Here is a 49,510-nt window from a genome sequence, read left to right on the forward strand (position 1 = left end):
CCGCGATCTGGATGCGCAGGCTGCCGTCGCCGAGCTTCTGGACGATCGCGTCGTGCCCGGAGGCCTCTTCCGCGTACGTCTCCGCCTGCGACACCGAGACACTGGTGTTCTTCGGGGTGGTGAAGACGGCACCGCCCTCGAACTCGATGCCCATGTTCAGGCCGCGCACCGCCAGGCCGACGATGGCCGTGATGGTGATCAGGATCGAGAGGCCGTACCAGAGCTTGCGGTTGCCGACGAAGTCGTAGCCGACCTCGCCACGGTGCAGTCGGGCGCCGAGGTTGCCGAGCTTCGACATCTCACGCCTCCTTCGGGTCGACAGGGCCGGCGACAGGCTGGACGGGACGGCGGGTGCGGCGCAGCGGGGGCTTGGCGCCCAGTCGCTTGGGGTCGAGGCCGGACCAGCTGTGGCCGCTCGAGAAGAACTTGCTGCGCGAGACGAGCGTCAGCAGCGGCTTGGTGAACAGGAAGACGACCACCACATCGAGGAGGGTGGTCAGGCCGAGCGTGAACGCGAAGCCCTGGACCTTGCCGACGGTGACGATGAAGAGCACCGCCGCGGCGAGGAACGACACGAAGTCGGAGACCAGGATGGTGCGCCGGGCGCGCGGCCAGGCCCGTTCGACGGCGGGACGCAGTGTGCGGCCCTCGCGGATCTCGTCCCGGACGCGTTCGAAGTACACGATGAACGAGTCCGCTGTGATGCCGATCGCGACGATGGCACCACACACGGCCGGGAGGTTGAGCGCGAAGCCGATGCCCGGGCCGAGCAGCGCCATGATCACGTAGGTGAGGGCCGCGGAGACCAGCAGCGAGGCGACGGCGATGAGGGCCAGGCCGCGGTAGTAGGCCACCAGGTAGATGACGACCAGGGCGAGGCCGATGGCTCCGGCGATCAGACCGGCCTTCAGCTGCTCGCCACCGAGCGCGGCGGTCACCGTGGTGACGCTGTCCTCCTTGAAGGTCAGCGGCAGGGCGCCGTACGACAGCATGTTGGCGAGGCTCTGGGCCGACTCCTGGTTGAAGTTGCCGGAGATCTCCGCGCTGCCGCCGGTCAGCGCCTGGCTGACGTACGGGTCGGAGACGACGTCGCCGTCCAGGACGATCGCGAACTGGTTCTGCGGGGACTGGTTCTGGGCCAGCTTGCCCGTGATGTCGGCGAACTTCTTGGCGCCGCCGTCGGTGAAGTCCATGGTGACGGTCCAGCCGGCGCCGGTCGTCGTGTTGAGGACGGCCTGCGCCTTGTCCACGTCGGTGCCGTCGACCGCGGCCGGGCCCAGGATGTACTTCTGCCACTGGCCCTGCGAGTTCTGGCCGCAGGCCACGGTGGAGTCAGTGGGCTTGGCGCCGTCACCGGCCTTGGCACGGGCCGCCGCGTCGGTGCAGTCGAGTGCGGCGTACTGGGCCTCGAGTTGGCCGGCCGCCGCGCTGGCATCGCTGCTGCTCGCGGACGGGGAGGGGGAGGCACTCGCGGAGGCCGAGGCGCTCGCCGACGGCGTGGGGTCGGCCTTCAGGGCGTCGGTGAGCGCGCGGCCCTGCGAGGTGGACGTCGCCGACGGGGTGGTGGAGCTGGAGGGAGAGGACGACGAGGTCGCCTTGTCCGTGGCCTTGTCGCTGCCCGACGCGCTGCTGGAGGCGCTCGGCGACGGGCTGGCCGTCGCGGCGGCGCCCGAGACCTCGGTGGCCAGGACCGGCCGGAAGTACAGCTTGGCGGTGGTGCCGACCTGCTTCTGGGCCTCCTCGGAGTTCGTACCCTTGGGGATGTTGACGATGATGTTCTGCTCGCCCTGGGTCTGAACCTCGGCCTCCGAGACGCCAAGACCATTGACACGGCGGTTCATGATGTCGACCGCGGTGTCCATGTTGGTCTTGTTGATCGCGGATTCCTGGCCGGCCTCGGGGACCGCCCGGAGCGTGATGCTCGTACCACCGGCAAGGTCGATGCCGAGACGCGGAGTGGTGTGCCCGGAGAGGAACATTCCTCCGGTGAGCGCCACGATGGCGATCAGGATGAGGGCCAGCGAGCGCCATGGCTTGCTCTGGGCACTCGCGCTCCGGCCCTTCTTAGGTGCTGCCACCTTCTCGTACTCCCTCTCGGGCCGCCTCGCGCCGGATCGGCGGGCGGGCGGCCATGACATGGTGTCGGGATCCCGTGCGAGCTGTGCACGTTCCGGGGCGCGCGGAGGCGGCCCACGCGCCCGGGAGTGCGGTTACTTCGCCTCGGAGTCGCCGTCGGTCTTCTTCGGCTCCTCGTCCGTCTTCGCCTCGGCAGCCTCGGCATCGGCCTCGGTGTCGGCCGTCGTGTCGGCCGGGGTCTCGGCGGGCTCCTCGGCCGTGTCCTTCTTGCCGAGGTCGACGGACTTGTCGTCGGAAGCGGCGGCAGTGTCGGCGGCGGGCTCGTCGGTCTCGGTGAGGGAGGAGGCGTCGTCCGGGACGACGTCGGAGTCGGACTTCAGGTCGTGCTCGACGCCGTGGACGATGCGGTTGTACTCGTCGTCCGAGAGGACGGCGCCGATGGCGTTCTTCGCGAAGAGAAGATCGACGCCCGGACCGGCGTCGACGAGGACCGTGTCCTCATTGACTTCCTTGACCGTCGCGTACATGCCCCCGATGGTGCGGACGCCGCTGCCGGGCTGGATGTCGTTCCGCATCTGCGCGGCCTGCTGTTGCTTCCGCTTGGCCGAGCGGGTCATCAGGAACATGGCCCCGATGAGCACGATGAACGGGAGGAGGGTCACGAGACTCACGGGTCGGTACTTCCTTCACGTGACCGCGATGGTGAGCGGCCTGATGGTTGGGGGTATGTACACCGCCGACAAAGGCGGCATCGGCGGAGTCTAAGCGAGTCCGCGCGCAAGGAACAACGCTCAGCATGGCACCAGGGTTCCTGACCCGGCCAGCACCTTCGCCGTCACGTCCCGAACAGGTCCCCTTGTCCGTTTCCGGTGGCCGTGGAGCGGGGCGGGGTGAGGCCGAGATGCGCCCAGGCGGCGGGCGTGCCGACCCGTCCGCGCGGGGTCCGGGCGAGCAGGCCCTCCCGGACGAGGAAGGGTTCGGCGACCTCCTCCACCGTCTCGCGCTCCTCCCCCACGGCGACGGCGAGCGTCGACAGGCCGACCGGGCCGCCGCCGAACAGCTTGAGCAGCGCCTCCAGCACCGCGCGGTCGAGACGGTCCAGCCCGCGGTCGTCGACCTCGTAGACCGCGAGGGCCGCCTTGGCGATGTCGCGCGTGATCAGGCCGTCGGCCTTGACCTGGGCGTAGTCGCGCACGCGGCGCAGCAGACGGTTGGCGATACGGGGCGTGCCCCGGGAACGGCCGGCGATCTCGGCGGCGCCGTCGGCCTCGATCTCCACGTCGAGCAGGCTCGCCGAGCGGTGGATGACGCGCTCCAGCTCCACGGGCTCGTAGAACTCCATGTGCGCGGTGAAGCCGAAGCGGTCGCGCAGCGGGGGTGGCAGCAGACCCGCGCGCGTGGTGGCGCCGACCAGGGTGAAGGGGGGCAGTTCGAGGGGGATGGCGGTGGCGCCGGGGCCCTTGCCGACGATGACGTCGACGCGGTAGTCCTCCATCGCCATGTAGAGCATCTCCTCGGCGGGCCGGGACATGCGGTGGATCTCGTCGAGGAAGAGGACCTCGCCCTCCTGGAGGGAGGAGAGGATCGCGGCGAGATCGCCGGCGTGCTGGATCGCGGGGCCGCTGGTGATGCGGATCGGGGCGTTCATCTCCGCCGCGATGATCATCGACAGGGTGGTCTTGCCGAGGCCGGGGGCGCCGGAGAGCAGCACGTGGTCGGCGGTGGCGCCCCGCGCGCGTGCGGCGCGCAGGACGAGGTCGAGCTGTTCGCGGACCTTCTCCTGGCCGATGAACTCGCCCAGGTCCTTGGGGCGCAGGGCGGCCTCGACGGCCTGGTCCTCACGGTCGGCGACAGAGTCCACCAGCCGCTCGGCGGCGGGGGTGTCGGTCGTGTCGTCCCAGTTCACTGAGATCTCCTAGCTGGGGTGGCGCAGGTCGGTCAGCGGGCGCGGTTCAGGGTCTGCAGGGCCGCCCTGAGGAGCTGACCGACCTGGGGCGCGCCCTCGGCGGCCTCGGCCTGGGGTGCCACCGCGGACACCGCTTCGTCGGCCTCGCGGGTCGCGTAACCGAGGCCGATCAGGGCGGCGTGCAGCTGGTCGCGCCAGCCGGAGGTGACCGCCGTACCGATGGCGGGCGCGCCGATCGGCTCGCCGAGGCGGTCCTTCAGCTCCAGGAGCAGCTTCTGGGCGCCCTTCTTGCCGATGCCGGGGACGGCGATCAGCGTCTTCTCGTCGCCGGTGGAGACGGCCCGGCGCAGGGTGTCCGGGGAGTGCACGGCGAGCATCGCCTGGGCGAGTCTCGGGCCGACGCCGCTCGCGGTCTGCAGCAGCTCGAAGGTCTGCCGCTCGTCGTCGTCCGCGAAGCCGTACAGGGTCAGCGAGTCCTCGCGGACCACGAGGGACGTGGCCAGTTTGGTCTGCTGGCCCATGCGCAGCCCGGAGAGCGTGTTCGGCGTGCACTGGACGGCGATGCCGATCCCGCCCACCTCGACCACCGCGGAGTCGGGGGCGAGGGCGGCGACCGGACCGCTGACGAAGGCGATCATGCCGTACGGCCTTTCGATGCGTGCAGGGCGACGGCCTGCTGGAGTCGGTTCTGGGCGGGGGCGCGCCAGATGTGGCAGATGGCGAGCGCGAGGGCGTCGGCGGCGTCGGCGGGTTTCGGCGGCGCGTCGAGCCGCAGCAGGCGGGTGACCATGGCGCCGACCTGGGCCTTGTCGGCGCGTCCGCTGCCCGTGACGGCGGCCTTGACCTCGCTCGGGGTGTGCAGAGCGACGGGGATGCCGCGGCGGGCGGCGCACAGCATGGCGACGGCGCTGGCCTGGGCGGTGCCCATCACCGTACGGACGTTGTGCTGGCTGAATACCCGCTCCACGGCGACGCATTGGGGCCGGTGCTCGTCCAGCCACTGCTCGATGCCCTGCTCGATGGCGACGAGGCGCTGCCCCAATTCGACGTCCGAAGGCGTCCGTACGACACCGACGCCGAGCATGGTGAGCGGCCGGCCCGCGACCCCCTCGACCACACCGACACCGCACCGCGTGAGTCCGGGGTCCACCCCGAGTACGCGCACCCGCGCCCCCTCCTTCGATCGCCTGTTTGTGCAGGCTATCGGGTGCCACCGACAACGGCCGCCGGCAACACCGGCAAAGCGACGGGCCGACGGGGCGTGTCCCGTCGGCCCGTTGAGACCGTTCCGCGCGCGGCAGCGTTACGCGTCGACCTTCTCCATGACCTCGTCGCTGACGTCGAAGTTGGCGAAGACGTTCTGCACGTCGTCGCTGTCCTCGAGCGCGTCGATCAGCTTGAAGATCTTCTTGGCGCCCTCCTCGTCCAGCTCGACCTGCATGGTCGGGACGAAGTTGGCGTCGGCGGAGTCGTAGTCGATGCCGGCGTCCTGGAGGGCGGTGCGGACCGCGACCAGGTCGGTGGCCTCGCTGATGACCTCGAAGGACTCACCGAGGTCGTTGACTTCCTCGGCGCCCGCGTCCAGGACGGCGCCGAGCACGTCGTCCTCGCCGAGCTCGCCCTTGGGGACGATGACGACGCCCTTGCGGTTGAAGAGGTACGACACCGAGCCCGGGTCCGCCATGGAGCCGCCGTTGCGGGTCATGGCGACGCGGACGTCGGAGGCGGCGCGGTTGCGGTTGTCGGTGAGGCACTCGATGAGCACCGCGACACCGTTCGGGCCGTAACCCTCGTACATGATCGTCTCGTAGTCGGCGCCACCGGCCTCGAGACCGCCGCCGCGCTTGACCGCGGAGTCGATGTTCTTGTTCGGGACCGACGACTTCTTCGCCTTCTGGATGGCGTCGTAGAGAGTCGGGTTGCCCTCGATGTCGACGCCGCCCATCCGGGCCGCGACCTCGATGTTCTTGATCAGCTTCGCGAAGAGCTTGCCGCGTTTGGCATCGATCACGGCCTTCTTGTGCTTCGTCGTAGCCCATTTAGAGTGGCCGGACATCTGCCTGTCTCCTTCGCGTAACCCAACTCCGTACGAACGCCAGAGATCCTACAAGGACTCCGCTGCCCGGTTCCCGCGCACCATGTCGACGAACAGGGAGTGCACGCGGTGGTCGCCGGTCAGTTCCGGGTGGAACGACGTGGCGAGCGCGTTGCCCTGGCGGACCGCGACGATGTGGCCCTCGTGCTCGGCGAGCACCTCGGTCTCGGCACCCACGGACTCGACCCAGGGGGCGCGGATGAAGACGCCCTCCACAGGATCGCCCGCAATGCCACGCACGTCTATCGCGGCTTCGAAGGATTCGTTCTGACGTCCGAAGGCGTTGCGGCGCACGATCATGTCGATGCCGCCGATGGTCTCCTGGCCCGAGCGCGGGTCGAGGATCTTGTCGGCGAGCATGATCATGCCGGCGCAGCTGCCGTAGACAGGCATACCGTCCCGCACGCGCGCGCGGAGCGGCTCCATCACGCCGAACAGGACGGCCAGCTTGGAGATGGTGGTGGACTCGCCTCCGGGGATGACCAGGCCGTCCACCTCGGCGAGCTCCTCGGGGCGCCGCACCGGCCTGGCCACGGCGTCGGCCGCGGCCAGGGCGATGAGGTGCTCCCGTACGTCGCCCTGGAGAGCCAGGACGCCTATGACAGATGCGTCAGTCATGTAAGTGCAGTCCTCAGGGGGTTGTCCTCAGGGGGTGGCTTTACCAGCCGCGGTTGGCGTAGCGCTCGGCCTCGGGGAGGGTGTCGCAGTTGATGCCGACCATGGCCTCGCCGAGGTTGCGGGACGCGTCCGCGATGATCTTCGGGTCGTCGTAGAAAGTGGTCGCCTTCACGATGGCGGCGGCGCGCTTGGCCGGGTCGCCGGACTTGAAGATGCCCGAGCCGACGAAGACGCCCTCGGCACCGAGCTGGCGCATGAGCGCGGCGTCGGCGGGGGTGGCGACGCCACCGGCGGAGAACAGCACGACCGGGAGCTTGCCGAGCTCGGCGACCTCCTTGACGAGCTCGTACGGGGCGCGCAGGTCCTTGGCGGCGGCGTACAGCTCGTTGTTGTCGTAGCCGCGCAGCCTGGCGATCTCGTTCTTGATCTGGCGCAGGTGACGGACCGCCTCGACGACGTTGCCGGTGCCGGCCTCGCCCTTGGAGCGGATCATCGCGGCGCCCTCGGCTATGCGGCGCAGGGCCTCGCCCAGGTTGGTGGCACCACAGACGAAGGGGGTCGTGAACGCCCACTTGTCGGAGTGGTTGACCTCGTCGGCCGGGGTGAGGACCTCGGACTCGTCGATGTAGTCGACGCCGAGGGACTGCAGGACCTGGGCCTCGACGAAGTGGCCGATGCGGGACTTGGCCATGACCGGGATCGAGACGGCCTCGATGATCTCTTCGATCATGTTGGGGTCGGACATCCGGGCCACGCCGCCGTCCTTGCGGATGTCGGCGGGCACGCGCTCCAGGGCCATGACGGCGACGGCGCCCGCGTCTTCGGCGATCTTCGCCTGCTCGGCGTTGACGACGTCCATGATCACACCGCCCTTGAGCTGCTCGGCCATGCCGCGCTTCACGCGCGCGGTGCCGGTCTCGGGGGTCTGGTTCTCGGAGAGCGTGCTGGACACGGGTGACCTCGCTGAAGTGAAAGAGGGATCTGCAGTACCGAGGAAACGTGACCGGACCAGTCCACAGCAAGGGCCAATGGAGAGGCGGTGGATCGTTTTCCGGCCACGGGCCGGCGAGAGCGGCCTACGCCGGGCGATCGGCCAGTGCCGCCGGCGGCTCGTCGTCCATCTCGAACGCCAGCGGGAACGGCGCGTGTCCCGCCAGCCGGAACCAGCGCACCTTGTGGTGCCGGCGCAGCGCCCGGGCCGCCCGTACGGAGTCGTTGTGGAAGCGCCGGGCCATCGGCACCCTGCGCACCGCCTCGGTCAGTTCCCGGGTGGCCTGCTCTCCCCCGGGCGCCTCCCGTACCGCCTCCACCTGCTGCGGCTCGGCGAACACGGCTCGCAGCGCCTGGCTCAGCTCACTCTCGGCGACCTCCCGCTGCTCCTCCTCGGCCTGCCGGGCGGCGTGCGCCGCCTCGTACAGGACGATCGAGGCGGCCGGGTCGAGCACTCCGGAGGTGGCCAGTTCCTGGGCCACCGAGGCGCGGCGCAGCAGCTGGGCGTCGAGCCCGGCGCGCGAGGCGTCGATGCGGGCGTGCAGCCGGTCGAGCCGTCCGGCCGTCCAGCTCAGGTAGAGGCCGATCGCGACCAGCGCGACAAGGATCCAGATCAGGGTTGCGGTCACGGGCGGCAAGGCTACCGGTGCGCTCCGCTGGGTTTGGCGGGGTGTCGTGCGGGGCGTTGGTGGCGGCGTGGCTGGGGGCTGCCGCCCCCAGACCCCCGCTTCGGCCCTGAAGGGGCCTCGTCCTCAAACGCCGGACGGGCTGAACGAATCAGTCCCGCGCCAGCCCCAACCGCGCCCGCAACCCCGTCGCCCGCTCGTCGTAGGCCGCGGCGACCGCCGCCGCGCCGGACGTCACCGTCTCGTACACGGACAGGATGTCCGCGCCGACCGTCGACCAGTCGAACCGGCGTACGTGCGCGCTGCCGCGCTCACGCAGCTCGGCCAGCCGCGCCGGGTTCCCAAGCAGTCGTACGGCGGCCGTGGCGAGCGCGTCCGCGTCCTCGTTGGCGAACAACTCGCCCGCCGCGCCCCGGTCCAGCACCTGCGCGAAGGCGTCCAGGTCCGAGGCGAGCACCGGGGCGCCCGCCGACATCGCCTCGACCAGGATGATCCCGAAGCTCTCGCCGCCGGTGTTCGGAGCGACGTACAGGTCGACACTGCGCAGCAGACGGGCCTTGTCCTCGTCGCTGACCATGCCGAGGAACTCCACGCGCGGACGGAGGTCGGCCGGCAGCGACTCGACCGCCTCCTCCTCGTCGCCGCGCCCGGCGACCAGCAGCCGGGTCTGCGGGCGCTCGGCGAGGATCTTCGGCAGGGCCTTCATCAGCACCGGCAGCCCCTTGCGAGGCTCGTCGATGCGGCCGATGAAGCCGATCGTGTCGCCCTGCCACTCCGGATTGGGCTCGGCCCTGACGAAGAAGTCGACGTCGACCCCGTTCGGGATCACCACCGCGTCGCCGCCGAGGTGTTCGACGAGCGTGCGGCGGGCGTACTCGCTCACGGCGATCCGCGCGCTGATCTTCTCCAGGGCGGCCTGGAGGATCGAGTACGCGGCGACCATGGCCCGGGAGCGCGGGTTCGAGGTGTGGAAGGTGGCGACGATCGGGCCCTGCGCGGCCCAGCACGCCAGCAGGCCGAGGGAGGGCGAGGCCGGCTCGTGGATGTGGATGACGTCGAACTCGCCGTCGTGCAGCCAGCGCCGCACCCGCGCCGCCGACAGGAAGCCGAAGTTCAGCCGGGCCACCGAGCCGTTGTACGGCACCGGCACGGCGCGGCCGGCCGAGACGACGTACGGCGGCAGCGGGGTGTCGTCGTCGGCCGGGGCGAGGACGGACACCTCGTGGCCGAGGCGGATGAAGTACTCGGCGAGATCGCGGATGTGGAACTGGACGCCACCGGGCACGTCCCAGGAGTACGGGCAGACGATGCCGATCCTCACGCGGTCCCCCCGGAGGGCGAACGCGCGGGGTCGAGATCCTTGAGCCACAAACGCTGCAGCATGTGCCAGTCCTCCGGATGGTCGGCGATCCCGGTGGCGAAGGCATCGGCCAGCGCCTGTGCCATGACAGACGTCTTCTCGGCCCGCGTACCTGTCTCAGGGACCTCGATCGGGGGATGCACCTGGCCCTTCATGACGGGCGACTTGTCGTACCAGAGGGTGACCGGCAGCAGCAGCGCGCCGGTCTGCTGGGCGAGCAGTGCCGGGCCGGCCGGGATCCGGGTGGTCTCGCCGAAGAACTCGACCTCGACGCCGGAGGAGGACAGGTCCCGCTCGGCGACCAGGCAGACCAGGCCGCCGTCGCGCAGTCGCCGGGCCAGCGTGCCGAAGGCGGTGCCGCCGCTGTGCGGCAGGACCTCCATGCCGAGGCCCTCGCGGTAGGCGACGAAACGGTCGTAGAGCGTCTCGGGCTTGAGGCGTTCGGCGACCGTGGTGAACGGCGTGTTCAGCGTGGTGGTGACCCAGGCGCCGGCCAGATCCCAGTTGGCCATGTGCGGCAGCGCGAGGACGACGCCCTTGCCGGCCGCGAGGCCGTCGGTGAGATGGTGCAGGTCCTTGCCCTCGAAGCCGTTCCTGACGCGCTCGGCGCTCCAGGCGGGGAGCCGGAAGGACTCCATCCAGTAGCGCAGATACGAGCGCATGCCGGCGCGCGAGAGCTCGGCGAGGCGTTCGGGACTCGCGTCGGGCACCACGCGCGCGTAGTTGCTCTCCAGCCGCTGGACGCCCTTGCCGCGCCGCTTCCAGGTGAGGTCGGCGATGCTCCGGCCCAGGCGCACGGCGACCGGCTCGGGGAGCTTCTTGACCACGCCCCAGCCGAGGCCGTACAGCGCGTCGGTGACCCGCTCCTGGGCGCTCACTTCGCCGCCTCGCTCCCCTGGGTCTCCGGGTTCTCCTGCTGCTGTTCCTGGGCGGCCGCCGCCTCCGCCTCGGCGGATTCGCGGCGGACCGTGACCACCCGCTGGATCAGCGTGACCAGGCTGCCGACGGCCACGATCCACAGGGCGATCGGCAGCAGGTGCTGGATACCCGGTACCCCGAACTTGTGCAGGCCCGCGAGGCCGGCCAGGACCAGGGCAATCACCAGGCGCTCGGCCCGCTCGACGAGTCCGTTGACGGCGACCGGGAGGCCGATCGACTCGCCGCGGGCCTTGGTGTACGACACCACCTGGCCGCTGGCCAGGCAGAAGATCGAGACGGCGCACAGGACGTTGTCGTCGCCGTGTCCGGCGTACCAGAGGGCGAAGCCGCCGAAGATGGCGCCGTCGGCGACCCGGTCGAGCGTGGAGTCCAGGAAGGCGCCCCAGCGGCTGGTGCGGCCCAGCTGGCGGGCCATGTTCCCGTCGACGAGGTCGGAGAACACGAACAACGTGATCACGACCGTGCCCCAGAAGAACTCGCCCATGGGATAGAAGACCAGCGCGCCCGCGACCACACCGGCGGTGCCGAGGAGGGTCACCGTGTCGGGGCTGACGCCCCGCCGGATGAGAAACGCGGCGAACGGTGTGAGGACACGCGTGAAGAATGCACGCGCGTACTTGTTCAGCATGGCCTTCCCGAGGTTCGGTGTGGCCGAGCGGCCCCTGCTGGCCACCGGCTGGCCCATCGTAGCCACGCGCGCGTGTGGGCGGCGTCCGGGACCGTCAGCCCGTGTCACGGCGGGACCTCGCGGCCCGTGTCATGACCGAGCGGCGGGATCGCGTCCGCCGTATGGACGCACCGTGACGAGAGTGGAAAGCTCGAAGAACACCGCGGGCGTCACCGGAGCCGCCACCGCTGGGGGTACCCCCGGACGAAGTCTGGGGGAGGGTCCGCATGTCCGCGCCCACAATGACCTCACCGTGCACGGGAGGCAAGGCCATGGGTGACAAGGCGAACGCACACCCCGGAGCCGCCGGCAGGGCAACAGCGGCCGACCAACCCGCGTCCGTACGGAATGTGGTGCTGGTCGGCCACTCCGGATCGGGCAAGACGACATTGGTGGAGGCTCTCGCACTCACGACGGGAGCAGTGAACCGGGCGGGCCGCGTGGAGGACGGCGGCACCGTCTCCGACTACGACGAGATCGAGCACCGGCAGCAGCGCTCGGTGCAGCTCTCCCTGGTACCCGTCGAATGGGACGGGTACAAGATCAATCTTCTCGACACCCCCGGATACGCCGACTTCGTCGGAGAACTGAGGGCCGGTCTGCGAGCGGCGGACGCGGCCCTCTTCGTCGTCTCGGCCTCCGACGGGGTGGACGGGTCGACGCGCATGGTGTGGGAGGAGTGCGCGGCCGTCGGCATGCCGAGGGCGATCGTCGTCACACACCTGGAGTCCGCCCGGGCGAACTTCGAGGACATGACGCGGATCTGCGCGGAGGCCTTCGGCGGCGACGACCCCGACGCCGTACTGCCCCTGTATCTGCCGCTGCACGGCCCGCAGGCCCCGGACGGGCACGCGCCCGTGACCGGGCTGATCGGGCTGTTGTCGCAGCAGTTGTTCGACTACTCGTCCGGGGAGCGCAAGGAGTCCGAGCCGGGCGAGGACCAGCTGCCGCTCATCGAGGAGGCCCGCAACCGGCTGATCGAGGGGATCATCTCGGAGAGCGAGGACGAGACCCTCATGGACCGCTATCTCGGCGGCGAGCAGGTCGACGTCAAGACGCTGATCGAGGACCTGGAGCGGGCCGTCGCGCGCGGGGTCTTCTTCCCGGTACTGGCCGCCGCTCCCGCGGCCGAGGGCGCCCGGCAGGGGCTCGGCACGGTCGAGCTCCTCGAACTGATCACCCGCGGCTTCCCGACCCCCCTGGAGCGCGAGGCACCGAGAGTCACCACGGTCGACGGAAAGCCGCGTGAGCTGAAGCTGTGCGACCCGGACGGGCCGCTGGTCGCGGAGGTCGTGAAGACGTCGTCCGACCCGTACGTCGGCCGGGTCTCCCTGGTGCGGGTCTTCTCGGGCACCCTGCACCCGGACGAGACCGTGCACGTCTCCGGCCACGGTCTGGCCGACCGGGGGCACGAGGATCACGACGTCGACGAGCGGATCGGCGCGCTGTCGGCGCCGTTCGGCAAACAGCAGCGGGTGCTCACCCACTGCATCGCCGGAGACCTCGCGTGCGTGGCGAAACTCGGCCGCGCGGAGACCGGGGACACCCTCTCGGCCAGGAACGACCCGCTGCTCATGGAACCGTGGGAGATGCCGGACCCGCTGCTGCCGCTCGCCATCCAGGCGCACAGCAAGGCGGACGAGGACAAGCTCTCGCAGGGCCTGTCCCGGTTGGTCGCCGAGGACCCGACCATGCGGCTGGAACAGAACCAGGACACCCACCAGGTGGTGCTGTGGTGCCTGGGCGAGGCACATGCCGACGTCGCGCTGGAACGGCTGCGCAACCGGTACGGCGTCCAGGTCGACGTCGTACCGCACAAGGTCTCCCTACGGGAGACGTTCGCGGCGAAGTCGGCGGGCCGCGGCCGCCATGTGAAGCAGTCCGGCGGCCACGGGCAGTACGCCATCTGCGAGATCGAGGTGGAGCCGCTGCCGGGCGGCTCGGGCATCGAGTTCGTGGACAAGGTCGTCGGCGGGGCGGTGCCGCGCCAGTTCATCCCGTCCGTCGAGAAGGGCGTAAGGGCCCAGGCCGCCAAGGGAGTTGCCGCCGGCCACCCGCTCCTCGACATCCGGGTCACGCTGCTGGACGGCAAGGCGCACTCCGTGGACTCCTCCGACGCCGCGTTCCAGACGGCCGGCGCGCTGGCACTGCGGGAGGCGGCGGCCGACGCCAGGATCCATCTGCTGGAGCCGGTGGCCGAGGTGACCGTCCTGGTCGGCGACGACTACGTGGGCGCGGTGATGAGCGACCTGTCCGGCCGGCGCGGTCGGGTGCTCGGCACGGAACAGACCAGCGGCGGGCGGACGCTGGTGCGCGCGGAGGTGCCCGAGATCGAGATCGGGCGGTACGCCGTCGACCTGCGCTCCCTGTCCCACGGCACGGCCCGCTTCAGCCGCTCGTACGTCCGGCACGAGCCGATGCCGCCGCAGATCGCCGAAAGGGTCCGTGAAGAGGCGGGCAACGCCTCGTAGTTGGCGTTCGCGGAACGCTCCCCTCCGCGTGGGCGGGCGGTTTCGGCCGTCCGCCCACGGCATGTTGGGCGTTCGGGGACGGGATGTTCTACGTCCGCCGACGGATGTCCGTGCCTGCGGATACGCTGATGACCTGATCAACAGGTGTGCGAAGCAAGGAAGTCGGGAAGGCCGCATGAGCAGGGGTCGCGGCGATCGGGGGCGGGAATGACCGTTGACAGCGGTTACGCGGACATCTTCGGTCCGCAGGTGCCGCGCACGGGTGACGGAGACCAGACGGCGACGTTCGCGCTGGCCTCCGCGGCCTATCGGGACAACGACGTCAAGGACATCCTCGCTGCCAACAGCGAGTGGCACGAGTCGACCGTCAAGGACGGCCGCACATGGGCGCGGATCTTCCGGCCCAACCTGGGCGAGGCCTTCTCCGCGGCCGTCGTCGCCCGCATGCTGGGTGCCGGCCGCAAGCCGCTCATCCAGTCCTTCGGCGCCGAGCCGCAGGTCGTGGTCGAGCACTGCCTCGCGGCGAACAACATCCGCAGGGACCGCGACAACCTGCTGGCCATCGTCATGGTGCTGTGCGGTCTGCTGTTCCTGCCGGGGCTCCTCATCTGGCTGCTGGTCTTCCAGATCCGCACCACCGTGGCGAGGACCGAGAACAAGCAGGCCGGAGCCCTCGCCACGGCCCTGCTCGTCGGGGTCGGCGCCCTCGCCGTGATCTTCCTCGTGCGCACGCCGTTCGGCGGCTTCTGGGCGTGGTACGCGCGAGCGGCGATCGTCATGCCGGTGGTCGGCTGGTTCTGGGCCAAGCAGATCTGCGAGCGCACCGCGACGGACCTCCGGGGCCGCTGGAACAGCCTGCTGTCCGGCAGCAGCGTCGGGGCCAAGGTCCCCGAGGCGGTGCCGAGCAGCCCCCGCGAGACCGCGGCCGAGCAACTGCGCCAGTCGCTCGCCAAGCTGAGCGCCGAGCAGCAGTCCAACTCCGTGTTCTACGCCGGCCCCAAGGGCATCCTCGGCATGGGCACCCGCTGGGGCAGCTGGCAGCTCGCCGAGGACCTGGTCTCACGCCATCCGGACCGGGAGATCCACCCCTTCCGCAGCTGGGACGTCATACGGTCCATCCACGACCAGTTGCGCATGCTGGAGCGGAACACGCTGAACACCGGCGGCTTCCCGAAAGCGTCCGTACGGCACTGGGTCGTCACCCCGGTCGGGGAGAACGCGAAGGCGGTGTCCCGCCCGGAGGGCACGGACGTCGACGCGTACCAGGTCAAGACGCATGCCATACAGGACATCTGCAACAAGCAGCAGTTCGGCGCGGGCGACCGGCACTACCTGGGCGTGCAGTGGACGCTGTGGGACGGACAACTGGTCATCACCATGATGATCACGGTGACCGTGCTGCACGAGACGCTGCGCATCGAGGTGACCGGGCATGCGCTGGGCCCGGTGCACTCGCTCTTCACCTCGAAGCCGGAGGCCAAGGAGAAGGAAGTCGCGAAGTCGCTCAAGTTCTGGGAGACCCGGAAGGTGAAGCTCCCGCTGGTCGACGCGGACGAGGTGGTACGCCTGGCCGCCCGGGCGCCCCTGACCTGGTACCCGCCGCTGCTGAACTGGCTCGGCGGCACCCTGACCCTCCCCGAGCCCTTCGGGCTGCGGCACGCCTGGGCGGACAAGCCGTGGCGGCACCGCTTCATGGCCGACGACGCGCTGCGCGCGGCCACGCCGGTGCTGCGGGTCGTGCACGCGGCGGCGATCCGGGTCCTGGAGGAGAACGGCGTGAACACGGAGAAGTTCGGCAACCGGTCGGCGTTCCTCAGCACGGCGGTGCAGGATGCGTCACCTCGGAAGGCGGACGTCTACGACGCGTAGGCCTCCGGCGGTGGGGCCGGACAGCGTGCGGGGGGGTCTGGGTGACCGTCCCTGGGGGCTGTGCCCCCCCAGACCCCCCCTTCGGCCTGAACGGCCTCGTCCTCAAACGCCGGACGGGCTGGCTTGTGCCGGCCAGGCCTCCGCCAGCATCTTCCGGGTGTCCGCGAGCAGCTGCGGCAGTACCCGCGTGTGCCCGACCACCGGCATGAAGTTCGTGTCCCCGCCCCAGCGCGGAACGATGTGCTGGTGGAGGTGGGCCGCGATACCGGCGCCGGCGACCGACCCCTGGTTCATGCCGATGTTGAAGCCGTGGGCACCGGACGCGGTGCGCAGGGCGGTCATCGCCTGCTTGGTCAGCGCGGCGAGCTCGACCGTCTCCGGGTCTGTCAGGTCCGTGTAGTCGGCCACGTGACGGTAGGGCACCACCATCAGGTGGCCGCCGTTGTACGGGTACAGGTTGAGCACCGCGTAGACCTGCTCACCGCGCCGGACGATCAGGCCGTCCTCGTCGGACTTGGCCGGTAGCGAGCAGAAGGGGCAGCCGTCGTCGGCACCGGGGCCGGTCGGCTTGTTCTCGCCCTGGATGTAGGCCATCCGATGGGGCGTCCACAGACGCTGGAACGCGTCCCGGGTCCCCACGCCCCACTGCTGCTCCGGCTCACTCGTCATGCAGTGCAGCATATGACTTCGCCCGTTCGCGCCGTGTCGCCGGGTTGTGGGAAAAGCGTCCCGGGCCAAGCTGGGCCGGTGGACGACGCCCCGGACGACGACAGCCCCAAGGCCCGCTGGGAGCGGCGCGCGGAGGTCCCGCTCGCCCTGGCCTCGCTGGTGTTCCTCGCCGCGTACGCAGTCCGCGTGCTCGCCGGCGATCTGCCCGAAGGCCTGCTCGATCTCTGCCTGGCGCTGGCCCTGGCCGCCTGGGCGCTGTTCGCCGTCGACTACGCGGTGCGCTGGCGGCTGAGCGGGCAGCGGCTGCGCTTCGTACGGACGCACCTGCTGGACACCGTGGTGCTGGTCCTGCCGCTGCTGCGGCCACTGCGGGTCGTCAAGGTGTACGAGGCGGTGCGGCGCCGGCACGGACGGCCCCGGCTGCCGCTGCACGCGCGCGTCATCGCCTACGCCGGGCTGTCGACCCTCCTCCTCGGCTTCACCGGTGCCCTCGGCGTCTACCAGCAGGAGCACGGAGCACCGGACGCGACCATCCGGACCTTCGGGGACGCCGTGTGGTGGACCTGCTCCACCCTCGCCACGGTCGGCTACGGCGACGTCGTTCCCGTCACCCCGGTCGGACGCCTGATCGCGGTCGGGATGATGGCCATCGGGCTGGCCCTGCTCGGCGCCGTGACCGGGACCTTCGCCTCCTGGCTGCTCCAGGTCTTCTCCGACGATGACGACGTGAGGCCCCCGACGGGATGAACTCGCCGGGGGCCTCACCTGCGAGGGATCAGACCTGCGCCCGCTCCTCCACGACCTTCGCGATCTTCGCGATGGCCTCGTCGAACGGGATGCCGTTCTCCTGCGAACCGTCGCGGTAGCGGAAGGACACCGAGCCGCCCGACATGTCCTCGTCGCCCGCGATGACCATGAAGGGCACCTTCTGCTTCTGGGCGTTGCGGATCTTCTTCTGCATGCGGTCGGAGGAGGAGTCGACCTCGACCCGCAGCCCCTGCTTCTTCGCCGCGGCGGCGAACTTCTCCAGGTACTCCACGTGGGCGTCCCCGATCGGGATGCCGACCGCCTGCACCGGGGCCAGCCACGCCGGGAAGGCGCCCGCGTAGTGCTCGAGGAGCACCGCGAAGAACCGCTCGATGGAGCCGAACAGGGCGCGGTGGATCATGACCGGGCGCTGCTTGGAGCCGTCGGGGGACGTGTACTCCAGCTCGAAGCGCTCCGGCAGGTTGAAGTCGAGCTGGATCGTCGACATCTGCCAGGTGCGGCCGATGGCGTCCTTGGTCTGGACGGAGATCTTCGGCCCGTAGAAGGCGGCACCGCCCGGGTCGGGAACGAGCGGCAGGCCCTGCTTCTCGGCGACCTCACGGAGGGTCTCCGTGGCCTCTTCCCAGACCTCGTCGGAGCCGACGAACTTCTCCGGGTCCTTGGTCGACAGCTCCAGGTAGAAGTCGGTCAGACCGTAGTCCCGCAGCAGGCCGAGGACGAAGGTGAGCGTCTTGTCGAGCTCCTCGGACATCTGCTCGCGCGTGCAGTAGATGTGCGCGTCGTCCTGGGTGAAGCCGCGGGCACGGGTCAGGCCGTGCACGACGCCCGACTTCTCGTACCGGTACACGGTCCCGAACTCGAACAACCTCAACGGAAGTTCACGATACGAACGGCCCCGCGCGTCGAAGATCAGGTTGTGCATCGGGCAGTTCATGGGCTTCAGGTAGTAGTCCACGCCCTCGTCGAGCTGCATGGGCGGGTACATGCCGTCGGCGTACCAGTCCAAGTGGCCCGAGGTCTCGAAGAGCTTCCCCTTCGTCGCGTGCGGCGTGTAGACGAACTCGTAGCCCTCCTCCTCGTGACGGCGGCGCGAGTAGTCCTCCATGACCCGGCGGACGATGCCGCCCTTGGGGTGGAAGACCGCGAGGCCGGAGCCGATCTGCTCGGGGATGGAGAACAGGTCGAGCTCGGAGCCCAGCTTGCGGTGGTCGCGCTTCTCGGCCTCGGCGAGGAAGTCGAGGTGCGCCTTCAGCTCGTCCTTGGTCGGCCAGGCGGTGCCGTAGATGCGCTGGAGCATCGGGTTCTTCTCGCTGCCGCGCCAGTAGGCGGCGGCGTTGCGCATCAGCTTGAACGCCGGGATGTTCCGGGTGGTGGGCAGGTGGGGACCGCGGCACAGGTCCTTCCAGCACAGGTCCCCGGTCTTGGCGTCCAGGTTGTCGTAGATCGTCAGCTCACCGGCACCGACCTCGACGTCCGCGCCGTCGGCCCCATCGTGTACGGACGCGGAGCCCTTGATGCCGATCAGCTCCAGCTTGTACGGCTCGGACGCCAGCTCCTCGCGGGCCGCCTCGTCGGTGACCACACGGCGGGAGAACCTCTGCCCCCGCTTCTGGACCTCCTGCATCTTCTTCTCGATGGCCTTGAGATCCTCGGGCGTGAACGGCTTCTCGACGTCGAAGTCGTAGTAGAAGCCGTCCTTCACCGGCGGGCCGATGCCCAGCTTGGCCTCGGGGAAGAGCTCCTGCACGGCCTGCGCCATCACGTGCGCGGTGGAGTGGCGCAGGATGTTCAGGCCGTCCTCGGAGGAGATCTCCACCGGCTCCACGACCTCGCCCTCGCCGGGCGTGTACGCGAGGTCCTTGAGCTCGCCGCTCACGCGCGCGGCGATGATCGAGCGCTCGCCGGCGAAGAGTTCGGCGGCCGTGGTGCCCGTCGTCACCGTGCGCTCTTCCCGCTCGGAATCGCGTTGGATGATCACACGGACGTCTGACACCGGTCTCTCCTGACTGAAGGTGGATGCGCAACCCACAACCTATTGCGTGCGCAATAGGCGATCGTACCGACCCCGGGCCGCCCTCCGCGAAATCAGTCCCCGCCGCAGGCCTCCTCGAAGAAGGCCGTGATCTCGGCTGTCTCCTGGAGCGACTTCATCAGCCGGTCCCGCTCGGCCTCGTCCACCTGCACCGGTACGACCCCGGAGGCGCCCGTGAGTCGCCGGAAGCCGCCCCGGCTCTCCAGCCGGCCGTGCACCCGCACCGGCAGTCCGACGAGGTGTGCGTGCCCGGCGATCTGGTACGACTCCTCGTCCAGCGTCAGCCGGACGTGCGGGATCTCGGCGCCCGCGATCACCCGCAGCCGAACCGACCCGTCCCCACGCGGCCCCGACCTGCGCATCCGGACCACCGCGCCGGTGATCCGCACCGGCACGGAGGGCTCCTCGCGCAGATAGCGGGCGCCGGCCTCGCGCAGCACGGGCAGGTCGCCGGGCGAGAACTCGACGGCCTCGGCGGGTGCCGCGCACCCTTCGGGGACCCCGGCCGCCGGTGCCCACTCGACGCCGATGCGGGCGCCCTCCGTACCGCGCACGAGGACGATCAGCGCCTCGGTGAGCTCGCGGCTGACGCCCGCCTCGACGGCGCCGTCGAAGGCGTCCATGCCGCCGGTGGCCCGCTGGTAGTCGATGGCCTCGCGGGCGGCGTACAGGGCCTGGTGCAGGCGTACGGCGAGCGGGCGGCCGGTGCCGACGGGCAGGAAGGCGGTCAGCCGGCGGCCGCCGGCCGCGGAGCCGACGAGGATGTTCTCCAGGGACGCGGCGGCGGTGCGCCGGTAGCGGGCGCCGTAATAGCCCGCACGCGCGCGCGTGGCGAGCGATCCGGCGAGCAGCATCTGGCGGGCGGCCGAGCGCAGCTGTTCCTCGACGGTCCAGGGGGTGGCTCCGGCGGGACCGGTCGGGACGTCGCGCCACCAGCGGATCTCGTCGCTGGGCACGGCGAGGGAGACCAGCACCTCGCGCGCGGAGGGCGTTCCGCTGCGGGACAGCGCGAGGAGCGCCTCGCCGAGCAGGTCCTCGCTGTCGGGGAAGGCCCGGCTCTCGGGCACCAGCAGGCTGGTGCCGCCGCCGCCCGGTCCCGGCGGGGTCCAGCGGCCGTAGCGTCCGGGCGCTCCCCCGCGCCGCCGCCAGCCGTGCCGGTGCAGCAGGGCGCTGAGCACGGCGGGGTCGACCTCGGCGGGGTCGGGGGAACGGTTCCAGGCGACGGCGGCCTGGTCGACGGGGTGCGGTCGTACGGGTCGCAGTGGTTCTTCCAGCGGGCGGTGCGTCATGGTCTGCCTCCCGTCCCGACCCGCGTCATGATCTCGCAGAGCGCCCGGTCGTCGAAGATGCGCGAGGTCGGGATGCGCACGGTGGTCCGGTTCCGGCCGGTGATGGCGTGACCGGCGAGGTTGACCCAGTAGCAGCAGTGCCTGAGGTCGAGCCGGTCGTGTCCGGCCCGCAGCCATTGGTCCTGTGACCGTGGGACCAGCATCACGACCAGGATCTTGTGGACCGAGACCGGTGTGCGGGCGAGCTTGCGCAGGTGGTCGTTGTCGAGCGTGAAGGAGAAGGTGCGGCCGGGTGGGTTCGGCGGGATCTGGTACGTGCATTTCAGCTGCACCTTGATGGTCACCTCGTCGTCGACGGTGTGCGCGGGTGAGCCGTGACTGACGTGCCAGTCGATGCCGTTGTCCGGAAAGGGCTGGGACAGTGAGCAGCCGGCGGCCGCCGCGACCGCGTGCAAGTAGCCCACCTGCAAGGTTTCCATGCAGGCGGTGGTGGCGAGTGTGCCGCGTTGGGGGCCCGTGCGTTCGGGCAGCAGCCCGCCCCGCTCGGGCTGGGCTATCGCCATGACCAACAGCCTTTCAAGCCAAGTGAAATGCCCACGCCTGGGCAGAGTGAATCCCGCGCCGGGCCGCTGAACTGCAAAGACCCGTACTCCTGTTGTGTCCTTCCGGCGTACGGCGCAAACAGCCCGGGTATCACCAAACAGGGCAGACGACGGGGCGTCAGCTGCCGTGGGTGAACGAGGGGTTGTGTAGGTATGACGTGCTGGTACGAAGGGCCCCTGGCCGCATTCGACACGGAAACCACGGGTGTCGACGTCGAGACCGACCGGATCGTGTCGGCCGCCGTCGTCGTCCAGGACGCACCGGGAACCCGGCCGCGGGTGACCCGGTGGCTGGTGAACCCGGGCGTGCCGGTGCCCGCCGGGGCGACGGAGGTGCACGGACTGACGGATGAGCATCTGCAGCGCAACGGCCGCTGGCCGGCGCCGGTGATGTACGAGATAGCCGAGGCGCTGGCCGAACAGGCCACGGTGGGCCGCCCGTTGGTGGTGATGAACGCGCCGTTCGATCTGACGATCCTTGATCGGGAGCTGCGCCGCCATCGCGCCTCGTCCCTGGACCGCTGGTTCGAACGCTCACCCCTGCTGGTGCTCGACCCGCGGGTCCTGGACAAGCACCTGGACCGCTACCGCAAGGGCCGCCGCACTCTCACCGACCTGTGTGAGCACTACGGCGTCTCGCTGGAGGGCGCGCACGACGCGGGCGCCGACGCGCTGGCCGCGATGGAGGTCGCACGGGCGGTGGGGCGCCGTTTCGCGGGCCGGCTGGAGCGGCTGAGCCCGGCCGAACTGCACACCCTGCAGGCGGTGTGGCATGCGGCGCAGGCGCGGGGCCTGCAGGCGTGGTTCGCGCGCAGCGGCACGGAGGAGGCGGTGGACCCGGCGTGGCCGCTGCGTCCGGATCTGCCGGCGGCGGCCGCGTAGGGGCAACAAGCAGGGGGCAACAACTAGGGGCAACAACTAGGGGCAACAAAAAAACCGGTCCGTCTGGGACGGACCGGCTTTCCCGGTGGGCGATACTGGGTTCGAACCAGTGACCTCTTCGGTGTGAACGAAGCGCTCTCCCACTGAGCTAATCGCCCGGGAACGCAACAGAACAATACAGGTCTCGGCGCGTTTCCTTCAAACCGCTTCCAAGTGGCCGGCCAGACCGCGCCGCCCGGAGCGCATCATCAGCCAGTGGTTGGCGCGGAACACCGGCCGTCCCGGGACGGCGAACCGCCGCAGCAGCGGCTTGTTCACTTCGACCAGCTGCTCGTAGCGGGCCAGGCTGCCCGTGCCGTCCTCGGTGATCGTCCAGCGCGCCCAGCCGTCGAGGTCGCCGGACATGGCGATCTCCAGGACCCCGGCCGCCGGTTCGCGCCGCACCTCACGGGCGGTGAAGGTCAGGTCGTACGGCAGGAAGGAACGGATCGTGATCACTCCGGTCGTCGCGTCGATCCGGTTCACCTCGCGCACCTGCCGCCACCAGCGCGGATAGTCCTCGGCTCGCTCCAGCGCCGTGTACACGGCGACGGGCGACGCGGGCAGGGTCCACCGGCTGCGGAAGCGGTAACAGGTCCAGTCCATGACCGGAGTCTGCCCCTGTGCGGGCCCGGTGAGGCGTATTTGAGTACGGCATGAGTACGCGCACTCATGTCGTACGACGTGACGCGGACCACACTCATCGGCATGACGCACATTCCGCCCCCTGCCGAGGAGTTGCGGCTCCTCGATGCCGAGCTGTGGCAACTGGACGCCCGCCGGGCCCAGTTGCTGGCCCGCCGCGCCTGGCTGGTCGCGGCCCTGCAGCAGGCGTGGCCCGCGCCTGTCGCGCCGCCCCGCCCCGAGGCTCCCGCACCGCGCGTCCAGAACGTGCTGCTCCTGCTCGGCGGCGTCCTGCTCACCATCGCCGCGATGGTGTTCACGCTGGTCAGCTGGGGTCACCTGGGCATCACCGGGCGGGCCGTGGTGCTCGGCGCGGTCACACTGGCCGCGCTCGCGGCGCCGGTGGTGCTGCTGAAGCGGGGGCTGCGCTCGACGGCCGAGTCGGTGGCGGGCCTCGGGCTCGCGCTGACGGTGCTCGACGCGTACGCCCTGCACGAGGCCGCCCTCGCGGGGGTGGACGGCACGGGGTACGCGGCGGTGGCGTCGGCCGTACTCGCGGTGCTGTGGGCCGCGTACGGCCTGCTGCCGACGACGTGCGACCTGCGTCTGCCCCTCCCCGCCGCCCTGGTCTCGGCCCAACTCCCGCTGCTGCTCTGGTCGCTGGCCGCCGACGCCGTTCCCTACGGGGTCACGGCCGCGGTCCTGGTGACGGCCGGGTTCGACACGGTTGTGGCGTTCCGGGCGACTGCCAGGTCCGTACGGGTCGTCGCCGCCGTCGGCGCGTACGGCGCGGGCACCTGGGGCGCACTGACCGCCGGCTTGCTGTCCTGGACAGCGACCGGCCCGAGCGCCGCCGCCCGTGCGGCGGCGCTCCTCCTCCTCGGCGCGGCGATCGCGCTGGGCGCGGCGTGGCGGAGCCAGGACGAGAAGCGAGCCCTCGGCCTCGCCGGCGCCGCCGGGCTGCTCGTGGTCGCCGCGTTCGGCGGGGTGGCGCGTCCTGCGCTGTCGGAGGTGTGGACGGTTCCGGTCCATCTGGCCTCTGGGATCGCCCTGTTGGCCGCGGTGCGGGCTGGGCGGCTGCCGGCGGCGGTGCGGCACGGCTTCGCCTGGGCCTCGGGCACCGTACAGGCACTGGCCCTGCTGTGGACGCTGCCCGTCGTCAGTCTGGCGCTGCTGGCGCCGGTCGAATGGGCGGAGCGCGTGTGGAGCGGCACACCCTCGGATGCCCGCGCGGCGGTGACGCTCGACGCGCCGTGGCCGCAGCACGCGCAGACGGTTCCCGTCGTCCTGGCGGTCGTCGCGGCCGTGCTCGCCCTGACGGTCCGGGCCGGGGTCTGGCGCCCTCGGGCGCTGCGCGGTGCGCTGGGCCTGACGTGGGCGGGGGTGCTGGTGCTTCCGGCGGTGTTCGAACTCCCGTACTGGACAAGCCTGGTGACTCATGGGGCCTTGACGGCCGGGGCGCTCGCGGCGGCGGTGTACGCACGCCGAGGCGCGGCCGTGCCGGACGGAACGCCGGCCCGTCCGTTCACGTCCAGTCAGCTCACCGCCCTTGTCCTCGCCCTGACCACCTCTCTCAGCCTCGCCTTCCTCTCCCTCGCCTCGCAGACCGCGACGCTCACCGTTCTCTGCGCCCTGACCGCGCTGTTCGCGGCGGCCTCGTGGCCCTCGCACCTCGCCCCGGTCACGGCCCCGTCCGCACTCGCCCACGCCGCCGCGCTCGCCTGCGCGACCGGCGCCGCCCTGGACTGGCAGCCGTCGCACACCGCGCTGCTGGTCCTGGCCGTCCCCGTGGCCGCGGCCCTGCTGGCCGCACGGCTGGGCAGCGCCCCGGCCACCGTGCCGGTCGAAGCGACCGGGGCCGCCACCGGGCTGCTCGCCGTAGGCCTCGCCCTCACCGACCCGCCGCTGCTGGCCCTGGTGCTGGCCCTCGGCGGAGTGATCGCCGCGGGTACGGCGATCCGCCCGGACCGCCGCCCCGTCGGCTACGCGGCCGCCGCCCTGTTCGTGCTGGCCACCTGGGTGCGCCTGGTGGCCTGGGAGGTCGAGACGCCCGAGGCATACACGCTCCCGGTCACCGTCCCGGCGCTGCTGCTCGGCCTCCTGCGCCGGCGCCGCGACCCGCGAGCGTCCTCCTGGACGGCGTACGGCCCCGGCCTCGCCGCCACCCTCCTGCCGAGCCTGGTCGCGGCCTGGGGCGACGCGCACTGGACGCGCCCCCTGCTGCTGGGCAGCGCCGCGCTGCTGGTCATCCTGCTGGGCGCCCGGCACCACCTCCAGGCCCCGCTCGTGCTCGGCGGCTCGGTGCTGACGCTGGACGCGCTGCACGAACTCGCGCCCTACCTCGTCCAGGTCACCGACGCACTCCCCCGCTGGGTGCCTCCCGCCCTCGCCGGACTGCTGCTGCTCGCACTCGGAGCGACGTACGAGCAGCGCATCCGGGACGTCCGGCGGGTGCGGGAGGTCCTGGGGAAGATGAACTAGTGGGCGGCTACGGCATCTTGTCCCCCAGCAGCGCCAGGTTCTCGATGGCGGCGAGGCCGTAGAGCGCGGTGTCGTTCGTGGACACCCAGGCGGCCTCGCTGCCCGGCACCAGGGTGGCCGGGCCGCTCAGCTTCTCGGTCTTCCAGGGCGCCGACTCCTTGTAGCCGTCGGAGTTGTAGAACTTGTCCCAGGCCCGCTTGGCGAGCTTCTCGTCCCCGGTCTGGACGGCGGCGTACGCGTCCAGGCGCGAGTGGCCCTGGAACAGCAGCAGGGAGCCGAAGTTGGAGCCGTAGCGCGCCGCCTGCTCGGCCTTGGTGGCGTTGAAGTAGCGGCAGTAGTCGAAGTACGCCTCGTTGAACTTCGGCATGTCGACGAGGTCGATGAGCTCCGCGCACAGCTCGTTGAGCCCGAAGACCGCGGACAGGTGGGAGACCCCGACCGCGGGCGCCGGGGCGACCGCGAACTTCCCGGTGTCCAGGTCGTACAGGCCGGTCCCCTGCACGAACCCGTTGGGCTGGGCGGCGATCGTCTCCATCGTCGACAGCACGCGCGCCTTGGCCTTCTCCCACTTGGGGCCCTTGCGCTCCCACTCCGTCAGCCAAGCCGACACCAGACCGCTCCAGTCCGTGCCGAAGCCGATGGACAGGGCGTGCCGGTCGGGCGTGTACGGCTCGGTGCGGATCTTGCGGATCGGGTCGAGGACGAGGAACGTCTCGTCGGAGTCGACGTTGGCGTGCATGAGGTCGCCGACCCGCTCGTCGGCCGTGAGGAAGTAGTAGTAGCGGCGATACGTCGTGTTGGCGATGCGCTGCTGCTTGGCGCTGTCCGCGTAGTGCTGCACACCGTGCCGGGTGCCGAGGCCGGCCCACTGGCCCAGGTGGTAGACGTCGACCTCGCCGGTGTGCCGGGTCATCGCCTCGGCGAAGCGGAAGATGTCCGCACGGCCGCTGCGCAGGTACGCGAACCACAGCCACAGGTCCGGCGACAGCTCCGAGTTGTCCCAGGCATAGCCGCCGACGTCGTAGCGCCACTGGTGCCGGACCGTGTCGTACGTGTGCATGATGTCGCCGTAGTCCCAGAAGCCGTACCACCGCCGCATCTCCACCTGGTCCTTGTAGTAGGTGAAGAGGAAGTCGAGGTGGTCCTCGATCTTGGCCTTGGCGGGCGTGGAGCGGTCCGGCTCGGCGTACAGACCCGGGCCGAAGACCCCGGCCTTGATGAGCTGCTTGGGCGGGGCGGCCAGCTGCGGCAGCACCCGTACGGCCTCGACCTGTTCGGCGAGCGTCTCGGCGCTCGGCGTCGACTCGTTGGCCCAGAAGAGGAGTTCGGAGGTGCGGGCGATGCCGTAGGGGGTGCCGAACTCGGGCTCGTAGTCCTCGTAGGTGATGTTGAGGCCTTCGAGCTGCTCGGCGAAGGTGTCCTGGCCCATGCCGTCGTGGTAGAAGCGCAGGTCCATGGGCTGCGCCTCGGGCGACCAGAGCCAGAGCGTGACCTCGGCCTCGTCGGTCTGGGCGTCGCGGATGTCGAGCTGGGCGGGGAACTTCTCCCAGAAGTCCCGCAGGCCGAAGGAGAATCCGCCGCTCGCCCCGCCGACGTACCCGAACCCGGAGGCGCGCTTGCCGCCGCCGGCGCCGATCCAGCCGTGGCCCTTCTTGGTGCGCTTGCGCAGGCCGAAGCCGTCGGCGGAGAGCTGGGAGAGGGTGTAGTCGCCCCACTCGGGGATGTACTGGAGCCGCGTGGTGACGCGCTGGTCCCAGGTGGCCGGGTCGGGCAGCTTCTGGCCCGCGTACTGGGCCGCCTGGACGGCGGCCCCCGGGTCGCGGCGCAGTCCGGTGATGCCCTTGACGGCCTCGCGCAGCAGACCGGTGCCGTCACCGCCGATGCGGATGTGGCGGTCGTACGACTGGTCGCGCATCGGCACGGTGAAGCGGACGCCGAGCCCGCGGATGAAGTCACCGCTGGCCTTGCCGGGTTCCTGCGTGCCGTCGAAGGTGACGGTGTGCACCATGCGGAAGGAGTCGGCGCCCGCGTAGAAGTACAGCCGGATGGAGAACGGCAGCCAGCTCCGGTTGCCCTTACGGTGCTTGCCGTCGATGCGGACGACCGCGCGGACCGGGCCGTCCTGCTCGACCTCGACATTCGAGATGGCACCCTCGAAACGCTCGGTCTTGACCGCGCCCTGGTCCTCGTCCTCGATCTCCGGCTGGCGGATGAGGACGAGCCGGCCGTTCTTGGCGATCTCGGTCGAGCCGCGGCTGACCGACTTGATCAGCGTGGCGCCGGACTTGCCGATCTTCGCGGTGATCACGCCGGTCGAGACGTCGATGGTGCCGCCGCTCTTGTCGACGGTCACCTTCTTGGCGGGGGCGGCGGTCTCGCCCGCGGTCAGGGTGAGCTTGCCGGTGCCCGAACTCACGGCGTGTGCGGTCCACTTGAGCGAGCCGTCCGGCCAGTAGGCGATCGGCCAGGACTGCACGGGCACGGCCTTGCCGTCCGCGTCGGTGACCGCGAAGCTCTGGTCCTCCTGGTAGGTGCCCCTCGGCCAGGGGACGCCGAGGGTGGAGCCGGGGGCGGCGCCCAGGCCGCCGTCCTCCAGCCAGTCCAGGGTCACCGGATCGGCGTCGGCGTCGGCGGCTCTCGGCGCCGCCTGTACGTCCTTGGCTCCTAGGGCCCAGCTGAACTGGGCGGCGGCTCCGGCGACCGCGGCTGCCTTGAGGAGGGACCTGCGGGGAATGGGGGACATGGCCTTTCCTTTCCGTGCGGGGTGCAGGGGGGATGGTCAGGGGCATGACAGTGCGAGGTACGACGCCCGGAGGCGCCGACCTGATGTGAGGGCACCGCCCGTCAGCGGTGCCGGTAGCGCTCCTCAACGGCGACGGCCGCCGCCGCGACGGCCCCCAGGACGGGGACCGCCAGCGGTGCGACGAACCATGCGGACACGGCCACCACGGCCAGTCCGCCGACGATCAGGAAAGAGCCGGCGGGGTCGAGCACGGTCCGCCGGCCCGCCTCGGCGAGCAGGGCGCGCCAGGTGGCGCCCGGCGTCCAGACGGCCGCCGCCCGCAGCCCGGCGACGGCCAGCCCGATGAGCGCGAACACGCCGACGGCCCCGACCAGCGGCCCGCCGGGAATCCCGGCCCGCACAGCCTGGACGTCCACCCAGACCGCGGCCGCGGCCGCCCAGCCGGCGAGCCCGGCGAGCCATCCACCGCGCACCGCCACCCGGAAGTCGGCGACGAACTCCCGCAAGCCGCCCACCTCATGGCCGGTACGGCGGCGCAGGTGCCGCGCCCCGGCGGCGAAGGCGGCCGGGTAGGTGACCACGCCCAGCGAGGCCACCGCGATCCACACCCCGGTCAGCAGACACTCGGCGAACACGGCGAACCGCTCGCCGAAGACGGACTCCTTGCGCGGGGCGCGGGCCTTGACGCGTGCCTCAGCCATGCCGGATCAGCCCTTCAGTCCGGACGTCGCCATACCGTCGATCAGATAGCGCTGGAAGGCGAGGAAGAAGGCGAGCACCGGCAGCAGGGCGACCAGTGACATCGCGATCATGCCGCCGTAGTTGGCCACGCCCTCCTGGTCCACGAACATCTTCAGACCGAGGGAGACCGTGTACTTGTCGGGCTCGTTGAGGTAGATCAGCGGGCCCATGAAGTCGTTCCAGGAGTTGATGAAGGTGAAGATCGCGCTGGTGATCAGGGCCGGCCGGCACAGCGGGAGCACGATCGACCAGTAGATGCGGAAGTGTCCGCAGCCGTCGAGACGGGCCGCCTCGTCGAGTTCCTTGGGCAGGTTGCGCATGAACTGCACCATCAGGAAGACGAAGAACGCCTCCGTGGCCAGGTACTTGCCCAGCAGGAGCGGGGTGTACGAGTTGATCATGTCCATGTTGCGGAACAGCACATACTGCGGGATCAGCAGCACGTGGTACGGCAACAGCAGCGTGCCGATCATCAGCGTGAAGAGCAGATTGCGACCGGCGAACCTGATCTTCGCGAAGGCGTACGCGGTCAGCGAGCAGGACACCAGGATCCCGACCACCGAACCGAGCGCGAGCGTGAGCGAGTTGACGAAGAACGTGGAGATCGAGATGTCCGCGATGCCGTCGGCGAGCCCGGTGTAGTTCGAGACGATGGGATCGCCCGGGAAGAGGTCCAGGCTCCCGATGATCTCCTCGCTCTTCTTGAAGGAGCCGCCGATGACCCAGATCACCGGATAGAGGATCACCGCGAGGATCGCGAAGGACCCGAGGTGCCACGCGAGGGAACCGGGCAGCCTGCGGCGGAAGTTGCCGCCCTTCGTGGACCGGGCCGGCGTGATGTCGGTGGCCTGCGCGCTCATCGGGCGCCCTCCTCGTAGTGCACCCAGCGCTTCTGGGACCAGAACAGCACCGCCGTCACCAGGGCGACCGCGACGAGCAGCATCCAGGCCATGGCGGAGGCCAGGCCCATCCGGCTGTTCTCGAAGCCCTGGACGTAGAGGTAGCAGGTATAGACCATCGAACCGTCCGCCGGACCGCAGGCGTTGCCGCCCGCGCCGCCGCCGACGATGTACGCCGAGCTGAAGATCTGGAAGGAGTGGATCGTCTCCAGCAGGACGTTGAAGAAGAGGACCGGGGAGATCATCGGCAGGGTGATGTTCCAGAACCGCCGCATCGGGCCGGCCCCGTCGACCTCGGCCGCCTCGTACAGCTCGCGCGGGACCTGCTTGAGGCCGGCCAGGAAGATGACCATGGGGGCACCGAACTGCCAGACGGTGAGCGCCACCAGGCTGTAGATGATCATTTCCGGGTCGCCGGTCCAGCCGCCGACATCGATCCCGAAGATCTTCTGCGTACGGTCGACGATCGCGTCGTCCGCGAAGATCGCCTTCCAGACGATCGCCACGGAGACGCTCGCCCCGATCAGCGACGGCGCGTAGAAAGCGGCCCGGTAGAAGGCCTGTCCGCGCCGCTTCTGGGCGAGCAGCAGCGCCACCCCGAGTGCCAGGAGCAGCTTGAGCGGCGTACCGACGACGACGTACCACATCGTCACCTTCACCGAGTGGCGCCAGCGCGGGTCGCCGAACATCTCGGAGAAGTTGTCGAGGCCGATCCACTTGGGTGTGTCGAACAGGTTGTAGTCGGTGAACGCGAAGTAGAGCGAGGCGATCATCGGGCCTGCCGTGAGCAGCAGGAACCCGGCGATCCAGGGGGACATGAAGAGATAGCCGGCCAGGGTCTCCCGGCGGCCCCGCCGCTTGAGGGCGGCGGGGCGCGAGGAGTTCACCGGACCGTGCCGCGGCTCGGAGTCCTTGGACAGGTCCTCCATCGCAGGGGCGTGTGTCACGGTGGTTCCCATCAGCCGACGAGAGCCGTCTTCGACTCGGTGAAGAACTGCTTGACGGCGTCGTCCACCGAGCGCGTGCCCAGAGCGAGTTCCTCGGCGATGCGCAGGAAGGCGGCCTCGCAGATGTCGGCGCCGTTGGGGTGCGGGGTGATGGGCTCCAGGACACCCGCGTCGACGAGGGACGTCTCATAGGCGGCGATGGACTTGTTGACCTCGTCGGTCGGTTGGAACGCGTCGAACTGGGCCTGCGTCGCGGGCACACCGCGGTCATAGCCCATGATCTTGGCGACCTCGGGATCGTGCACCATGAAGTCGATGAACTGGGCCACCTCCTTGGGGTGCTGCGTGCGCTTGGAGGCGCTGAGCATCAGGGAGCCGAGGTACTGGCCGGTCTTCTTGCCGTCCGTGGTCGGGATGGGGGCCAGGCTGTACTCGCTCTTTCCCTCCGCGGAGTAGCGGACACTGAAGTTGTCCCACGTGAACTCACCGCCGGCGAGTTCCGCGGTGACCGCCGACTTGGGCTTGACCTGGGCGACCTTCTTGGGGTCGGCGTAGACGCCGTCCTGGACGCCCTTCTTCGCCTTCGTCCACCAGTCCGTCAGATCGGCCTCGGCGAAACCGAGCCCGTCCTCGGTGAAGAACGCCTTGCCGTTCTGGCGCAGGTAGAGGTCGTACAAGTACATGACCCCGTACATGCCGCTGTCGCCGGCGCGACCCGTCTTGTCGCGGATCTTCTTCATCGCCGCGTCGAAGTCGTCCCAGGTCCAGCCCTGCTCCGGCTTCACACCCGCCCTGGTGTAGACGGGCGTGTCGATGACCAGGGCCATCGAGTTGGAGCCGACCGGAACTCCGAGGAGTTTGCCGTCGACCTCGCCGAACTTCTCCAGGCCGGCCCGGAAGCCGTCCGTGGAGAGGTTGCCCGCCTTGACCTGCTCGCTCAGGTCGAGCAGCACATTCTTGGCGTCGTATTTCCGCAGAAATCCAATGGCATTCTGGAAGACGTCCGGCGGATTGCCGCCGGAAGCCTGGGTGTTGAACTTCTTCCAGAAGTCGGTGTACGGCTGGAAGTCCGTTTTCACCTTGATCTTCGGGTACTTCTTCTCGAAGAGCGCGATGGTCTTGTTGATGCGCTGGGCGCGGTCCTCGGCACCCCACCACGCGTAACGGATCGTCACCGTCCCGTCCGCGGAGCTACCGCTGTCTCCCCCACACCCCGTGGTCGCGGCCAGGCCCAGTGTGGCCGCCGTCGCTCCCGCGGCCTTCAGGATCGTACGCCTCTCAACATTCCTGCTGGTTCCCACAGTCGGACCCTCCCCGCAGCGTCGTTGCCGCCTGCATGAATCGTTTCAAGTAAGCGCTTGCTGGCACAAGTTACGGAGGGCCTCGTGGTGCGTCAATGATTCGGACAGGAATTTCTTGGGGGCCCGCTCGGTGAGCTGACGGTACGTCGGGGCCGAGTCCCGGTCCCGGGGAGGTGACATCGCAGGTGAGGAACCCGCGGTCGGCAGGCCGAACACAACCTCGGCCTCGACGCCCGGAGGCCGCCCGGCGGAAATTCGCCTCAGGGCGGGGCGCGCGCCCCACGGCGGCCGGCAGCGCGCACACGACGGCGGCCCGTCTGCTCTCTCGCAGACGGGCCGCCGTGTCCGGGTGGGCGATACTGGGTTCGAACCAGTGACCTCTTCGGTGTGAACGAAGCGCTCTCCCACTGAGCTAATCGCCCGGACGCAGGGAGAACATTACCCCATGTCAGGGGGTGCGGGTCACCGGCGCCGGCCGGCCCTCGCACCCCCGTCGCGGCTCACTGGTCCTTGATCTTCCAGGGCATCGCGAGGCCGAACTTCCACAGGTAGATGCCGACGAGGACGCCGATGATCACGAGGCCGATCGACGTCAGGATGATGTTGCGCCGCCGGACCTTGGGGTCGAGGGCACGCTGTGCCGCCTCGGTGACCTTGCGTTTGGTCCAGCGGAGCACCAGCTGGGCCCAGACGAACTCGGTCGCCCAGATCGCCATGCCGCCGAAGATCACGACCCAGCCCGGTCCGGGCAGCGGCAGCATCACGATGCCGACGCCCACGACCGCGAGCCCGATGATGAAGACACAGACCTGCCAGCTCAGGTGGAGCATGCGGCGCGCCTGGATGAATTTGGGAGCTCTGGAGCCGAGTCCCCGCTCGCCCCGCACCCCGTCGGTCTGCGTCTTTTCCGCTGCCACGGCAACCTCGCCCGGCTCGTCACTCCCCGTGTTCATACGGCCAAACCCTACCGGACGGAAACCAGTCACCGGAATGGTCGTACCGTGCGAACACGCTCTCGGCCGGAAGAGTTACATAAAGGCACGCAAAACACTCAGAGGGGTTTACAACGGCACCGTAGGTGGCATGTCGATTTCGCCGACGTGCGAATCCCCGAGCGCACACTGAGCGAAAGGCCCTGGCGCTTATGAACACCACGGTCAGCTGCGAGCTGCACCTGCGCCTCGTTGTGTCGAGCGAGTCATCCCTGCCTGTCCCCGCAGGCCTGCGGTACGACACGGCCGACCCCTACGCCGTGCACGCCACCTTCCACACCGGAGCCGAGGAGACCGTCGAGTGGGTGTTCGCCCGAGACCTGCTCGCGGAGGGCCTCCACCGGCCCACGGGCACCGGCGACGTCCGCGTCTGGCCGTCGCGCAGTCACGGTCAGGGCGTCGTCTGCATCGCCCTGAGCTCGCCGGAGGGCGAGGCCCTGCTGGAGGCCCCTGCGCGGGCCCTGGAGTCCTTCCTGAAGCGCACGGATGCGGCTGTGCCTCCCGGCACGGAGCACCGGCACTTCGATCTCGATCAGGAGCTCTCGCACATCCTGGCGGAAAGCTAGGGGCGAGGCTGCACAGAGCCGCCCGGCGCCGTCCACTCGGGGAGACGGCTCGGGCCCAGACAACCGAATAGGGCAGGCACCGGCGCCGTCCCCTCATGGGGGCGGCGCCGGTGTGCGTCGTCCCGCCGCCGACCTCAGGGTGCGCGGACGCACTACCATCGGCCAGCATCGGCGGGCGTCCGCCCGACCCCCAGGCCAGGGAGCGAAACGTGCTGATCACCCACGACACCCGGTGCGCCCTCGACACCGTGGTGGATCTGGTGAACACCGCGCCGGAGGACGACACGGCTCAGGACGCGCTGCCGGATGTCACAGCACTGGAGGATTTCGTACGAAACCACGAAATCAGCGAGGTCGGAGTGCTCTCCGAGTTCGACCTCTCGGCGGTGCGCAAGATCCGCGGACGGTTCGCCTCGGTGTTCGCCGCCCCGGACGCCCGGGCCGCCGCCGGGCTGATCAACGAGCTGATCGCCGCCGCGGGCACCACACCCCGGCTCACGGACCACGACGGCTACGACTGGCACGTGCACTACTTCGCGCCCGGCGCCTCCGTCGCCGATCATCTGGCCGCCGACTGCGGGATGGCACTGGCGTTCTTCGTGGTCGCCGGCGAGCAGGAGCGGCTGCGTCGCTGCGAGGCGCCCGACTGCCGGCGCGCCTTCGTGGACCTCTCCCGCAACCGCTCGCGGCGGTACTGCGACAGCCGGACCTGCGGCAACCGGTTGCACGTGGCCGCCTACCGGGCGCGGCGCAAGGAGGCGGCGGGCTGAGGCCCGGACGAGAGGGCCCGACGACGAGATCCGGACCGGACACGATGCCTTCGTGGGCCCCGGCGGGTGACGCCGGGGACCACGGGTATGGCTCACAGCAACAGCAGGTCGTGCAGCGCAGCCGTGAGCAGCAGACACCCGATCACCGCAAGGAAGATCATCAGCGGTGGCTGGGAAAGGGCGAAGAGGCATCCGCGCGGCTCGTCCTGCGGCGGCGCGGCGTCGCTCTGTGTCGTGTCCAGCATCTCGCGGCGATGATGACGCAGTCGGGACGCATGACGCGATCAACACGCCCGCAGTGAGCGGGAGTTCGCCGGATTCCGTGATCTACGGTTCGGGTCGTGATCACTTCCGCACGCACAGGGACCCGCTGTGTCGTTTCAGTGCGCGTGCGGACGTCATATGCCGGCCCGCCGCAGGCCTCATATGCCGTGCTTCTTGAGGATGGCCTCGATGTCGCTGAAGTCGTCCGTCGCGGTCTCGGTACGGGGCCGGCTCGCGGGCTTGGCCGTCGGGCGGGTGCCCGGGCTCAGGGAGGGCGCCGAGGCCGCCGGAGCGACCGCCTCGCGCTGGGCGGCACCCTTGGCCGCCGCCTTGCGCTCCTTGCGGGTGCCGCCTCGACGGCGCTCCACCGCACGCGTGCTCGCGAACAACAGCCAGGAGAGGCCGAGCACCACGAAGCCCGCCCAGGCCGTCGGGCTGAACGCGGTGTCCGCCAGCCACTCGACGACGCCGGTCATGACCAGGCCGAGAGGCACGAGGGAGTACGCGGCGATACGGACGGCGGAGAGGAAACGCTTGCGGTACGCCGTGACCGCCGCGATGCCCAGGCCGGCCGCGGCGACGGCGGAACAGACGGTCTCGGCAATCATCCGGTCCTCCAGGGCAGGGCTCGGTCGGGCAAGGGCACTTCGTCCCTTCCATCCTGCACCCGCGGCACCCCGCCGGGCCATCCTCCGACGGGACATCAGGGACATCTCCGGGTCGACTCCTCCGCAGGTGCCGGTCGAAGTGGTACCCCTGCGGGTGATGGTCGGTCGGTCGTCACCGCGGGGGGCGGTCGGTTGGTCGTCACCGCGGGGGGGCAGTCCTCACCGCCGTGGCGGTCGTTGGATACCACGGCGGCAGTCAGTCCTCACCGCCGTGACAGCCGGTGGACCCCGCGGGCGCCAGCCGGTCTCACCCCCGCAGCAGCCAGTGGACCCCTCCGACGGCAGCCGGGCCTCACCCCCGCGACAAGTCAGTCGACCCCGCGGACGGCAGCCGGGCCTCACCCCCGCGACAGTCAGTCGACCCCGCGGACGGCAGCCGGGCCTCACCGCCGCGGCAGTCGGTCGGCACCACCGTGGTCGTCGGTCGGCATCGTGGGTGCCGGGCGAGGTCGCCGTCGCAGGTGGCGGCTGGGCCGGGGGGGGGAGAGGTCCGGTTGGGTCGTCCGGGTCGGGGCTGGGAGACTGAGGGCATGAGCGACTCCTTCCCCGCGCGTTCCGCGGCTCCCGTTCTCGACGTCTGGTGCGACCTTCAGTGCCCGGACTGCCGCAGCGCCCTGGACGACCTCCGTGCCCTCCGCGCCCGCTACGGCGACCGGCTGGAACTGCGGTTGCGGCACTTCCCGCTGGAGAAGCACAAGCACGCCTTCGCCGCCGCGCAGGCCGCCGAGGAGGCCGTGGAGCAGGGCCAGGGCTGGCCGTTCGTCGAGGCGGTGCTGGGCCGGGTCGAGGAGCTGGACCGTACGGGAGAACCCTTCCTGGTCGAGGTCGCCCGGGAACTCGGGATGGACGCCGAGGAGTTCGACACGGCGCTCATCGACGTCCGGCACATCCTGATCGTGGACGCCGACCAGGCCGAGGGCAAGGCGATCGGCGTGACCGGCACCCCCACCTATGTCATCGACGGCGAGCGCCTCGACGGCGGCAAGAGCCAGGAAGGGCTGCGCGAGCGCATCGAGGAGATCGCGGACCGGCTGCTGGCCGGGCAGGACGCCTGAGCCGCCGGGCCTACAACCGGGCCTACAACAACGGCTTGTAGAAGGCGTACTGCGTCGTCTCGTACCCGAGCGACTGGTAGAGCCGCTCGGCCGGGGTGTTGCCCGCGAACACGTTGAGGCCCAGGATCCGTCTGCCCTCGGCGATCGCCTGGGCCTCCGCCAGTAGCATGAGCGTACGGCCGTGTCCCCGGCCGCGATGGGCCTCGTCGGCCTCGACGTCGAAGACGAAGGCCTTGTCGGCGCGCAGGGCGAGCCAGAGGACGCCCACGCGGGTGCCCTCGTGCTCCAGGATGCTGAACAGCATGTGCTCGGTGGCCAGGCCCTGGAGCACTTCGTGGTCGCGCCGGGCCTTGGCGTACGCCTCGGCCTCCGGTACGCCCCGTTCGATCCAGGTGCGCGCGTAGTCCTCCGACTCGTGCTCCTGCCACGCCTCGAACTCCGCCTCGGTCATGGGGCGTGCCCGGCTGCCGGCGGGCAGTTCGGGCGGGGCGTCGGCGAGCCGCTTCGCCATGCCGCGGTTGCGCAGGACGTATCCGAGCGCCTTGACGAGGCGCAGTGCCGCCTCGGCGTCCGCGGGCATACTGATCTCGATCTGCCGGCAGCCCCAGCCGCGCGCCACCTCCTCCGCGGCGAGCATGGCCACCGTGCCCCGGCCGCGCCGGCGGTCGGGCTCCTCGATGTGCACCTTGTGGACGCGGGCCACCGAGTCGCCGAAGGACGGGGACGTGCCCAGGTGTATCGCGCCGACGGGACGGCTGTTCACACACACCTGGTAGTGGCGTGAACGCGTCCCGTCGGCGTTGCGCTGAAGCGGCTCGCTCGGCCGCAGGGTCGTGGTCATCAGGGGAGTTCTACCCCTCGCCGGGCCGTCGGTCAGCCGAATATCCGCAGGACTTACGGATCGAGGTCGTCGCCCGACCGCTCGTCGAAGATTCGCATGGCCTTGGCGGTCACCGGGCCCGGTGCGCCCGGCAGTTCGCGGTCGTCGACGCGGTGCACGGCCTGGACGTCCCGCAGGGTGGAGGTCAGGAAGACCTCGTCGGCCCGCTCGAGGACGTCCAACGGCAGGTCCGTCTCCTTGGCGCCCGTCCACTCGACGGCCAGGGCGCGGGTGATGCCGGCGAGGCAGCCGGAGGCGAGCGGCGGGGTGTGGATCTCGCCGTCGAGGACGACGAAGACGTTCGACCCGGTGCCCTCGCAGAGCTGTCCGACCGTGTTGCCGAACAGCGCTTCGGAAGCCCCCTGTTCACGGGCGCGGGCGAGGGCGACGACGTTCTCGGCGTACGAGGTCGTCTTGAGGCCGGTGAGCGCGCCGCGCTCGTTGCGGGTCCAGGGGACCGTGATCACGGCCGTGGTGTCGGGGCGGCGAGTGGTCTCGCCGAGCGCGACCACGAGGGTCGGGCCGTGTTCGCCGCGGTCGGAGCCGAGCGGGCCGTGGCCGCCGGTGTACGTGATGCGCAGCCGGCCGAGCGGCATCGGGTTGGCCTCGACGACGGCGGCGCAGGCGCGGCGGACCTCGTCGAGATCGGGGTCGGGCAGGCCGAGGCCGCGCGCGGAGCGGGTCAGCCGGTCGAGGTGCCGGGTGAGCGCGAACGGCCTGCCGTGCACCGCCTTCACCGTCTCGAAGATGCCGTCGCCCACGGTCAGCCCGTGGTCGAAGACGGAGACACGGGCGGACTCCATGTCCTGCAGCCCGCCGTCGAGCCAAAGCTTCACTGGTCTCTACCCCTCTCCACTCACCTCGTACAGACCCGACGCTACCGCGAGCAGCCGGGACGCCTTCAGCTCGGTCTCCGCCCACTCCGCCTCGGGGTCGGAGCCCCAGGTGATACCGGCGCCGGTACCGAAGCGCAGTACGCCCTCCGCACGGTCGACCCAGAAGGTCCGGATGCCCACGGCCAGCTCACCGACGCCCCGGTCGGCATCCACCCAGCCGATGCCGCCGCAGTACGGCCCTCTGGGCCCCCTCTCCAGCTCCTCGATGATCCGCAGCGCGCTCGACTTGGGCGCGCCGGTGACCGACCCGGGCGGGAAGGCGGCGGTGAGCAGCTCGGGCCATCCGGCGTCCTCGCGCAGCTCGCCGCGGACGGTCGACACGAGGTGGACCAGACCGGGGTGCTTCTCGACGGCGCACAGGTCGGGGACGGTCACGCTGCCGGTGGCGCAGACGCGCCCGATGTCGTTGCGGACGAGGTCCACGATCATCACGTTCTCGGCGTAGTCCTTCTCCAGGAGGTCCGCCTCGGTGTGTCCGGTGCCCTTGATCGGGCCGGACTCGACGACCCGTCCGTCGCGCCGCAGGAACAGCTCGGGCGAGGCGGTGGCGATCTCCACGCCGTGGCCGGGCAGGCGGATCGTTCCTGCGTACGGCGCCGGGTTGCCGCGCGCCAGCAGTGCCGTGAGGGCGTCCACGTCGGCGTCCGGCGCGAGGGGCGCGGACAGCACCCGGCAGAGATTGGCCTGGTAGACCTCGCCTGCGGCGATGTACTGACGGATGAGCCGAACCCCGGCCGTGTACGCGGCGCGATCGAGGGACGACGACCAGTCACCGGCGGCGGGCCCCCGCCACTCCCCCGGCACCGGGGCGGGCACCGGCTCCTCCCGTACGTCCTCGAAGCGGGCGCAGGTCAGGCGGCCCTCGAAATCCGCGCACACCGCCCAGAAACCGGTGGAGTCGAGTACCGCGGGATCGCTGGTGACGTCGAGGAGACCGGTGGCCACGCGGTCGCCGAACCGGGCGAGGGGAGGGAGGTCGAGCACGCTGTCGAGTCTAGGGGCGGGTGTCCGGCACGTGACCTGGCCGTGTCCCTCCCAAAGCCCCGGGCACGTCCCTGAGCAGGCGCAGCGCAGCACGCTGCGCAAACGCGTTTTTGTACTGGCCCCGGAATCCGCTAGAGTTCAGACGTCGCCGGGACGCGGAGCGTACCGAAACGACAGGCGGACGTAGCTCAGTTGGTAGAGCGCAACCTTGCCAAGGTTGAGGTCGCGAGTTCGAACCTCGTCGTCCGCTCGAAGGAACAGGGGTCTTCCCGGCCCCCTACACTCCTGGTGGAGTGGCCGAGAGGCGAGGCAACGGCCTGCAAAGCCGTCTACACGGGTTCAAATCCCGTCTCCACCTCCAAGGACGATTAGCTCAGCGGGAGAGCGCTTCCCTGACACGGAAGAGGTCACTGGTTCAATCCCAGTATCGTCCACTGGATCTTCCAGCACGTACGGCGAGATCCGACCCGCGCGATTAGCTCAGCGGGAGAGCGCTTCCCTGACACGGAAGAGGTCACTGGTTCAATCCCAGTATCGCGCACGCAAAGCCCATGATCCGCTCCTCGGAGTGCACATCGTGATCGTGGTCCCGAGGACGATTAGCTCAGCGGGAGAGCGCTTCCCTGACACGGAAGAGGTCACTGGTTCAATCCCAGTATCGTCCACACACCGAAGCCCCCGGCCCAGCGGCCGGGGGCTTCTCCGTGTACCGGGCAGCTCTCAGCTGTCAGCTGGAGAACAGCATGCGCCCGAAGCCCTTGTTGCGGTGGTGACCCTGGTGGCCGTAGTGGCCGCCCTGCGGGGCGCCCCACGCGGGAGCGGCGTGCGCGCCGGGAGCGGCCGGGTACTGCGGGGCGGCCGGGGGCGGCGGGACCGCCGGCTGGGACCACTGGGACTCCAGGCGGGTCAGCGACTCCAGCTCGCCGTAGTCGAGAAATATGCCGCGACAGCCACTGCACTGCTCGATCTGGACGCCGTTGCGGTTGTACGTGTGCATCGGCGCATGGCACTTCGGACACTGCATGGTCGGCTCAACTCCTCGCCGGTCGGTCCTGCTTAGTGTTTCGCCAGGACAGACTCTGTCCGGCTGCGGTCGGTTGCACCCTACTTGGGGAAACCTGACGCCGATTCCGGCGGGGCGGAACCCATCCGGTCACAGGCGTCGACCAGTGCCACCTCCACCTCGTCCAGGGGACGGTCCGCCGCGACGGCCTTGGCGATCGACCGGGCGGCGGTCTGCACGGTGAGGGCGCGGGCCGGGACGTCCAGTGCGGGCCAGGGGGCACCGACCGCGGGGACGGCCGGGCCGCCCGCCGTGCGGTAGGCGGTCAGGAAGCGGGTCCACTCGTCCGGCGGGAGCAGTCCGCAGGCGTACCAGGCCGCGGGGCGCGCGAGGTCCCAGGCCGGGACGCCGACGCCGAGGTCGTCGACGTCGATGAGCAGCCACGGGCCGTCGGGGGCGGGGTGGCGGACCAGTTGGCCGAGGTGGAGATCGCCGTGGCAGAGCGTGGCGGTGTCCGGCATGGGCGTCTCGGCGCGGGCCCAGGCGGGGAGCGTGGACCAGGCGTGCAGGACGGGGGTGGTGGCGGGATGCTGGGCGGCTGTCGTGCGGAGGCGGGTGACCGCGAGGGCGGCTTTGGCGGGGCCGCGCATGGGGGGCAGGGGGGTGTCGGCTGACGGTGAGGCCAGGGCCGTGGTGGGCGTGCGGTGGAGGCGGGCGAGGAGGGTGGCGGCGTCCTCCCAGGGAGCCGTGTCGGGATCTTCCGGGTCCACGGGGGTGCCGTACGGCCAGAACGTCACGAGCCTGCCGTGCAGGTCGGCCGGGGTCGGACTGAGCGGGGGGAGGAGGATTCCGGGGAGGTGGGTGGCTGCAGTGAGGCGAGGGATCAGGTCGGTGCGGGTGGTGTCCGGGGCGTGAGCCTTGGCGACGGTGCCGGCGTGACGGACGACTGTGGCGTCGGGGCGGTCGGCGAGGGTGGCGGTTGCTCCGCAGGGGCAGGCGGATGCTGCCGAGTGGGCCTTGGCCCTGGCTCGGGTCGTGAGGTCGGACAGCAGGGCGTGGGTCACTGGGCTCCTGGCGCGCGCGGGCGGTTCGCTCGCGAGGGTACGCAAGGTTGTACGCGGTGCCGAGCGCGCCGCTGGCTGTCCGGTCACCCGGCGTCGGTGCGGGCACCTGCAGGGGGCTCCGCCCCCGGACCTATGCCCACCACTCGGCTCGGTCGGTCGAGAGGCGACCGTCCTGGGGGCTCCGCCCCCAGACCCCCGGCCTATGCCCACCCACCACCCGTCTCGGTGGGTCGGCAGGTGGACGCACGCGCCTGCAGTCGCGTACGGCGGGAAGGGGACGTGTCGGGGGGTGTCCGCCCGCAGCGGTTGGCGCGTCAACGCCAGCACCTCAACAGCCGACCGATTCCGCGCCGTTCCGAGGACGGACACCCCCCGGCGCGGCCCCGACCCCCACCCAACGCAAGGCGCTACGCGCGCCCCCGGCATCCCGCCGGTTTCGGGCGCAAAGCAATGCCGGCGCAGCTCCCCAGCTGCGCCGGCATTTTTGCCGTCCGCCGCACCCCCGTCCCCACGGGGTTTCATGGCAGGATGTCCCCGCCCGGACCGCTCTTCCGGGCCTGGGGTCGCCGCTCAGCGCCCCAGCATCACTCCCACGGACGACGCTTGTGTGGCCACTGTCTCCCAGCCGTCGAAGACGAGGAGGAGCAGGGCCGCCAGGGGAAGGGCCATGAGTGTCGCCACCAAGGGGTGGCGACGGCCCGTGCGGCGGGGGCGGAGCGCGATGCGCTCCTGGGTGCGAACCAGTGTCCGCGGTGCCGTGTAGGCCATGGTCCCTCTCCTGACCGTTCTGTTGTGGTTGGCAGCGGCGGGTGTCTGACCTCGGGGGACGAGTGCTGCACCCGCCGCTTGACCTCAAATCTAGGCGTCCGGCGCTCGGCGCACGTCATGCCCTCGTACCGATTGCCGGGCCTCCCGGAGGATGAGCCGTGACCTGCGTTGTACTCCCGTGGGTGGAGACGGGGACCTAGGTCTCGGGGTCTTCCCGGAGGGGGCGCCCGCTGTGCCCCGCTTTCTCCGAGCTGTCCTCTCGCGGAATCGGCTGCTCGACCAGCGCCAGGACCCGGTTCGCCATGAAACGGGCCGTACGGACGACGGAGCCGTTGCGGGTGACTTCGCTCACTTCAACGACACCTCGGCGCACCGCTGTCTCCACCCGGCGGCCCGCCCTGCTCGCCACCACCTCGTACGTACGCGTCGTGTCCCCGGCGTCCACGACTATCTCCACGCGATCACCCTTCACGGGTTCAATCCCCCTTCTGCGACGGGTGGTTGGGGTCACAGACCCTCCCAAGTCGCCCTGCCCGCGAGCTCCCTGACCACTCTTCAATTCTCCCACCCGGCACTGACAATCCATCGGGCCGAGAGGGCGCGGCCTCTGCGCGCGGCGGGCCGTGGAAACGTAAGCTGTGGCACGTCACACGGACCGGGCAGCGGGGATGAACATGGCGATGATGCGCCTGAGGCGCGAGGACCCGCGCGTCGTCGGCTCGTTCAGGCTTCACAGACGGCTCGGCGCGGGCGGGATGGGCGTTGTCTATCTGGGCTCCGACCGCAAGGGCCAGCGGGTCGCGCTCAAGGTGATCCGGCCTGATCTGGCGGAGGACCAGGAGTTCCGCTCGCGGTTCGCGCGTGAGGTGTCGGCGGCGCGGCGCATTCGCGGCGGGTGCACGGCACGGCTCGTCGCCGCCGATCTGGACGCCGACCGGCCGTGGTTCGCCACGCAGTACGTGCCCGGGCCCTCCCTGCACGACAAGGTCGCCGACGAGGGGCCGATGGGCGCCGCCGACGTGGCCACCGTCGGGGCCGCCCTGTCGGAGGGGCTGGTGGCGGTGCACGAGGCCGGGGTGGTGCACCGGGACCTCAAGCCGTCCAACATCCTCCTGTCCCCCAAGGGCCCTCGCATCATCGACTTCGGCATCGCCTGGGCGACGGGCGCCTCGACGCTCACCCATGTCGGCACGGCCGTCGGCTCCCCCGGCTTCCTGGCGCCCGAGCAGGTGCGCGGCGCCGCGGTGACACCCGCCACGGACGTGTTCTCCCTCGGCGCGACCCTGGCGTACGCGTCGATGGGCGACTCGCCCTTCGGGCACGGCAGTTCCGAGGTGATGCTGTACCGCGTCGTACATGAGGAGGCGCAGCTGCACGGCGTACCGGACGCGCTGGCTCCGCTGGTGCGGGCGTGCCTCGCGAAGGATCCTGAGGAGCGGCCCAGCACGCTTCAGCTGTCGCTGCGGCTGAAGGAGATCGCCGCCCGGGAGTCGCAGGGGCTGGCGGACGTACGGCCGCCCGCGCCGCGCGCCGGTGAGGCGGACCGGCCCACCGGGCGGCTCGCCGACACCTACCCGGAGCGGGCGCCGCAGCGGCGTCCGCAGGGACAGCAGGGCACCCCGGGCGCGCAGGGGACTCCCCCGCCGCGGAGTGGTGCCGCCTCCCGCGGTCCCGCTCCGGTGCGGGGCGGGACTCCCTCACGGGGTGGCAGTGCCTCGCGGGGCGGCGGTTCGTCGTCGCGCTCGGGGGCGCCGCGGAGCACGACGCGTTCCGGCGGCGGGAGTCGTCCGGCGTCGCGCGGTGGTGCCGGCCGGCCGACGCAGAGAGGCACGGGCACGGGGCGGCGGCCCGCCAATCCGCGGCTGCTGCGTCAGCGGCTGTTCGTGTTCGTCGTGGTCACACTGCTCGTGGCGCTCGGCATCGCCGCGGCGCAGGGCTGTCAGGGGCCCTCGCGAGGGCTCGGCGGCGAGGGGAACGTCGTACGTGATCAGCAGGAGCAGCCGGTGCGGGACGGGCGGCCGGGCCACGAGCCGTTGGACGCGCCGCTGATGTCCGAGCGGTACGAGCCGACGCTCACGGCGTCCGACTAGGCGCTCCGCCGGGATCGGCGGGGCGGCTGCCTAGAGTGCGGGGCGGCCCGTCGCCACGGCGTAGAAGGCGACCGCGGCCGCCGCGCCCACGTTGAGGGAGTCGACTCCGTGGGCCATGGGGATGCGGACCCACTCGTCGGCGGCCACCAGGGCCTGGGTGGAGAGGCCGTCGCCCTCGGCGCCGAGCATCAGGGCCACCCGGTCCATCTTGTGCGGGGCGGCTTCGTCGAGGGTTCTGGCCTTGGGGTCCGGGGTGAGGGCGAGGAGGGTGAAGCCGGCCTCGCGGACCGACTCCAGGCCCTTGGGCCAGGTGTCGAGGCGGGCGTACGGCACGGAGAAGACCGCGCCCATGGAGACCTTCACGCTGCGGCGGTAGAGGGGGTCGGCGCAGTCCGGGGAGAGCAGGACCGCGTCCATGCCGAGGGCGGCGGCCGAGCGGAAGATCGCGCCGATGTTGGTGTGGTCGTTGACCGACTCCATGACGACGACCCGGCGGGCGGTCTGGAGGAGGTCGGCCGCCGTGGGCAGCGGCTTGCGCTGCATCGAGGCGAGCGCGCCGCGGTGCACGTGGTAGCCGGTGACCTGCTCGGCGATTTCCGGGCTGACCGCGTACACCGGGGCCGGGAGCTCGTCTATGACGTCCCGCATGACGTCGACCCACTTGGCGGACAGCAGCATCGAACGCATCTCGTATCCGGTGTCCTTGGCCCGTCTGATGACCTTCTCGCCCTCGGCGATGAAGAGGCCCTCGGCCGGCTCGCGCTTGCGGCGCAGCTCGACGTCGGTCAGGCCCGTGTAGTCGTGCAGGCGCGGGTCGTCGGGGTCCTCGACGGTGATGAGATCGGCCACAGGGTGATACTGCCTTGTCCTGGGTGCGGTGCCAACGGCTTGGGACGGGTTGTGTTACCCCGGGTTACGCGGAGGTCTGCGGTCCCACGCCCACCACTTCGCCGATGACGATGACCGCCGGGGGCCTGACCTCCTGCGTACGGACCGTCTCGGCGACCGTCGCGAGCGTCGCGTCGACCCGGCGTTGCGCGGCCGTCGTGCCCTCCTGGACGAGGGCGACCGGGGTGTCCGGGGACTTGCCGTGGGCGACCAGGGTCTCTGCGATCCTGCCGATCTTGTCGACGCCCATGAGGATCACGAGCGTGCCGGTCAGCTTGGCCAGCGACGCCCAGTCGACCAGGGAGCGCTCGTCGTCGGGGGCGACATGGCCGCTGACCACCGTGAACTCGTGCGCGACCCCGCGGTGGGTGACCGGGATGCCGGCCGCGCCCGGGACCGAGATCGAGCTCGAGATGCCCGGGACGACGGTGCAGGGGATGCCGGCCTCGGCGAGCGCCTGGAGCTCCTCCATGCCGCGGCCGAAGACGTACGGGTCGCCGCCCTTCAGCCGTACGACCGACTTGCCCTGCTTGGCGTGCTCGATCAGAGCGTTGTTGATGGCCTCCTGGGCCATGAAACGGCCGTACGGGATCTTCGCCGCGTCGATCACCTCGACGTGCGGGGGAAGTTCGGCCAGGAGGTCGCGCGGGCCGAGGCGGTCGGCGATCACCACGTCGGCCTCGGCGAGGAGGCGGCGGCCGCGAACCGTGATCAGGTCCGGGTCGCCGGGGCCGCCGCCGACGAGGGCGACGCCGGTCGTGCGCGTGCGGTGGTGGGGGGCGACCAGGGTGCCGTCGCGCAGGCCCTCGACGACCGCGTCGCGGATGGCGGCGGTGTGGCGGGGGTCGCGGCCGCGCGCGTCGGTGGTGAGGACGGCCACGGTGACGCCTTCGCTGGTGCCGGTGGCCGGGGTCCAGGCCGTTGCCGCGTCGGCGTCGTCGGAGCGGACGCACCAGACGCGGTGCGCCTCTGCTTCGGTGGAGGCTCGGGTGTTCGCTTCGGGGTCGCTGGTGGCGATCAGGGCGTACCAGGCGTTCGCGAGGTCGCCGTCGGCGTACGTGCGTCGCTCCCAGGTGATCTCGCCTGCGTCCGCCATCGCTTCGACCGAGGGGGTCGCTTCCGGGGATACGAGGAGGATGTCGGCCCCCGCCGCGATGAGTGCCGGGAGGCGGCGCTGGGCGACCTGGCCGCCGCCGAGGACGACGACCCTGCGGCCGGTGAGGCGGAGGCCTACGGGGTAGGCGGGGTGTTCGGCCATGAGGGTGCGGCTCCTCGGTGCGGTGCGGTGGCCCTGACGTGCGGATTTTACTGGGCAGAGGCGGGTGACGGCTCAGGTGGTCCGGTGGCTGAGCACGTCGTCGGCTGCGGGTGCGCGGTCCGTGGTCACCCGTTCCACCCTGCGGAGTGGCACGGGGACCGGTCGGCCTCGACCGAGACCCGCGGAACGACTGCCCACGGACCACAGACGCCTACTTCTCAGTTACCCCTGCGGAGTCGAACGTCGCCACCTCGTGCATCGCTCTCGCCGTGCTCTGGACCAGCGGGAGCGCCAAGAGCGCGCCCGTGCCCTCGCCCAGGCGGAGGTCCAGGTCGACCAGGGGGCGCAGGCCGAGTTTGTTCAGCGCGGCCACGTGGCCCGGCTCGGCGCTGCGGTGGCCGGCGATGCAGGCCGCGAGGACCTCGGGGGCGATCGCGCGGGCGACCAGGGCGGCGGCGCCGGCGCTGACGCCGTCCAGGATCACCGGCGTACGCAGGGAGGCGCCACCGAGGAGGAGACCGACGATGGCGGCGTGTTCGAAGCCGCCGATCGCGGCGAGGACGCCGATGGGGTCGGCCGGGTCCGGCTGGTGGAGTTCGATGGCGCGGCGGACGACCTCGGTCTTGCGGGCGAGGGTCTCGTCGTTGATGCCGGTGCCGCGGCCGGTCACGTCGGCCGGGTCGGTGTCCGTGAAGACCGAGATCAGGGCCGCCGAGGCGGTCGTGTTGGCGATGCCCATCTCGCCCGTGAGCAAGGCCTTGTTGCCGGCCGCCACCAAGTCGCGGGCAGTCTCGATGCCCACCTCGATGGCCTGCTTGGCCTCCTCGCGGGTCATCGCGGGGCCGGTGGTCATGTCGGAGGTGCCCGCGCGGACCTTCCGGGGAAGGAGCCCGGGAGTCGCGGGGAGCTCGGCCGCCACACCGACGTCGACGACGCAGACCTCGGCGCCCACCTGGGCCGCGAAGGCGTTGCAGACGGCGCCGCCGCCGAGGAAGTTGGCCACCATCTGGGCGGTGACCTCCTGCGGCCAGGGGGTGACCCCCTGCGCGTGGACGCCATGGTCGCCGGCGAAGATCGCGACGGCCGCGGGCTCCGGGATCGGGGGCGGGCACTGACGGGACAGCCCGGACAGCTGCGCGGAGATGATCTCCAGCATGCCGAGCGAGCCGGGCGGCTTCGTCATCCGCTTCTGCCGCTCCCACGCCTCGCCGAGCGCCTTGGCGTCCAGCGGGCGGATCTGCGCGACGGTCTCGCCGAGCAGGTCGTGCGGCTCCTCGCCGGGCAGCGCGCGACGGCCATACGTCTCCTCGTGGACCACCCACGACAGCGGGCGGCGCTTGGACCAGCCGGCCTGCATCAGCTCGGGCTCGTCCGGGAACTCGTCGACGTACCCCACGCAGAGGTACGCGATGACTTCGAGGTGATCGGGCAGGCCGAGGGCGCGGACCATCTCGCGCTCGTCGAAGAAGCTGACCCAGCCGACCCCGAGGCCCTCGGCGCGGGCGGCGAGCCAGAGGTTCTCGACCGCGAGCGCGGCGGAGTACGGGGCCATCTGCGGCTGGGTGTGCCGGCCGAGGGTGTGGCGGCCGCCGCGGGTCGGGTCGGCGGTGACGACGATGTTCACCGGGGTGTCGAGGATCGCCTCGATCTTCAGTTCCTTGAACTGTTTCGCCCGGCCCTTGGGGAGGGACTTCGCGTAGGCGTCCCGCTGGCGCATGGCCAGTTCGTGCATGCTGCTCCGGGTCTCCGCCGAGCGGATGACGACGAAGTCCCAGGGCTGCGAGTGGCCCACCGAGGGGGCGGTGTGGGCCGCCTCCAGGACGCGGAGCAGCACCTCGTGCGGGATCGGGTCGCTGCGGAAACCGTTACGGATGTCGCGGCGTTCACGCATGACCTTCAGGACGGCCTCGCGCTCGGCGTCGTTGTAGGCGGGCGCGGCCGGGCCGGTGGACTGTCGTACGTCTTCCACTGGCGCGGTGCTCATTTCTTCCTGGTCCTGCTGGTCCTGCTGGTCTTGTCGGTCTTCCTGGTCGGCGGCCCGGGTGTCCAGATCCTCCGCGTGCTGTACGAGTTCCGGGGCCCCCTCACGGGGGGCGGGGACCGCGGCGACAGGTTCCGTGGTCTGCGGGTTCTCGGGGGGGAGGGTCATGGCGTGCGGAGGGGTCGGCGCGAGGTGCGGAGTGGTCGGCACCGAGCCCTCGACCTGGACGAACCGGCCCAGGGGCTGGTCGGCGTGGTACTCCGGGGCAGTGCCGTCGGGGGCCGCGAACTGAGGCTGTTCCTCCGGGAGTTCGGCTGCCTGTGGCTGAGGGGCGGCGAGGGACGCGTCCGGGACGAGTTGCGGGCCCTGCGCGTCCGCAAGGGGCGCCTGGCTCTGCTCCGGCGCAGCCTGGTCGGCTGCCGCGTGCTGGGCAGACGGCTCGGGGGTCACGGCCGCGGGCACCTCTTCGGCGGGGGCCGTGGAGCCGTCCGCGGGCTGCGGGGCCTGCGCGGCGTCCGGGAAGGGTAGGGCTTCCGGGGCGGCCATCTGCGCGTGCTCGGTGACGGGCGCCGGGGCCGGGGCGGGCTGTACGGCGTCCTGGGCGGCGGCTTCGGGAAGCTGTGCCGGGTTCATCGAGGAGTCGGGGGTCGGGATCTGCGCTGCGTCCAGGGGAGCGTCGGCTCCAGTGGTCCCGGGCTCCGCGGTGGCGGGCTCCGCGGGGGCGGTCTCCGCGCCCGGCGCGACTTCGGAGGCGATGGCCTCGGAACCCGGCGGGATCTCAGGGGCAGGGATCTCGGACACCGCCGGGATCCCGGGGGCGGCGGCCTCGGGTACCTGTGCGGTCATGGACGCGGGGTCGACCTCGGCGAAGTGCGCTGCCTCCGGGCCCTCTACGGCGTCCGGAGCGGGGGCGGCTCCCAGGACCGGCTCAGCGGCGTCCGCGACGAGGTCGGCCGCCGGTACCTGTCCGGCGTCGGTGTCGGGTTCCTGGCCGGCGTCGACAGTGGCGTCGGTGCCCGGCTCGTGGAGGGCGTGGGCAGCGGGGTCGGTTGCCTCGGTCTGTCCGCCCGCTGCGGGAAGCGGTGCCGCCTGCTCGGTTTCCGCGGTGGCAGCGGCCTCGTCCTGTACGGCGGCCAGTGCCTGCCCCTCGTCCGAAGCAGGCGCGGTCACCGGAACCTGTACCGGATCCGGCGCCTGTACGGCGTCCGGAGCCTGTACGGCGTCCGGAGCGTGCGTCTCCGCGGAGACCTGCGGGACGTCACCGCCCGGCGCGGCCTCGCCACCGCCCGGCGCGATCGCGCCACCCTGAGGAGCCTCCGCGGCGTACCCGTCCTCTTGGACCTCCGCGGTCGGCGCGCCGGCTGCACCGGCGTCCTGGACCAGCGGTGCGAGCCCCTCGTCCTGGCTCTGGGGAGCCTGTGTGGTCACGTCTCCCTGAGCCTCGGGTGACTGCGCGAACTCACTGCCCTGGCCGTCCGGGACCTGAGCGAATCCGGCACCCTGACCCTCCGGACCCTGAGCGACCGCGCCGCTCTGGCCCTCCGGAGCCTGCACGAACCCACCGCTCTGACCGTCCGGGACCTGAGCGAATCCGACACCCTGCCCCTCAGAACCCTCAGAACCCTCAGAACCCTGAGCCACCGCGCCACTCTGGCCCTCCGGAGCCTGCACAAACCCACCGCTCTGACCGTCCGGGACCTGAGCGAATCCGACACCCTGCCCCTCAGAACCCTCAGAACCCTCAGAACC

Annotated in this window: 45 protein-coding genes and 7 tRNA genes (1 of these 52 only partly in view); 14 read left to right on the forward strand and 38 right to left on the reverse strand. The window is 70.9% G+C overall.

Going from position 1 to position 49,510, the window contains the following annotated elements; translation table 11 throughout:
* The 13 genes from secF to pgsA all read right to left on the reverse strand — a co-directional run.
* A protein-coding gene (secF, locus tag AC5P09_RS03770) for a protein translocase subunit SecF (RefSeq protein WP_329342475.1) crosses the window boundary here: on the reverse strand, positions 1–298 show its 5' end (the start). It extends 821 nt beyond the left edge of the window; the window shows 298 of its 1,119 coding nt (coding positions 1–298); the start codon lies at positions 296–298; its stop codon lies off the left edge, out of view.
* 1 nt (position 299) lies between these two features.
* Positions 300–2,078 carry a protein translocase subunit SecD gene (secD, locus tag AC5P09_RS03775; protein ID WP_493872433.1) on the reverse strand — a complete coding sequence of 593 codons (1,779 nt, stop codon included), beginning with the start codon at positions 2,076–2,078 and terminating at the stop codon, positions 300–302.
* Positions 2,079–2,210: 132 nt separating this feature from the next.
* Positions 2,211–2,747 carry a preprotein translocase subunit YajC gene (gene yajC / locus AC5P09_RS03780; protein ID WP_493872434.1) on the reverse strand — a complete coding sequence of 179 codons (537 nt, stop codon included), beginning with the start codon at positions 2,745–2,747 and terminating at the stop codon, positions 2,211–2,213.
* A 164-nt stretch (positions 2,748–2,911) separates the two neighbouring features.
* Complete coding sequence (ruvB, locus tag AC5P09_RS03785; RefSeq protein WP_493872435.1) at positions 2,912–3,982, reverse strand: Holliday junction branch migration DNA helicase RuvB; 1,071 nt, start codon at positions 3,980–3,982, stop codon at positions 2,912–2,914.
* Positions 3,983–4,014: 32 nt separating this feature from the next.
* Positions 4,015–4,620, reverse strand: coding sequence for a Holliday junction branch migration protein RuvA (gene ruvA / locus AC5P09_RS03790; RefSeq protein WP_493872436.1), 606 nt, complete (start codon positions 4,618–4,620; stop codon positions 4,015–4,017).
* Complete coding sequence (ruvC, locus tag AC5P09_RS03795) at positions 4,617–5,147, reverse strand: crossover junction endodeoxyribonuclease RuvC (protein ID WP_493872437.1); 531 nt, start codon at positions 5,145–5,147, stop codon at positions 4,617–4,619. The genes ruvA and ruvC overlap by 4 nt, the downstream gene beginning before the upstream one ends.
* A gap of 138 nt (positions 5,148–5,285) precedes the next feature.
* A complete protein-coding gene (locus AC5P09_RS03800) occupies positions 5,286–6,038 on the reverse strand; it encodes a YebC/PmpR family DNA-binding transcriptional regulator (protein ID WP_057614183.1) in 753 nt (250 codons plus the stop codon).
* A 48-nt stretch (positions 6,039–6,086) separates the two neighbouring features.
* Positions 6,087–6,695: a pyridoxal 5'-phosphate synthase glutaminase subunit PdxT gene (gene pdxT, locus AC5P09_RS03805; protein WP_493872438.1), complete on the reverse strand. Its 609-nt coding sequence runs from the start codon at positions 6,693–6,695 to the stop codon at positions 6,087–6,089.
* 40 nt (positions 6,696–6,735) lie between these two features.
* Positions 6,736–7,647, reverse strand: coding sequence for a pyridoxal 5'-phosphate synthase lyase subunit PdxS (gene pdxS, locus AC5P09_RS03810; protein WP_493872439.1), 912 nt, complete (start codon positions 7,645–7,647; stop codon positions 6,736–6,738).
* Positions 7,648–7,771: 124 nt separating this feature from the next.
* On the reverse strand, positions 7,772–8,314 hold the full coding sequence (locus AC5P09_RS03815; protein ID WP_493872440.1) for a hypothetical protein: 543 nt from the start codon (positions 8,312–8,314) through the stop codon (positions 7,772–7,774).
* 148 nt (positions 8,315–8,462) lie between these two features.
* Positions 8,463–9,632 carry a glycosyltransferase family 4 protein gene (locus tag AC5P09_RS03820; RefSeq protein WP_493872441.1) on the reverse strand — a complete coding sequence of 390 codons (1,170 nt, stop codon included), beginning with the start codon at positions 9,630–9,632 and terminating at the stop codon, positions 8,463–8,465.
* Positions 9,629–10,549: a phosphatidylinositol mannoside acyltransferase gene (locus AC5P09_RS03825; RefSeq protein ID WP_493872442.1), complete on the reverse strand. Its 921-nt coding sequence runs from the start codon at positions 10,547–10,549 to the stop codon at positions 9,629–9,631. The genes AC5P09_RS03820 and AC5P09_RS03825 overlap by 4 nt, the downstream gene beginning before the upstream one ends.
* Complete coding sequence (gene pgsA, locus AC5P09_RS03830; RefSeq protein WP_493872564.1) at positions 10,546–11,295, reverse strand: phosphatidylinositol phosphate synthase; 750 nt, start codon at positions 11,293–11,295, stop codon at positions 10,546–10,548. Before pgsA ends, AC5P09_RS03825 begins: the two co-directional genes overlap by 4 nt.
* A 254-nt stretch (positions 11,296–11,549) precedes the next feature.
* Between pgsA and AC5P09_RS03835 the strand changes: the two genes are divergently transcribed.
* Both AC5P09_RS03835 and AC5P09_RS03840 read left to right on the forward strand, forming a co-directional pair.
* Positions 11,550–13,748, forward strand: coding sequence for an elongation factor G-like protein EF-G2 (locus AC5P09_RS03835; RefSeq protein WP_493872565.1), 2,199 nt, complete (start codon positions 11,550–11,552; stop codon positions 13,746–13,748).
* Between the two features lie 207 nt (positions 13,749–13,955).
* Entirely contained in the window at positions 13,956–15,617 is a 1,662-nt protein-coding gene (locus AC5P09_RS03840; RefSeq protein WP_493872443.1) for an AbeC-like domain-containing protein, read from the forward strand.
* A 102-nt stretch (positions 15,618–15,719) separates the two neighbouring features.
* Here AC5P09_RS03840 and AC5P09_RS03845 read toward each other — a convergent pair whose 3' ends face one another.
* Positions 15,720–16,298, reverse strand: a complete 579-nt coding sequence (locus AC5P09_RS03845) for an HIT family protein (RefSeq protein ID WP_493872444.1) — start codon at positions 16,296–16,298, stop codon at positions 15,720–15,722.
* Between AC5P09_RS03845 and AC5P09_RS03850 the strand changes: the two genes are divergently transcribed.
* The gene (locus AC5P09_RS03850; RefSeq protein WP_493872445.1) at positions 16,299–17,033 is read left to right on the forward strand and encodes a potassium channel family protein; all 735 of its coding nucleotides are present in this window, start codon (positions 16,299–16,301) and stop codon (positions 17,031–17,033) included. It abuts the gene before it with no gap.
* Between the two features lie 28 nt (positions 17,034–17,061).
* Here the strand turns inward: AC5P09_RS03850 and thrS are convergent, their stop codons facing one another.
* The 3 genes from thrS to AC5P09_RS03865 form a co-directional block, all read right to left on the reverse strand.
* Positions 17,062–19,047 (reverse strand): threonine--tRNA ligase, encoded by a 1,986-nt coding sequence (thrS, locus tag AC5P09_RS03855; protein WP_493872446.1) that lies wholly within the window; start codon positions 19,045–19,047, stop codon positions 17,062–17,064.
* A 92-nt stretch (positions 19,048–19,139) separates the two neighbouring features.
* Positions 19,140–20,375 carry a hypothetical protein gene (locus AC5P09_RS03860; RefSeq protein ID WP_493872447.1) on the reverse strand — a complete coding sequence of 412 codons (1,236 nt, stop codon included), beginning with the start codon at positions 20,373–20,375 and terminating at the stop codon, positions 19,140–19,142.
* Entirely contained in the window at positions 20,372–20,938 is a 567-nt protein-coding gene (locus AC5P09_RS03865; protein WP_493872448.1) for a DUF4365 domain-containing protein, read from the reverse strand. The genes AC5P09_RS03860 and AC5P09_RS03865 overlap by 4 nt, the downstream gene beginning before the upstream one ends.
* Before the next feature lie 192 nt (positions 20,939–21,130).
* Between AC5P09_RS03865 and AC5P09_RS03870 the strand changes: the two genes are divergently transcribed.
* Positions 21,131–21,859 carry a 3'-5' exonuclease gene (locus AC5P09_RS03870; RefSeq protein ID WP_493872449.1) on the forward strand — a complete coding sequence of 243 codons (729 nt, stop codon included), beginning with the start codon at positions 21,131–21,133 and terminating at the stop codon, positions 21,857–21,859.
* Positions 21,860–21,945: 86 nt separating this feature from the next.
* Here the strand turns inward: AC5P09_RS03870 and AC5P09_RS03875 are convergent.
* A tRNA-Val gene (locus AC5P09_RS03875) sits at positions 21,946–22,017 on the reverse strand.
* Positions 22,018–22,057: 40 nt separating this feature from the next.
* The gene (locus tag AC5P09_RS03880; RefSeq protein ID WP_493872450.1) at positions 22,058–22,504 is read right to left on the reverse strand and encodes an SRPBCC family protein; all 447 of its coding nucleotides are present in this window, start codon (positions 22,502–22,504) and stop codon (positions 22,058–22,060) included.
* A 66-nt stretch (positions 22,505–22,570) separates the two neighbouring features.
* Here AC5P09_RS03880 and AC5P09_RS03885 point away from each other — a divergent pair, with 66 nt between their 5' ends.
* Positions 22,571–25,003: an SCO7613 C-terminal domain-containing membrane protein gene (locus tag AC5P09_RS03885; RefSeq protein WP_493872451.1), complete on the forward strand. Its 2,433-nt coding sequence runs from the start codon at positions 22,571–22,573 to the stop codon at positions 25,001–25,003.
* 7 nt (positions 25,004–25,010) lie between these two features.
* On the opposite strand, the gene AC5P09_RS03890 is transcribed toward AC5P09_RS03885, so the two are convergent.
* From AC5P09_RS03890 to AC5P09_RS03920, 7 genes are all read right to left on the reverse strand, one after another.
* Positions 25,011–27,746, reverse strand: a complete 2,736-nt coding sequence (locus AC5P09_RS03890) for an exo-rhamnogalacturonan lyase family protein (RefSeq protein ID WP_493872452.1) — start codon at positions 27,744–27,746, stop codon at positions 25,011–25,013.
* Positions 27,747–27,847: 101 nt separating this feature from the next.
* Entirely contained in the window at positions 27,848–28,447 is a 600-nt protein-coding gene (locus AC5P09_RS03895) for a hypothetical protein (protein ID WP_493872453.1), read from the reverse strand.
* A gap of 6 nt (positions 28,448–28,453) precedes the next feature.
* Positions 28,454–29,347: a carbohydrate ABC transporter permease gene (locus AC5P09_RS03900; protein WP_307673507.1), complete on the reverse strand. Its 894-nt coding sequence runs from the start codon at positions 29,345–29,347 to the stop codon at positions 28,454–28,456.
* Positions 29,344–30,345, reverse strand: a complete 1,002-nt coding sequence (locus AC5P09_RS03905) for a carbohydrate ABC transporter permease (protein WP_493872454.1) — start codon at positions 30,343–30,345, stop codon at positions 29,344–29,346. Before AC5P09_RS03905 ends, AC5P09_RS03900 begins: the two co-directional genes overlap by 4 nt.
* Entirely contained in the window at positions 30,345–31,634 is a 1,290-nt protein-coding gene (locus AC5P09_RS03910) for an ABC transporter substrate-binding protein (RefSeq protein ID WP_493872455.1), read from the reverse strand. Before AC5P09_RS03910 ends, AC5P09_RS03905 begins: the two co-directional genes overlap by 1 nt.
* 350 nt (positions 31,635–31,984) lie before the next feature.
* Positions 31,985–32,056: transfer RNA gene (locus tag AC5P09_RS03915), tRNA-Val, on the reverse strand.
* A 78-nt stretch (positions 32,057–32,134) separates the two neighbouring features.
* A complete protein-coding gene (locus tag AC5P09_RS03920; RefSeq protein ID WP_493872456.1) occupies positions 32,135–32,587 on the reverse strand; it encodes a TIGR02611 family protein in 453 nt (150 codons plus the stop codon).
* A 191-nt stretch (positions 32,588–32,778) separates the two neighbouring features.
* On the opposite strand from AC5P09_RS03920, the gene AC5P09_RS03925 reads away from it, so the two are divergent.
* Both AC5P09_RS03925 and AC5P09_RS03930 read left to right on the forward strand, forming a co-directional pair.
* Positions 32,779–33,192 (forward strand): SsgA family sporulation/cell division regulator, encoded by a 414-nt coding sequence (locus AC5P09_RS03925; protein WP_004002642.1) that lies wholly within the window; start codon positions 32,779–32,781, stop codon positions 33,190–33,192.
* A gap of 209 nt (positions 33,193–33,401) precedes the next feature.
* Complete coding sequence (locus AC5P09_RS03930; RefSeq protein ID WP_266442895.1) at positions 33,402–33,962, forward strand: CGNR zinc finger domain-containing protein; 561 nt, start codon at positions 33,402–33,404, stop codon at positions 33,960–33,962.
* Between the two features lie 92 nt (positions 33,963–34,054).
* Here the strand turns inward: AC5P09_RS03930 and AC5P09_RS03935 are convergent, their stop codons facing one another.
* Both AC5P09_RS03935 and AC5P09_RS03940 read right to left on the reverse strand, forming a co-directional pair.
* Entirely contained in the window at positions 34,055–34,207 is a 153-nt protein-coding gene (locus tag AC5P09_RS03935; RefSeq protein WP_164873000.1) for a hypothetical protein, read from the reverse strand.
* Positions 34,208–34,384: 177 nt separating this feature from the next.
* Positions 34,385–34,834 (reverse strand): hypothetical protein, encoded by a 450-nt coding sequence (locus AC5P09_RS03940; RefSeq protein ID WP_493872457.1) that lies wholly within the window; start codon positions 34,832–34,834, stop codon positions 34,385–34,387.
* Between the two features lie 590 nt (positions 34,835–35,424).
* Between AC5P09_RS03940 and AC5P09_RS03945 the strand changes: the two genes are divergently transcribed.
* Positions 35,425–35,949, forward strand: coding sequence for a DsbA family protein (locus AC5P09_RS03945; RefSeq protein WP_493872458.1), 525 nt, complete (start codon positions 35,425–35,427; stop codon positions 35,947–35,949).
* Between the two features lie 22 nt (positions 35,950–35,971).
* Here the strand turns inward: AC5P09_RS03945 and AC5P09_RS03950 are convergent, their stop codons facing one another.
* Genes AC5P09_RS03950 through AC5P09_RS03960 form a run of 3 tightly spaced genes read right to left on the reverse strand, consistent with a single transcriptional unit; the run spans position 35,972 to position 38,709 of the window.
* Complete coding sequence (locus AC5P09_RS03950) at positions 35,972–36,790, reverse strand: GNAT family N-acetyltransferase (protein ID WP_493872459.1); 819 nt, start codon at positions 36,788–36,790, stop codon at positions 35,972–35,974.
* Positions 36,791–36,843: 53 nt separating this feature from the next.
* On the reverse strand, positions 36,844–37,665 hold the full coding sequence (locus AC5P09_RS03955) for an aminotransferase class IV (protein ID WP_493872460.1): 822 nt from the start codon (positions 37,663–37,665) through the stop codon (positions 36,844–36,846).
* Positions 37,666–37,671: 6 nt separating this feature from the next.
* Positions 37,672–38,709 (reverse strand): chorismate-binding protein, encoded by a 1,038-nt coding sequence (locus AC5P09_RS03960; protein WP_493872461.1) that lies wholly within the window; start codon positions 38,707–38,709, stop codon positions 37,672–37,674.
* 177 nt (positions 38,710–38,886) lie between these two features.
* Here AC5P09_RS03960 and AC5P09_RS03965 point away from each other — a divergent pair.
* From AC5P09_RS03965 to AC5P09_RS03985, 5 genes are all read left to right on the forward strand, one after another.
* Positions 38,887–38,959, forward strand: a tRNA-Gly gene (locus tag AC5P09_RS03965).
* A gap of 37 nt (positions 38,960–38,996) precedes the next feature.
* Positions 38,997–39,070, forward strand: a tRNA-Cys gene (locus tag AC5P09_RS03970).
* Position 39,071: 1 nt separating this feature from the next.
* A tRNA-Val gene (locus tag AC5P09_RS03975) sits at positions 39,072–39,143 on the forward strand.
* 35 nt (positions 39,144–39,178) lie between these two features.
* Positions 39,179–39,250 (forward strand) — tRNA-Val (locus AC5P09_RS03980).
* Between the two features lie 52 nt (positions 39,251–39,302).
* Positions 39,303–39,374 (forward strand) — tRNA-Val (locus AC5P09_RS03985).
* Between the two features lie 62 nt (positions 39,375–39,436).
* On the opposite strand, the gene AC5P09_RS03990 is transcribed toward AC5P09_RS03985, so the two are convergent.
* The 4 genes from AC5P09_RS03990 to AC5P09_RS04005 form a co-directional block, all read right to left on the reverse strand.
* Entirely contained in the window at positions 39,437–39,733 is a 297-nt protein-coding gene (locus AC5P09_RS03990; RefSeq protein ID WP_493872462.1) for a TFIIB-type zinc ribbon-containing protein, read from the reverse strand.
* An 80-nt stretch (positions 39,734–39,813) separates the two neighbouring features.
* The gene (locus AC5P09_RS03995; RefSeq protein WP_493872463.1) at positions 39,814–40,776 is read right to left on the reverse strand and encodes a phosphotransferase; all 963 of its coding nucleotides are present in this window, start codon (positions 40,774–40,776) and stop codon (positions 39,814–39,816) included.
* 570 nt (positions 40,777–41,346) lie between these two features.
* The gene (locus AC5P09_RS04000; RefSeq protein WP_053748661.1) at positions 41,347–41,544 is read right to left on the reverse strand and encodes a hypothetical protein; all 198 of its coding nucleotides are present in this window, start codon (positions 41,542–41,544) and stop codon (positions 41,347–41,349) included.
* Between the two features lie 196 nt (positions 41,545–41,740).
* Positions 41,741–42,016 (reverse strand): DUF8836 family protein, encoded by a 276-nt coding sequence (locus AC5P09_RS04005; RefSeq protein ID WP_030038485.1) that lies wholly within the window; start codon positions 42,014–42,016, stop codon positions 41,741–41,743.
* 196 nt (positions 42,017–42,212) lie between these two features.
* Between AC5P09_RS04005 and AC5P09_RS04010 the strand changes: the two genes are divergently transcribed.
* The gene (locus AC5P09_RS04010; RefSeq protein ID WP_493872566.1) at positions 42,213–43,634 is read left to right on the forward strand and encodes a serine/threonine-protein kinase; all 1,422 of its coding nucleotides are present in this window, start codon (positions 42,213–42,215) and stop codon (positions 43,632–43,634) included.
* Between the two features lie 30 nt (positions 43,635–43,664).
* On the opposite strand, the gene AC5P09_RS04015 is transcribed toward AC5P09_RS04010, so the two are convergent.
* The 3 genes from AC5P09_RS04015 to cobT form a co-directional block, all read right to left on the reverse strand.
* Complete coding sequence (locus tag AC5P09_RS04015; protein WP_266442860.1) at positions 43,665–44,483, reverse strand: TrmH family RNA methyltransferase; 819 nt, start codon at positions 44,481–44,483, stop codon at positions 43,665–43,667.
* Between the two features lie 64 nt (positions 44,484–44,547).
* Positions 44,548–45,780, reverse strand: coding sequence for a uroporphyrinogen-III C-methyltransferase (gene cobA / locus AC5P09_RS04020; protein ID WP_493872464.1), 1,233 nt, complete (start codon positions 45,778–45,780; stop codon positions 44,548–44,550).
* Between the two features lie 211 nt (positions 45,781–45,991).
* The coding region (cobT, locus tag AC5P09_RS04025) for a nicotinate-nucleotide--dimethylbenzimidazole phosphoribosyltransferase (protein WP_493872465.1) at positions 45,992–49,510 on the reverse strand (3,519 nt) is incomplete at its 5' end.

This window comes from Streptomyces sp. a15 (assembly GCF_059026085.1).

What these genes read in the sequence shown, in the direction of transcription:
- ruvA (WP_493872436.1), bottom strand. Translation starts at nt 4,620, where the DNA reads ATGATCGCCTTCGTCAGCGGTCCGGTCGCCGCCCTCGCCCCCGACTCC.
- AC5P09_RS03800 (WP_057614183.1), bottom strand. Translation starts at nt 6,038, where the DNA reads ATGTCCGGCCACTCTAAATGGGCTACGACGAAGCACAAGAAGGCCGTG.
- pdxT (WP_493872438.1), bottom strand. Translation starts at nt 6,695, where the DNA reads ATGACTGACGCATCTGTCATAGGCGTCCTGGCTCTCCAGGGCGACGTA.
- pgsA (WP_493872564.1), bottom strand. Translation starts at nt 11,295, where the DNA reads ATGGGCCAGCCGGTGGCCAGCAGGGGCCGCTCGGCCACACCGAACCTC.
- AC5P09_RS03835 (WP_493872565.1), top strand. Translation starts at nt 11,550, where the DNA reads ATGGGTGACAAGGCGAACGCACACCCCGGAGCCGCCGGCAGGGCAACA.
- AC5P09_RS03840 (WP_493872443.1), top strand. Translation starts at nt 13,956, where the DNA reads ATGACCGTTGACAGCGGTTACGCGGACATCTTCGGTCCGCAGGTGCCG.
- AC5P09_RS03845 (WP_493872444.1), bottom strand. Translation starts at nt 16,298, where the DNA reads ATGCTGCACTGCATGACGAGTGAGCCGGAGCAGCAGTGGGGCGTGGGG.
- AC5P09_RS03850 (WP_493872445.1), top strand. Translation starts at nt 16,299, where the DNA reads ATGACTTCGCCCGTTCGCGCCGTGTCGCCGGGTTGTGGGAAAAGCGTC.
- AC5P09_RS03860 (WP_493872447.1), bottom strand. Translation starts at nt 20,375, where the DNA reads ATGACGCACCGCCCGCTGGAAGAACCACTGCGACCCGTACGACCGCAC.
- AC5P09_RS03865 (WP_493872448.1), bottom strand. Translation starts at nt 20,938, where the DNA reads ATGGCGATAGCCCAGCCCGAGCGGGGCGGGCTGCTGCCCGAACGCACG.
- AC5P09_RS03870 (WP_493872449.1), top strand. Translation starts at nt 21,131, where the DNA reads ATGACGTGCTGGTACGAAGGGCCCCTGGCCGCATTCGACACGGAAACC.
- AC5P09_RS03880 (WP_493872450.1), bottom strand. Translation starts at nt 22,504, where the DNA reads ATGGACTGGACCTGTTACCGCTTCCGCAGCCGGTGGACCCTGCCCGCG.
- AC5P09_RS03885 (WP_493872451.1), top strand. Translation starts at nt 22,571, where the DNA reads ATGTCGTACGACGTGACGCGGACCACACTCATCGGCATGACGCACATT.
- AC5P09_RS03890 (WP_493872452.1), bottom strand. Translation starts at nt 27,746, where the DNA reads ATGTCCCCCATTCCCCGCAGGTCCCTCCTCAAGGCAGCCGCGGTCGCC.
- AC5P09_RS03895 (WP_493872453.1), bottom strand. Translation starts at nt 28,447, where the DNA reads ATGGCTGAGGCACGCGTCAAGGCCCGCGCCCCGCGCAAGGAGTCCGTC.
- AC5P09_RS03900 (WP_307673507.1), bottom strand. Translation starts at nt 29,347, where the DNA reads ATGAGCGCGCAGGCCACCGACATCACGCCGGCCCGGTCCACGAAGGGC.
- AC5P09_RS03905 (WP_493872454.1), bottom strand. Translation starts at nt 30,345, where the DNA reads ATGGGAACCACCGTGACACACGCCCCTGCGATGGAGGACCTGTCCAAG.
- AC5P09_RS03920 (WP_493872456.1), bottom strand. Translation starts at nt 32,587, where the DNA reads ATGAACACGGGGAGTGACGAGCCGGGCGAGGTTGCCGTGGCAGCGGAA.
- AC5P09_RS03925 (WP_004002642.1), top strand. Translation starts at nt 32,779, where the DNA reads ATGAACACCACGGTCAGCTGCGAGCTGCACCTGCGCCTCGTTGTGTCG.
- AC5P09_RS03935 (WP_164873000.1), bottom strand. Translation starts at nt 34,207, where the DNA reads ATGCTGGACACGACACAGAGCGACGCCGCGCCGCCGCAGGACGAGCCG.
- AC5P09_RS03940 (WP_493872457.1), bottom strand. Translation starts at nt 34,834, where the DNA reads ATGATTGCCGAGACCGTCTGTTCCGCCGTCGCCGCGGCCGGCCTGGGC.
- AC5P09_RS03945 (WP_493872458.1), top strand. Translation starts at nt 35,425, where the DNA reads ATGAGCGACTCCTTCCCCGCGCGTTCCGCGGCTCCCGTTCTCGACGTC.
- AC5P09_RS03950 (WP_493872459.1), bottom strand. Translation starts at nt 36,790, where the DNA reads ATGACCACGACCCTGCGGCCGAGCGAGCCGCTTCAGCGCAACGCCGAC.
- AC5P09_RS03990 (WP_493872462.1), bottom strand. Translation starts at nt 39,733, where the DNA reads ATGCAGTGTCCGAAGTGCCATGCGCCGATGCACACGTACAACCGCAAC.
- AC5P09_RS04000 (WP_053748661.1), bottom strand. Translation starts at nt 41,544, where the DNA reads ATGGCCTACACGGCACCGCGGACACTGGTTCGCACCCAGGAGCGCATC.
- AC5P09_RS04010 (WP_493872566.1), top strand. Translation starts at nt 42,213, where the DNA reads ATGAACATGGCGATGATGCGCCTGAGGCGCGAGGACCCGCGCGTCGTC.
- cobA (WP_493872464.1), bottom strand. Translation starts at nt 45,780, where the DNA reads ATGGCCGAACACCCCGCCTACCCCGTAGGCCTCCGCCTCACCGGCCGC.